General features: G+C 37.3%; 47 protein-coding genes, 4 pseudogenes, 1 riboswitch and 1 other annotated feature (1 of these 53 running past the window's edge). Of the genes and pseudogenes, 38 read left to right on the top strand and 13 right to left on the bottom strand.

Going from position 1 to position 57671, the window contains the following annotated elements:
* The 4 genes from JCM15457_RS09225 to JCM15457_RS09240 form a co-directional block, all read left to right on the top strand.
* Positions 1 to 264 (top strand): hypothetical protein (locus JCM15457_RS09225; RefSeq protein WP_034989547.1); only part of this gene is annotated, 264 nt, incomplete at its 5' end.
* A gap of 105 nt (positions 265 to 369) precedes the next feature.
* The gene (locus JCM15457_RS09230; RefSeq protein ID WP_034989548.1) at positions 370 to 1287 is read left to right on the top strand and encodes a hypothetical protein; all 918 of its coding nucleotides are present in this window, start codon (positions 370 to 372) and stop codon (positions 1285 to 1287) included.
* Positions 1288 to 1294: 7 nt separating this feature from the next.
* Complete coding sequence (locus JCM15457_RS09235; protein ID WP_034989549.1) at positions 1295 to 3265, top strand: glycosyltransferase; 1971 nt, start codon at positions 1295 to 1297, stop codon at positions 3263 to 3265.
* A 179-nt stretch (positions 3266 to 3444) separates the two neighbouring features.
* The gene (locus JCM15457_RS09240; protein ID WP_034989550.1) at positions 3445 to 3885 is read left to right on the top strand and encodes a GNAT family N-acetyltransferase; all 441 of its coding nucleotides are present in this window, start codon (positions 3445 to 3447) and stop codon (positions 3883 to 3885) included.
* Positions 3886 to 3961: 76 nt separating this feature from the next.
* On the opposite strand, the gene JCM15457_RS09245 is transcribed toward JCM15457_RS09240, so the two are convergent.
* The 3 genes from JCM15457_RS09245 to brnQ all read right to left on the bottom strand — a co-directional run bounded on the left by JCM15457_RS09245 (position 3962) and on the right by brnQ (position 6691).
* Positions 3962 to 4489, bottom strand: coding sequence for a flavodoxin domain-containing protein (locus tag JCM15457_RS09245; protein WP_034989551.1), 528 nt, complete (start codon positions 4487 to 4489; stop codon positions 3962 to 3964).
* A complete protein-coding gene (locus JCM15457_RS09250) occupies positions 4482 to 4961 on the bottom strand; it encodes a MarR family winged helix-turn-helix transcriptional regulator (protein ID WP_034989552.1) in 480 nt (159 codons plus the stop codon). Before JCM15457_RS09250 ends, JCM15457_RS09245 begins: the two co-directional genes overlap by 8 nt.
* 353 nt (positions 4962 to 5314) lie before the next feature.
* Positions 5315 to 6691, bottom strand: coding sequence for a branched-chain amino acid transport system II carrier protein (gene brnQ, locus JCM15457_RS09255; protein ID WP_034989553.1), 1377 nt, complete (start codon positions 6689 to 6691; stop codon positions 5315 to 5317).
* Between the two features lie 134 nt (positions 6692 to 6825).
* Positions 6826 to 7069: a binding site (T-box leader), on the bottom strand.
* 523 nt (positions 7070 to 7592) lie between these two features.
* Here brnQ and JCM15457_RS09260 point away from each other — a divergent pair.
* The 3 genes and pseudogenes from JCM15457_RS09260 to JCM15457_RS09270 all read left to right on the top strand — a co-directional run bounded on the left by JCM15457_RS09260 (position 7593) and on the right by JCM15457_RS09270 (position 10651).
* Positions 7593 to 8138, top strand: a complete 546-nt coding sequence (locus JCM15457_RS09260; RefSeq protein ID WP_034989554.1) for a hypothetical protein — start codon at positions 7593 to 7595, stop codon at positions 8136 to 8138.
* Positions 8139 to 8619: 481 nt separating this feature from the next.
* Positions 8620 to 10197: an Nramp family divalent metal transporter gene (locus tag JCM15457_RS09265; RefSeq protein WP_034989557.1), complete on the top strand. Its 1578-nt coding sequence runs from the start codon at positions 8620 to 8622 to the stop codon at positions 10195 to 10197.
* 21 nt (positions 10198 to 10218) lie between these two features.
* Positions 10219 to 10651: pseudogene (locus tag JCM15457_RS09270) on the top strand (universal stress protein).
* A gap of 166 nt (positions 10652 to 10817) precedes the next feature.
* Here JCM15457_RS09270 and JCM15457_RS09275 read toward each other — a convergent pair.
* Complete coding sequence (locus tag JCM15457_RS09275) at positions 10818 to 12260, bottom strand: PH domain-containing protein (protein WP_034989559.1); 1443 nt, start codon at positions 12258 to 12260, stop codon at positions 10818 to 10820.
* Positions 12253 to 12747 (bottom strand): PH domain-containing protein, encoded by a 495-nt coding sequence (locus JCM15457_RS09280; protein WP_034989561.1) that lies wholly within the window; start codon positions 12745 to 12747, stop codon positions 12253 to 12255. Before JCM15457_RS09280 ends, JCM15457_RS09275 begins: the two co-directional genes overlap by 8 nt.
* Before the next feature lie 209 nt (positions 12748 to 12956).
* Between JCM15457_RS09280 and JCM15457_RS09285 the strand changes: the two genes are divergently transcribed.
* The 7 genes from JCM15457_RS09285 to JCM15457_RS09315 all read left to right on the top strand — a co-directional run bounded on the left by JCM15457_RS09285 (position 12957) and on the right by JCM15457_RS09315 (position 21135).
* On the top strand, positions 12957 to 13262 hold the full coding sequence (locus JCM15457_RS09285) for a bacteriocin immunity family protein (protein ID WP_034989563.1): 306 nt from the start codon (positions 12957 to 12959) through the stop codon (positions 13260 to 13262).
* Positions 13263 to 13434: 172 nt separating this feature from the next.
* Positions 13435 to 14622 carry a hypothetical protein gene (locus tag JCM15457_RS09290; RefSeq protein ID WP_034989564.1) on the top strand — a complete coding sequence of 396 codons (1188 nt, stop codon included), beginning with the start codon at positions 13435 to 13437 and terminating at the stop codon, positions 14620 to 14622.
* Positions 14623 to 15138: 516 nt separating this feature from the next.
* A complete protein-coding gene (locus tag JCM15457_RS09295; protein WP_034989565.1) occupies positions 15139 to 16221 on the top strand; it encodes a CPBP family intramembrane glutamic endopeptidase in 1083 nt (360 codons plus the stop codon).
* Positions 16222 to 17598: 1377 nt separating this feature from the next.
* Positions 17599 to 18180 carry a hypothetical protein gene (locus JCM15457_RS09300; protein WP_034989566.1) on the top strand — a complete coding sequence of 194 codons (582 nt, stop codon included), beginning with the start codon at positions 17599 to 17601 and terminating at the stop codon, positions 18178 to 18180.
* A gap of 51 nt (positions 18181 to 18231) precedes the next feature.
* Positions 18232 to 19278 carry an efflux RND transporter periplasmic adaptor subunit gene (locus tag JCM15457_RS09305; protein WP_034989568.1) on the top strand — a complete coding sequence of 349 codons (1047 nt, stop codon included), beginning with the start codon at positions 18232 to 18234 and terminating at the stop codon, positions 19276 to 19278.
* Positions 19271 to 19954, top strand: coding sequence for an ABC transporter ATP-binding protein (locus tag JCM15457_RS09310; RefSeq protein WP_034989672.1), 684 nt, complete (start codon positions 19271 to 19273; stop codon positions 19952 to 19954). Before JCM15457_RS09305 ends, JCM15457_RS09310 begins: the two co-directional genes overlap by 8 nt.
* Positions 19954 to 21135, top strand: a complete 1182-nt coding sequence (locus JCM15457_RS09315) for an ABC transporter permease (RefSeq protein ID WP_034989570.1) — start codon at positions 19954 to 19956, stop codon at positions 21133 to 21135. Before JCM15457_RS09310 ends, JCM15457_RS09315 begins: the two co-directional genes overlap by 1 nt.
* 288 nt (positions 21136 to 21423) lie before the next feature.
* Here the strand turns inward: JCM15457_RS09315 and JCM15457_RS09320 are convergent, their stop codons facing one another.
* The 3 genes from JCM15457_RS09320 to JCM15457_RS09330 all read right to left on the bottom strand — a co-directional run bounded on the left by JCM15457_RS09320 (position 21424) and on the right by JCM15457_RS09330 (position 25342).
* Complete coding sequence (locus JCM15457_RS09320; RefSeq protein WP_034989571.1) at positions 21424 to 22185, bottom strand: helix-turn-helix domain-containing protein; 762 nt, start codon at positions 22183 to 22185, stop codon at positions 21424 to 21426.
* Between the two features lie 396 nt (positions 22186 to 22581).
* Complete coding sequence (locus tag JCM15457_RS09325; RefSeq protein ID WP_034989572.1) at positions 22582 to 23913, bottom strand: APC family permease; 1332 nt, start codon at positions 23911 to 23913, stop codon at positions 22582 to 22584.
* 103 nt (positions 23914 to 24016) lie between these two features.
* Positions 24017 to 25342, bottom strand: coding sequence for an aspartate aminotransferase family protein (locus JCM15457_RS09330; protein ID WP_051993429.1), 1326 nt, complete (start codon positions 25340 to 25342; stop codon positions 24017 to 24019).
* A 293-nt stretch (positions 25343 to 25635) separates the two neighbouring features.
* Here JCM15457_RS09330 and JCM15457_RS09335 point away from each other — a divergent pair, with 293 nt between their 5' ends.
* Positions 25636 to 26508 (top strand): helix-turn-helix domain-containing protein, encoded by an 873-nt coding sequence (locus tag JCM15457_RS09335; protein WP_034989573.1) that lies wholly within the window; start codon positions 25636 to 25638, stop codon positions 26506 to 26508.
* 98 nt (positions 26509 to 26606) lie between these two features.
* On the opposite strand, the gene JCM15457_RS09340 is transcribed toward JCM15457_RS09335, so the two are convergent.
* The 4 genes from JCM15457_RS09340 to JCM15457_RS09355 form a co-directional block, all read right to left on the bottom strand.
* Complete coding sequence (locus JCM15457_RS09340) at positions 26607 to 27473, bottom strand: alpha/beta hydrolase (RefSeq protein ID WP_034989578.1); 867 nt, start codon at positions 27471 to 27473, stop codon at positions 26607 to 26609.
* Positions 27474 to 27525: 52 nt separating this feature from the next.
* On the bottom strand, positions 27526 to 29373 hold the full coding sequence (locus JCM15457_RS09345) for a beta-glucoside-specific PTS transporter subunit IIABC (protein ID WP_235725671.1): 1848 nt from the start codon (positions 29371 to 29373) through the stop codon (positions 27526 to 27528).
* Positions 29374 to 29433: 60 nt separating this feature from the next.
* Positions 29434 to 30723, bottom strand: coding sequence for a glycoside hydrolase family 140 protein (locus tag JCM15457_RS09350; protein ID WP_034989579.1), 1290 nt, complete (start codon positions 30721 to 30723; stop codon positions 29434 to 29436).
* A 217-nt stretch (positions 30724 to 30940) separates the two neighbouring features.
* The gene (locus JCM15457_RS09355; protein WP_051993433.1) at positions 30941 to 31906 is read right to left on the bottom strand and encodes a LacI family DNA-binding transcriptional regulator; all 966 of its coding nucleotides are present in this window, start codon (positions 31904 to 31906) and stop codon (positions 30941 to 30943) included.
* Between the two features lie 137 nt (positions 31907 to 32043).
* On the opposite strand from JCM15457_RS09355, the gene JCM15457_RS09360 reads away from it, so the two are divergent.
* The 12 genes from JCM15457_RS09360 (at position 32044) to JCM15457_RS09410 (ending at position 43502) form a co-directional block, all read left to right on the top strand.
* On the top strand, positions 32044 to 33498 hold the full coding sequence (locus JCM15457_RS09360; RefSeq protein ID WP_034989580.1) for an L-fucose/L-arabinose isomerase family protein: 1455 nt from the start codon (positions 32044 to 32046) through the stop codon (positions 33496 to 33498).
* Positions 33491 to 34312 carry a transketolase gene (locus JCM15457_RS09365; RefSeq protein WP_034989581.1) on the top strand — a complete coding sequence of 274 codons (822 nt, stop codon included), beginning with the start codon at positions 33491 to 33493 and terminating at the stop codon, positions 34310 to 34312. The genes JCM15457_RS09360 and JCM15457_RS09365 overlap by 8 nt, the downstream gene beginning before the upstream one ends.
* A 1-nt stretch (position 34313) precedes the next feature.
* Positions 34314 to 35258, top strand: a complete 945-nt coding sequence (locus tag JCM15457_RS09370) for a transketolase family protein (protein ID WP_034989583.1) — start codon at positions 34314 to 34316, stop codon at positions 35256 to 35258.
* Positions 35259 to 35268: 10 nt separating this feature from the next.
* Entirely contained in the window at positions 35269 to 36738 is a 1470-nt protein-coding gene (locus JCM15457_RS09375; RefSeq protein ID WP_034989585.1) for an FGGY family carbohydrate kinase, read from the top strand.
* 490 nt (positions 36739 to 37228) lie between these two features.
* The gene (locus JCM15457_RS09380; RefSeq protein ID WP_034989586.1) at positions 37229 to 38629 is read left to right on the top strand and encodes an amino acid permease; all 1401 of its coding nucleotides are present in this window, start codon (positions 37229 to 37231) and stop codon (positions 38627 to 38629) included.
* A 14-nt stretch (positions 38630 to 38643) separates the two neighbouring features.
* Positions 38644 to 39105, top strand: a complete 462-nt coding sequence (locus JCM15457_RS09385) for a YbaK/EbsC family protein (protein ID WP_034989588.1) — start codon at positions 38644 to 38646, stop codon at positions 39103 to 39105.
* 762 nt (positions 39106 to 39867) lie between these two features.
* Positions 39868 to 40221, top strand: a complete 354-nt coding sequence (locus tag JCM15457_RS09390; protein ID WP_034989590.1) for a VOC family protein — start codon at positions 39868 to 39870, stop codon at positions 40219 to 40221.
* A 204-nt stretch (positions 40222 to 40425) separates the two neighbouring features.
* Entirely contained in the window at positions 40426 to 41079 is a 654-nt protein-coding gene (locus JCM15457_RS09395; RefSeq protein ID WP_051993434.1) for an MFS transporter, read from the top strand.
* A gap of 59 nt (positions 41080 to 41138) precedes the next feature.
* A complete protein-coding gene (locus tag JCM15457_RS11750; RefSeq protein WP_152537310.1) occupies positions 41139 to 41342 on the top strand; it encodes a hypothetical protein in 204 nt (67 codons plus the stop codon).
* A 156-nt stretch (positions 41343 to 41498) separates the two neighbouring features.
* Complete coding sequence (locus JCM15457_RS09400) at positions 41499 to 42263, top strand: DeoR/GlpR family DNA-binding transcription regulator (protein ID WP_034989593.1); 765 nt, start codon at positions 41499 to 41501, stop codon at positions 42261 to 42263.
* 2 nt (positions 42264 to 42265) lie between these two features.
* Positions 42266 to 43069, top strand: a complete 804-nt coding sequence (locus JCM15457_RS09405; RefSeq protein ID WP_034989594.1) for a Cof-type HAD-IIB family hydrolase — start codon at positions 42266 to 42268, stop codon at positions 43067 to 43069.
* A gap of 187 nt (positions 43070 to 43256) precedes the next feature.
* Positions 43257 to 43502 carry a hypothetical protein gene (locus JCM15457_RS09410; RefSeq protein WP_034989596.1) on the top strand — a complete coding sequence of 82 codons (246 nt, stop codon included), beginning with the start codon at positions 43257 to 43259 and terminating at the stop codon, positions 43500 to 43502.
* 93 nt (positions 43503 to 43595) lie between these two features.
* Here the strand turns inward: JCM15457_RS09410 and JCM15457_RS09415 are convergent, their stop codons facing one another.
* Positions 43596 to 44219 carry a Type 1 glutamine amidotransferase-like domain-containing protein gene (locus tag JCM15457_RS09415; RefSeq protein WP_034989598.1) on the bottom strand — a complete coding sequence of 208 codons (624 nt, stop codon included), beginning with the start codon at positions 44217 to 44219 and terminating at the stop codon, positions 43596 to 43598.
* 283 nt (positions 44220 to 44502) lie between these two features.
* Here JCM15457_RS09415 and JCM15457_RS09420 point away from each other — a divergent pair, with 283 nt between their 5' ends.
* The 11 genes and pseudogenes from JCM15457_RS09420 to JCM15457_RS09470 form a co-directional block, all read left to right on the top strand.
* Positions 44503 to 45858, top strand: coding sequence for a threonine/serine exporter family protein (locus JCM15457_RS09420; RefSeq protein ID WP_034989599.1), 1356 nt, complete (start codon positions 44503 to 44505; stop codon positions 45856 to 45858).
* A gap of 250 nt (positions 45859 to 46108) precedes the next feature.
* A riboswitch (FMN riboswitch) is annotated at positions 46109 to 46244 on the top strand.
* Positions 46245 to 46395: 151 nt separating this feature from the next.
* Positions 46396 to 47457, top strand: a complete 1062-nt coding sequence (gene ribD / locus JCM15457_RS09425; protein ID WP_268870131.1) for a bifunctional diaminohydroxyphosphoribosylaminopyrimidine deaminase/5-amino-6-(5-phosphoribosylamino)uracil reductase RibD — start codon at positions 46396 to 46398, stop codon at positions 47455 to 47457.
* A gap of 3 nt (positions 47458 to 47460) precedes the next feature.
* A complete protein-coding gene (locus JCM15457_RS09430) occupies positions 47461 to 48060 on the top strand; it encodes a riboflavin synthase (protein ID WP_051993437.1) in 600 nt (199 codons plus the stop codon).
* A gap of 17 nt (positions 48061 to 48077) precedes the next feature.
* Positions 48078 to 49279: pseudogene (ribA, locus tag JCM15457_RS09435) on the top strand (GTP cyclohydrolase II).
* A gap of 16 nt (positions 49280 to 49295) precedes the next feature.
* Complete coding sequence (gene ribH / locus JCM15457_RS09440; protein WP_034989602.1) at positions 49296 to 49760, top strand: 6,7-dimethyl-8-ribityllumazine synthase; 465 nt, start codon at positions 49296 to 49298, stop codon at positions 49758 to 49760.
* Between the two features lie 284 nt (positions 49761 to 50044).
* Positions 50045 to 52025, top strand: a pseudogene (locus JCM15457_RS09445) (ABC transporter ATP-binding protein/permease).
* Between the two features lie 473 nt (positions 52026 to 52498).
* Positions 52499 to 53239 carry an EAL domain-containing protein gene (locus JCM15457_RS09450; RefSeq protein ID WP_051993438.1) on the top strand — a complete coding sequence of 247 codons (741 nt, stop codon included), beginning with the start codon at positions 52499 to 52501 and terminating at the stop codon, positions 53237 to 53239.
* A gap of 15 nt (positions 53240 to 53254) precedes the next feature.
* Entirely contained in the window at positions 53255 to 53872 is a 618-nt protein-coding gene (locus JCM15457_RS09455; RefSeq protein WP_034989604.1) for a hypothetical protein, read from the top strand.
* The gene (locus JCM15457_RS09460; protein ID WP_235725672.1) at positions 53842 to 54360 is read left to right on the top strand and encodes a GGDEF domain-containing protein; all 519 of its coding nucleotides are present in this window, start codon (positions 53842 to 53844) and stop codon (positions 54358 to 54360) included. The genes JCM15457_RS09455 and JCM15457_RS09460 overlap by 31 nt, the downstream gene beginning before the upstream one ends.
* A gap of 640 nt (positions 54361 to 55000) precedes the next feature.
* Positions 55001 to 55855 (top strand): alpha/beta hydrolase, encoded by an 855-nt coding sequence (locus tag JCM15457_RS09465; RefSeq protein WP_051993440.1) that lies wholly within the window; start codon positions 55001 to 55003, stop codon positions 55853 to 55855.
* Between the two features lie 685 nt (positions 55856 to 56540).
* Positions 56541 to 57671 (top strand): annotated as a pseudogene (locus JCM15457_RS09470) (glycoside hydrolase family 13 protein) (it continues 550 nt past the right edge of the window).

Raw genomic sequence — 57671 nt, forward strand, 5'->3', positions numbered from 1 at the left:
TCGACAACAGGGAGTACGACTGGTTCAACCACGGGCAGTACAACTAGGTCTGAAAAGGGTATGACAGTGGCGCTGAAGTATAAGGGCTCTGACAATGGGGATGGCACTGGTAAAGGAAATGGGGTAAAGAGTACTAGTGAAAAATTGCCTCAAACTGGTGAAACTGCGACAGCATCAGAACGTGTGACGCTTGTAGGAGCACTGCTTGTTGCATTAGGCAGTTTGTTTGGAATATCAAAATTCAGCAAACATCGTAAGTTCTAATTAGGTTCATAGGAAGAAACAAGAAGGTGGTATTTGAGCTAATTATAACGGCTTGAATACCGCTTATTGTTTAATTACAACTAATTAATTAAGGTGGAAATAGCTATGGCGAAAGAACTGGCAAGGAATTTGACTATTTTACTTTACGATGCGAGTCATTGTAATGAGCAGCTATTCAAAGCGCTAGCATCAATCAATAATCAAATTGGATTTAGCAAACGTGATAAGTTGCAAATTATAATTGCATCTCATCGAGAAATTACTCTTTTAACTGAAACCGCACCATTATTCGATGATCTTAACATCAACTTTGTGATAGACGTTTCATTAAACAAGGCGCAACTATTGAATAAAGCGTTAGGGAAAATAACAACTGGTTGGGTGACTTTGATGGATTCTCGTGATTTGCTATTTGCGGATGGATCGTTGCTTGACTTTTTTAACGCTATTGATAATGAAGAGCAAGTTATCGATGTTCTTATTTTCAAGTATCTTTATCCAATCGACGACAAGGATGGGGTAAGAGACTTCGGAAGAGCGGATTTCTTAAACACTCCCTTTGCCAAATACTTTCAAATGAGTCTTTTAGTACAAGGAGAACTTGTCTTTAATGAAAATTTGGAGAAATATTTATTGGAGGACTTCACCAGCCGAGTTGTTGAGTTTTGCAAGCATCCGTTGTGGATCGATTTAAACAATTATTATTTAAGCAGCCGATCTGAGCAAAAGGATTCATTTAGGGAGTTTGTTGCTTATCGTCGTAGTTTTTTGAAATATATTAGAGATCACAACATAAGAACTGAAATTTTTCTACGAGATTTAACATGGTCGATAGTTAGAGCCTGGGGGATTTTAGTTGTACAAGGGCAGACCGAAAATGATGAATGTTTGCAGGAAATTGGTGAGTTGCTAAAGTTGATGTACTCTTTCAAAAATTACAAAGAATTATTGGATACGGAGCTTAGAAATCAGAATATCGGCGCAAACTTGCCTTATGAAAAAATCGCAAACGGATCGAGGTGAACTAATAATGAGACTTCAAAAGTTGCTGACGATTATAATTCCCCAGCATAGTGAAAACGAACTTGGAATTTTTAAGTTGCTTTCATCTATCAACAATCAAGTAGGTATCGATTTTTCAACTGTAAATATTATGATTATTGGAGACGGAGGCTACCAGCTCAAAACTAGTTTTTTTAAACATTTTAATAACTTGGACATCGAATATATATATTATAAAAATGCTCATGGGCCAGGATACGCTAGGCAGTATGGTTTAGAGAGAACCCATTCCAAGTACTTGGCCTATATGGATGCGGACGATGTTTTGAATACCGTCAATGCATTATGGAAGTTTGTAAATCTTATAAAGAACACGGGCGATCATCAAGTAATCTTTTCAAGATACATTGAAGAACATCAGTCAGATGAAAAAGGGGAAAATAGCTATACGGTACGTGAATTTAATCCGTCGGCTGCTTATGGCAAATGGATAAATGTGCAGTATATACGGGAACACAAATTTTGTTGGCATCCAGAATTAAAAAGAGCTTATGAAGATACGTTTTTTCTAGATTTAATAATAACCTTTGCCGATGATATTTATTATTTGGATTCACCTACTTATACATGGCTATATCATTCAGGATCGATCGTACGATCTATGACGGATTATAACAAAGCTTGTTTAGATCAGTATGTCCGTGAGAATCGGTTTTGGGCCCAGGAAATAAGCAGGAGGGCTCCGCAGAGACTTTTTTTTGATATTAATAATGGTTTAACAAATATTTACAATTTTTATGTCTTACACCCACCCTTAAAAGAGATTAAAAATAAATTTTTAAGAGAAGTAAAGCTCTATTTAACTGAAAATATAGCTGATATCAACTTGAGTTACGCCGTACAATTGCTCAAAAAGAATTATCCGCAGGAAAACGAACAGGGATTTACAGAATTTTGGACAAAACAGCTAAGAGGGCTATCAGATAATATTTGGTCAACTAAAGTGCCTAAGATAGAAAAAGACTTGACAATAGTTGTTCCCTTTGGTGGAACTCGCTTAAATGAGTTATACAACTTAATGTCTTCAATCGACTTTCAGATAAATTTCGATCTTCAAAGACTAGAAGTAATGATAGTTAATGATGGCGGACCTATAACTGAAGCTGCTGAATTACAGAAATATTTTCCTAAACTTGATATTCATTGGATTAATCAATCGGAAAGATCTGGACCTGGGCCAGCACGATCAAGCGGTTTGAAGGCGGCTCAAGGAAAATATGTGATGTTTTGCGATGCTGATGATCAATTGCATACTGTGGATAGTCTTTATTTGATGCAATTAGAGGTTCAAAGAGAACCTGCTGCACAAATAATCATGGCTAAGTATGTTAATGAACAGCTTGATAATGATGGAAAAAGAGTTTTGGCTGAGTGGAACTACAATTTTGGTGCAGTTTACCCGAGCTGGTTTCGGATAGATTTCCTGCGAAGTTACGCAATTGATTTTCATCCAAAGATCCATAGTTATTACGAAGATACTTTTTTCTGCGGGTTGGCTTTCAGAGTTGCGCGTAGAACAGTTTTTTCAGAGCGTAAAATATACACGCATTGTTTGAATCCTAATTCGTTGATCCATAAAAAAATCGAGCTTAAGCAACGAGAATTCCTAATCGAGTATTGCAAGGAAAACTATTATTGGTTTAAAGAGGCAAAGCAGCGGTTTCCTGAACAAGTGAGTGCAGACTTAAATAACTTTGCAATTGATTTGTATTATATGTACACAAGTTATGCTATTAGTACAGCAACTCTGGAGGCTGAACTGAAAGAAATAACACATAAAATAGTAAAAGAGAATACAATTTATTGGCATGGTTGGAATAGTGATCTGCAAAAAGCAGCAGATAATAAAGGGGAGGGCGATGCTAAAAGGATTAGTAGCAGTGGATTGAATGAATTTATAAAAACTTTTATGCAACCGGAAGAAGTATCTGAGTTTTAAGCTGTTGGGTGCAGATTTTCAAAAAGGTTATGAAGGTAGATGTTAGGTATACATTTTAATGATTCTTGTACCAATGAATAGTAGTCGCTTTATTGATAAAAAGCTATTTTAATATCATAATATGCTTAATTTAAAGATTTGCTTATTAGTCATAGTAAGTATATGTGCAGGAGGATAAGATGGATAAATTAAGACTTGAAGTTGGTAGCGCCGATTACTTGAGGGCCGCTAGCTGCTATATTCGGATGAATGTTTTTGTTTTGGAAAGAAAATTGGATATAAGAGATGAATTTGATCAAAATGATAAGGAAGAAACCATCTATAGTGTCTTATTTGATGGAACAGTGCCAGTAGCAACGGCACGGTTCCTGCCATTAACCAAAAACGCTGCACGTATTACACGTGTGGCAACGCTGAAGAATTATAGGGGAAAACAGTTGGGGAGTAAAGTTATCAAAGGGTTAGAGAGAGTAGCAGTGGTGAGTGGCTTTAAAAAAATTTTAATCCACTCCGAGCTGACAGCAGCAGGTTTTTATGAAAAACTTGGTTATGTGCGAACTGGAACTGTCTATAAGGAAGATGGTGTTAGCTGCACTACGTTAAGTAAGAACCTGAGTTGATCTTTGGAGTTATTTTGCTGAACAGTGGTTTTACAGTAAGAATCTAGTGTTTTTCTATCATTATGCTTGCATTTTACTATATTCTTGCCAAAATTTCGCTGAATTCAGTATCATCAGCTTGTTTTGAGTGCTCATAAGCTTTAATAATGTCCCTTTCATCTTTACTTAAGGCTTGTGGTTTTTGTTTTTTGGCATTCTTATAAAGTGCTTTGATGAGTAGCTTATGAGTGATTGATAGTTTATTTAATTTCAATTGTCCACGCAAATGATAAAGTGACTGCAGCTTAAATGGTTCTTTTTTTGATATTTTGTTTATCTTTTTTTGGATTTTTGAATGATTTGCTCCACGTTTTGGGTTATAGATTCCTACTGTAAGTAGCGTGAGTTCTACCTGGTCGTCATGATCCAATCTACGAATTAGTTTATCTAACCCCCAAACCTTGCCCATGTAAACAGGTGCTATGAATATAAGTTCATTATATTGTTTTTTATGGTCCACGAACTCGTCTAGCGAACAGATAGGATATTTCTTTTGTTCAGCTATTTTAAAAGCATAATGTTTACTTGTGCCGTAGCGCGAAGCATAAACAATAATTTTATTCAAATCGGTTCTCCTGCCTTTCTACCCCAGTGTACAGTTTTGTTATCATTTTGTAGAAGAGATGGATTTCCTCTTGCGTGTAATCACTGAAAATCTCGTTCAGTTTAGCAGTATGCAACTCAGCGACAGCAGTACTATATTTTTTGGCCTTTTCAGTTAACGCTAAAGCTGTGTTTCTTTTGTTGCCAACCTCTTGTTTAATAGTGATAAAGCCCTTTTTTTCAAGTGAAATAGCAAGTTTCTTTATATTTTGCCGAGATGAACCGAGTAGCTTCCCTAGGTGAGTAAGAGTAGTGTTCTTATCTGTATGTTTAATCATCGTTAACAACATGAATTGTTTAAGTGTCAGCATTTCACTGTTGTTATCGAAAATTATTTGCAGTCGATTTTGCAGAATGAATATGCTGGCAAAGATTCCTCGAATTTCATCAGTGTTTGAGCCTTTAAATTTTGAGATCATCTGTTTGATGTGCATAATATACCTCCATTGACGATTAGCATTATATTACATTATAGTAACTAGTTACTATAATGTAAATAGGTGCTTTGTTACTGAATGAAAACTGTAGGTAGTAAAAAAATTGCCATTATTGTTTGAATAGAAATGATCGCCGGGAAAATACGCGATTGAATATTTATTAGTTTCTATTGTAATAAGCAAAGGAATTGCTGTTCTTGTTGCTAATTCTGTTAGGTGCTAGTAGATCAATATATTAAAAGAATAAAAACACTCGCAATTTTGTAGCAGCCCCAATTAGAGCAAAAGATAACTTGGGGATGCAACAGGAGCATTGCGAGTGTTTTATTTTAGTCTATGTTCAATAAGTTTTAGTTTTGATATGCCCGACTGAAAACCGGATGCAGAAAATGATAACCCAATCCAAGAACAGCACCAACCAAAGCAGGTACTACCCAATCCATACCAATTCCTGAAAAGGGGAGAACACTTTGCTGAAATGCTGTTAAAGCTTTTCCAAGACCGCTCTGACTGACCACTGGTGGAAAAGCCGTAACCATGTCCAATAAAGCCGGAATTGTGGTAAAACCAACGACTAAACCATATACTACTGGGTCACGGTCGAATAGTGGTGAGCAAACTGAAAGAAGAATTAGGACCATAGCAAAAGGATAAAGGAACATCAACATTGGTGTTGACCACTCAATGATAGTATCTAATCCAAAGTTTGCGGTAACGAATGAAGCAAAACACATCAAAGATAACCAAACATGGTAGCTGATTTTGGGAAAATGTTTATGAAAATCCTGTGCAAAAGCTGCTACCAGTCCAACCGCAGTGGTTAAACAAGTTAAAGTCATTAATGTGGCTAACAGTGCGTGACCGATGCCACCCATATAAAAAGTGACGATTTGATTGAATGCAACTCCACCATCTGCTGATAGTTTAAAGTGGGCTAGAGTCGTTGCGCCCAACCAGATGAGACCAACATACAAGATACCAATGGCTGCGGTGGCAAAAAGACCAGCTTTAGCAGTGACTTTAGCATTACTGCTAGGGGTGGTTTTACCTAATTGCCGTACAGCTGTGACAACTGTTACTCCGAACGCTAGACCAGCTAGGGCATCCATTGTGTTGTATCCTTGCAAAAACCCATTGAAAAAGGCTGCATGATGATATTCAGTTATAGCAGGTTGTGCTGCTGCTTTTCCCATTGGACTGGTGAAGGCCAGCAAGAAGATACTAAAGAGCAGCAATAGAAAAAGCGGGTTTAAGATTTTGCCTAGACTGTTTAAAATATTAGATTCCTGGTAGGCAATCAAAAAAGCAAAAACAAAAAATAATGCCGAGAACAGCAATAGTCCAGGACGAGCCCAAGACTCAGGTAACAGTGGTTGGACCCCAACGGTGAAAGGAACAGTGGCTGTCCGGGGCGTACCGAATAAAGGACCAATCGTTGCATGAATCAAAACCATGAAGGTCAGAGCAAACACGGGTCCTAACGGCTTGCCAATGTCATACACGCCTTCAGATTTGGTAACGCTAATGGCTAAAACTGAAAGTAGCGGTAAGGCAACCGCAGTTACTAGAAATCCCAACATGGCTAAAAACCAATGAGCTCCAGCCATTTGACCCAAATGCAGTGGGAAAATTAAGTTTCCTGCTCCAAAAAACAATGCAAATAACATTGAACTGACGACAAAATAATCTTTTTTACTTAAAGGTTTTTGGTTCAAATCTTGATTCATTCTCTATCTACTCCTCTGTTTTTAGTGTCGTAAAAGTTTTTAATCTGACTAATGTCACTTTCGTTTTTCAAATTAACCATCTCCTTAAAATAAAATGCCATGAAAAAAGCACCCTTAGTCTGTTGTTATAACAGTCTAAGGGTGCTTTGATAGCACGGTACCACCTTAATTGTAACCATAGGAATACGGTTACCTCTCACGTACGGCCCCAAAAAAGCGGCGATACGCCAGCACGATAAAGGGTGCTACCAGTGTACATTACTAAGATTTCAGTACATCGCTCAAAAGGGATTTTCTCATTCATCTCCATGCTTTCTCTCACCAAACAAAGCTCGCTTTATGGATACAGAAGGTACTTAACTTTCTCATAGCGTTTTCGAATATTTTTAATTTCCAAATTAATATACTATCAAAGTGATTGTTTGTCAATTACTGAATTAGTAGGCGAGAAGGCCTTTTTATATACAAATAAATGAATTATTATTCTTTTGGCAAATTTGATAACTAAGAACACAAGTTTTCTTAATATCTGCCTACCTAATGGTTTTATCTAACAAGTAACGAGGTAGGTGATATACTGAGCTATCAGATCATGGTTTTGGACGGTGGCGCTAGTTTTCTAGGCAGCTTAATTTGATTACTAGTTTGGGGACAGTTTATTCGCAATGATGTCTGGAAAAGAAGGAAAATATTTTGCTTGAGGAAGTGATGTGGTGTTAATGGTAGCGTTAAGTTTGTAAATTAAGAAGGTAAATTGAGAGTATTTAATTGCTAATTAAGCTAAAGACGTAAAAACATTTAAGAGTAAAAAAAACTGGAAAAAATTTCGTTACTAAGCTAATACTAGATAAGATGGGTAAGTGAAAAATATATTTGATTTTGATTATTAAGGAGTAATGTTATGATTTATACTTATGTTTTTGAAAAGAAGAAATTCTTACAAAAAATAGTAATAGTTCCGGTCTTAGACAGAGGTACAGAATTTTTGTGTGATATTTTTGTAGGGAGTACGGGAAATAAAGTAGTCCCCACTTGTGAAAGTGATTCTTGGTCAAGAAGCATCGCTAAAGATGATCTTTGTTTCAGAAAAAGAAGAATAATTTGGGTAACAGAAAAATTAAAGGAAAGATACGGAGAAGTAAAAATTATAAATGCAGAAATAGAGGTGTCGCTGCAAATTGAAGTAGGTCAAAATGAAAAGTTGTTTGGCCAAAAATACAATATTCTTAATGTGTATTGTGAATTAGGAACTGATTTTCAACATGAGAACTACCTAACCGAAGTAAGGATCTTCCCTTCTACCGAAAAAGGAGAACAGCAAAAAGTGTGTCTGAAGAGGAGTTTTACTCTAGAAAACGTCGAAAGTCAGGATGCGATAATGCGATGGCTTAAAAAAGTGCTGAAAAGAGATATACCGATGTTCGAGGTTCATCAAGAGTTAGAGTGACAGTTCCTACATTGATAATTAGCGCATATTTATGAGAGAGATGTGTTCCAATTATCAGTGTAGGAATGGGTGACTTTTTTTACGTTTTCATACACTCTGCTTGAAATCTGAGGTAAAAGTGATATGTTGCACCAATTTTCTCCTGCAATTTGGCAAGTAACTAAGTGACGTGCTCCAATAGGCGTCTTCTTCATTGCTACCAACTATGGTCACACTGCTATCATGTGTACTTTAAGTGCGCAAGCAGATTAGCTCTTTTTGCTTTTTGCTGCTTCTAATCTTAAAGTTAACGTATTTATACATTTATCGTTATCATATTTTTTTATTTATAAAGGCAAGAAGAGAATATTTAAGCAGCTTTGTTGAAATATTCTTTCATAATTACACTTATTTAATTTGGCAGCCCTAATTTTTATTTTATATTGTGTGAATCTATTGTATAATATGTACGGTTCAAAATTTATGAAGGGTGGTTGTATTAATGGGTAAAAAAGCGGGCAGTCCTCGCAAGCATCATTTAATTGAATATGCCAATGGTCCCTCACTTGAGGAAATCAATGGTACGGTGGAGGTTCCTAAAGGAAAAGGATTTATGAAAACATTATTTATGTATTCTGGTCCAGGAGCTTTAGTAGCGGTTGGTTACATGGATCCAGGAAACTGGTCAACTTCAATTACTGGTGGTCAAAATTTCCAATATATGTTAATTTCCGTAATTTTAATGTCGAGTTTAATTGCTATGCTGTTACAATACATGGCTGCTAAACTGGGGATTGTAAGTCAAATGGATTTAGCACAAGCTACCAGAGCAAGAACAGGCAAAGCGTTAGGAATTATTTTATGGATTTTAACTGAGCTTGCGATTATGGCAACCGATATTGCAGAAGTAATAGGAGCTGCGATTGCGTTATATCTCTTATTCCATATTCCATTAGTAATTGCAGTTTTTCTAACAGTTTTTGATGTCTTGTTATTGCTTTTGTTAACTAAAATAGGTTTTCGTAAAATTGAAGCAATTGTCGTTTGTTTGATTTTAGTTATTTTAGTCGTATTTCTTTATCAAGTTGCTCTTTCTAGTCCAGATTGGGGTGGCGTACTTAAAGGATTCATACCTACAGGTGAAACATTTGCTAGTTCACCAAGTGTTGGTGGAATGACTCCAATTTCCGGTGCATTAGGAATTATTGGTGCCACAGTTATGCCTCATAATTTATACTTGCATTCAGCTGTTTCACAAACCAGAAAAATTGATCATGATGATGAAGAAGATGTAGCAAGAACAGTTAGATTTTCAACATGGGATTCAAACATTCAGTTGTCAATAGCTTTTGTTGTTAATTCACTGTTGTTGATTATGGGGGTTGCAGTCTTCAAGTCCGGTGCTGTTAAAGATCCATCATTCTTTGGACTGTTCCAAGCTTTATCTGATTCTTCAGCTTTAAGCAATGGAGTATTAATAGCTGTTGCTAAATCAGGAATTTTGTCTATCTTGTTTGCGGTTGCTTTGTTAGCCTCAGGTCAAAATTCAACTATTACTGGTACGTTGACAGGGCAAGTTATTATGGAAGGTTTTGTCCATATGAAAATGCCTCTTTGGGCACGTCGTTTAGTAACCAGATTAATTTCTGTAATTCCAGTTTTAATTTGTGTTTCTATGACAAGTAACGAAAGTCCAATTAAACAACATGAGGCCATTAATACCTTAATGAATAACTCACAAGTTTTCCTTGCCTTTGCCTTGCCTTTCTCAATGCTGCCATTGTTAATGTTGACTAATAGTGACGTGGAAATGCATGGGCGTTTCAAGAATGCCCTTTGGGTCAAGGTCTTGGGTTGGATCTCTGTTATTGCATTGACATATTTGAACATGAAGGGACTTCCTGGATCAATTGAAGCATTCTTCGGAGACAATGCTACAAAGGCACAGCTTGCTTTAGCCGATAATATCGCATATGTTTTAATTGTCTGCATCATAGCTTTACTAGTTTGGACTATGGTTGATTTATATCGTGGTGACAAACGTCTTAAAGAACTGCATAATGCACGTGCTAATGATTAATTGTGTTAAGGGGGGACAACGATGAGCGAAAAAAAGATTGATAAAATACTGGTTGGTGTTGATGATTCAGCTGATGCTTTACTAGCCTTTGATTATGCTATTAAAAGGGCTAAGGAAGAGGAGGCAGAACTAATAATTGCTTCTGTTTTAGAAAGTGATGAATTAAGTGTTTATCAAGCGATGGATAAAGATTACATTCACGCAAACGCGGTGACCTTGAGAAGCATATTCTTGACTACCGTGAAAAGGCCATTGATGCTGGTGTTGCCAGTGTACGGACCATTATTGGAGAAGGCGATGCTGGTGAAACTATAGTGAAGGATATTATTCCTAAAGTGAATCCAGATTTATTGATTATTGGTTCTGAATCAAAAAGAGGATTACGGAGACATTTTGGTAGCCAGGCTGCTATATGGCGAAGTATTCACCAACCTCGGTTCTAGTTATTCGTTAAATAACAAGTACTTTGATGTGAATAGAAGGGTCTGTGCAAAAGTTAACTTTTGGCACAGACCCTCTTTTTATTCCGTATAAACGTGCTTTATAAGCCAAAATTATTCGTTTAACCATGAAATTATGGTATTAAATACTATAATAATGGGATGTCGGAGCAGCAGATATTAATTCTCTTTCATAATAGAATGTTTCTCTAATACCTCTTTCTTTAAACTAAAACAGTTTGATAAAGCAAGATATCTTAAGTTGATATGACGGCTTGCTCGTCCAGCTTTGACTAGGCATACAAAGTGTCCTAACTGGTGTTGCTCTAAGTAGTAGCTGGTCTTTATTTTTAGTGCTTGGATTTTGTTAAGCGGACATAATGTTTCCACTCTAGAGATACCAGCGACTGTAACGGTATGTAGCAGGGCGTTATCAAGTGCAACTGTTTGAATATGTGCGCTCCAAAGAGAAATAGATATGAAGAATAGCATGATACATGCTAATGCGAGACTCCACCAAAAATTAAAAAAGTAAATCAAAGTGGGACAAAAGACCATTAGAGCGAGTAGTCGAAAACGAGTAAATAAGAACCAATGTGATTTTTCTGTACCAGCGGCGGCCGCTGCAACTTTCCACTCGGGTAGTAACGTTTGCAGTACCTGCCAGACCTCTTTATCACGAATAATTGGCAGCAGGTAGAAGGTGTCGTCTTTAACGTCTTCTTTTTGGTTGGAATTCTGCCCAGCGGCTAGAATCACCTCAACGGCCTGCAGGCCTAAAAGACTGCGCAGTAGCGACTGGCGTAGTTGTAGTGCCTGTATTCTGTAAACGGGAATACTAACTCGCCGTCTGGTGAAAAGGCCCCTTTCTATTACCAAATGTTCATGTGTGCGCCACACAAAGAAATGGAAATAACGGAGAAGGTTTCCAACTAACACAATGAGGAAAGATGCTATCAAAACAAACAATACTAGGATTGCAATCATCAACACTCCACCAGCAATAATCTCACTAACCTGTGTTTCTAACCACTTTTTAGCTGCAAGGTTGCCAACTTCGCTATAAATGCCGCATGCGGCTAACAACATCGAAATAAAGTTAACGTTTGTAAAAGTGAAAACCAGCAGATCATTTAATGAGACCTGATAAAGAGGGAGTGGCGGAGCTTCTTTTTCTGCAGCCATCTGGGCTCCGTAAGTGCGTCCTTTTTCAAGCTCTCTATAAATCGCTTCAGGAACAGCTTCCAGTACAACGTCATTTTTGCCGGAACTACTCCCAGCTGTTTCAATAGTTAACTTCGCGACATTAAAAGGTTTGAACAGAAACCAGACTTCTCGATGGACTGCTTGAATTCGTTCATAAGGGATGTCTAGCTGATGTTTGAAAATAAAACCATAATGAACCAGCAAGCCTTTCTCGTCTAGCGAGAAACGATAGGATAACCATCGATAAAAAGCCTCACTAATAGCTAATAAAGTAAAAATAGATACACTCAGCACGAGCAGTTTAATATTTGAAATATTTTTGAAAATGACTAGTATTAGAAGGAAGATCCAAGAACGTAGATTATGAACTGTTCGTTGCAGCAGCATTAACCAACTGAAATGTTGCATTTTAGACATCTTCGCGCACCACCTTGACCAGATGCAGAATCTGATTGCGCAGCTTTGTAGCCTCGGCAACGCTCAGCCCAGCAATTCGATGCTCAGTCGCTGCGGTATAAACTACTAGTGACATGAGATGTTGCTGCCGAAGAAGAGGGCCTTGTTGGGTTTCAACATGTTGTATACGAATAATAGGCACAAAAACAGTCTGCCGGAAGAAGAAACCCTTTTGAAATGCTAACTCTTCACTGTTTATCTCATAGCGATGAAAAGCATAGCGATATGGAATCAGCAAAATGGCACCTATGAACTCCAGTGCGATTAAAAATAAAATAATATAGCCAACAAGCGGCAGCCAGTGGGGATTCCAAAACTTAAAACATGCGAACCAAACTATTCCTGCAATAAATAGTGAAAGACCAAAAGTAATAATTGTACGTAAAAACCAGACCATTTTTAGATTTGATGGCAGCAGATTACGCAATAGCGGGTATGTATTATTCATGGATTAATATATCAACTTTCTATCAACTTTTTTTTTAGGATATCAAACAAAGTTGTTTCTGACAAGTTCACGCTGTTTTTGAGATTAGGAATGGAGGATCTAGCCAGATGATGCATGGGAGCAGTTTTTTATGCAGCCATCTCCTCTTTTGGGAATAAGGTCTGCGTTTGATATGCTAATAATAAGAAATTGCAGAAGGAGCGAGAATAATGTTTAAGAAAAAAATAGAAGACGAAGAGATATTAAGTAAAATGTATGATTTTATACTTGACACGGCTATTTCGGAGCGTGAGAGAAAAATAGGAATGATGGCAAAGAAGGATCTGGAAAGGGGAAAGTACACTGTTGCAGTTGTTAACAAATTCAGCATTAGTCTCCAACGGGAAGCGATGAAGAATGGTTTGACTCCTACAGCATCGGATTTTTATCATGTATTGGAATCTATTTTGAATGAAATTGCACCGTTTGGTACTAATCGGGGCTCTAGTTTATCTCAAAATAGTTATTTGAATTAGAGTGTTTTGCTTTAGTTAGAGGCAAAAATTATGCCTATTGCGGTGGGCTATAGTTTTCGCTGACCCCTTTTGACGTTTTTGAATTAAGTATATAGGGTCAGCCTTAGAACTGAGAACTCTTATTTTTTGACAGTGAAATAAGTGAATCAAACAAAGAATGGAGCAGTTTCGTATGCATAAGGTGAATATTTTTAGCATATTTTTAGCAATAGTTATCTTGACTGGGTGTAGTGCCCAAAAACAGAAAACAGATAATACTATTAAAACTACAACGCACAATGTTTTGAAATCAAACTCAAAAACATGGACTTTCGCCAAAAAGGTTACATCTAAGCAGACCCCCAATAATGGGGTTTCTAATGAGCTATCAACATCTGTGGTTTCAAAAATTGGTGATATTTCAAATTGGACAACATCGAAAAACCAGTTTATAACATACCCTATCAACTATAAGCAGGTCCCATTAAAAAAATGGCAGCATGACACTCAAAAAAGTGTGGTTAGAAGTGAACAGAACAACGTCCACTGGATGACGATTGCACAGATTAATATGGTGCTTAAAAAGCTGGGAGCGGATATTAAAATCGATAAACTGTCAGATTTAGTTTTTTTGGAAACAAAAAGTAACAACATGCCTTTGAATCAGGCTTTTGTCGCAAAGGGGTACCATCTATACGCAATCAATCCCCAATATACAGATAATGAGCAAACTATTACTGTTGACCGCGGTCAATCATTTACCGATACGCGAACTAAAAAAGCAACTGGGCAAATTGTACCGGCTAAACTAAATGGGACATGGATTGCACCTGAAACTACTACTAGTGCTAATGATACTGGAAAAATTATGGTAAAAGATGGTTATCTATACCAGCACCGCTATGATAGTTATGAACGTTCAGCAATTCAGGGCTTGAGCTCCTATTCACTAATGTCATTAAACCAAAACACGACTTACGCTTCGCAAAAAACTAATGCGGCTAGAGCCGGCTATCAGCTAACACAGAAGTCTGTTGCTAGTGGTGATAGTCTTGGTTATCTTTATATGTTTGTTAATGAAAACAAATTGATTCGGATCGGTCAAGGACAAACCACTACTTATCAAAAAACGAGTTCATTGGTGGCAGCGAATGATTTGCCGAAAGATGATATTACTATTTTTGAACAGCTGGATCAGAAAAAAACAGGTGAAGCAGCTTCGACAATCACAGTTAAAGCCGGTCCACCGATCGTCGGTATGAGCAGTAGCATTAAATATCTGACTAATCCAGATGCTGGACAAATTACCAGCAATATCCCTGTCGTCGGTCTTGAAGATGGCAGAGTTACCATAAGTGATGAGGAAAGTGGAAGCAACTAAGTTTACGGAAGGCTAGATTAACTGCAAGTTTTTTTATGAAGGTACGGTCAAAAATGAAAGTAGGTTATCATACTTATGAGATCAAAAGTATGATAACCTACTTTTGACTTAATTTTGACGGTTGCCTTAAAGAACAATTGACAGTATCATTTTAGCAGAATTTTAATATTAGATAATTATATAGTTTATCATAGCTATTTACTAAAAATTAAATGATAATAATTATTACTCAGTTTTTAAGACTGCTTGAAGCATGGACTTTTTGTGCATTTAAGTAGCTAGTTGGTATGCTTTTTTTAGTAATTTTTTTAAACATCATCTATGTTCCCATAGATTTTTCGGTTGAAAAAAGCACTGGTAAGAATCATTAGGAGATATGTTGTTGAAAATCAGGTAATGCACAAGAAAGATACAGTATGGATGTGGTGATAGTTACTTTTTAGTCTATTTGGTTTTAAAAATTGACAACATGTGATCGTAGAAACAAAACTATTTGAGAAATAGGAGTTAATAAGAATGAATTTTGCTTTTTTTCGTCACGTAAGAATGAAGTTTCAATTATCATATTTAGTAATTATTACTGCACTATTGCTGCTAAACTGGTCTTTTCGAGATTTTCATAATTTTGGATTCAACACAATTATATATACCATTATTATAGTTTTATTTGGTTTTAAGTTTAATTTTCTTGACGCCAAGTTTTTACCCCTATTAACAAGAAAGTTCAAGCATAATTGGTTGAATATTGTTAATTATCCTCTTCAAATTGTGGTTTTCTTTAACTTATTTCCAATTCCTACAGAAAACTATTTTAATGTTTTTAAAAATGTGGGAAATTTTTTCCATTTCACAACTGCAACGGGTCACCTCAGTTCGTGGGGACTTATAGGTTCCTTTACAGTTTCATTGCTAATTCTACTACCTTTTTTATTTACTGTTGTTATTCCAGAGGTGAAAAATATGGGACAACTACTGGTGATAACCATTGAAATAACCGTTGTTTATGTTATATATCTCATGCACTCTGTCAGCTCTACGATGAGTCTGTTCGGCGACTTGACTGATTCAGGGGAACTTTTGTCTTTGCTGTCTACTTTATTTATTGTGGCCCCATTTGTCTACATCAGCTTGTCTAATCAAGCATTACCTCTACCACAATTACTTAGTAGAAAAAAGACAGTTACGATTAAAACTGCCGTAGTTTTACTTATTCTGTTTACCAGTGCCTTTTGTATTGATTCAGCTATTTGGCAACATCCTTTTCCTACATGGCAGGCACCATCCACCGAGGAGCTTGTTTTTGCACTCAGGTCTGGAATCGGGGAGGAATTAATTTTCCGGGGACTAATATTGAGTATTGGGATCAATTCTTTAAAGAATTTTAAGTATAACATAATAAGTTCTATAATTATTTCATCAGTTGTTTTTGGACTTATACATTTAGTCAATATATTGGCTGGTGTAGAGGTAACAAGTGTTGTATCTTCAACTATCGATGCTGTAGGTCTTGGATTTATGTTTGCTGTTTTGTATATTCTGACACGTAAGTTGATATTTGTTATTGGCATTCATTGCTATGGGATCTTTTACAAGAAATAATTACGGGCGAAGGCAATATGAGTGTTGCTGGGTTAAGTGGATTAGCTATTTCTTTTATTGTGGCTGCACTTTTTGTTGCAAGTAGTTTTTGGATAATGAGAAAGCATGAAAATATTTTTTTTAATAATATCTAGGGATGGTGAGTAAAAAGGTTTAGTAGACAGTACTTGTAGGCTTTATTGATAGTTTATTACCTAAACCATAAAACCAGCTAGAGATTAGACTTACCTAATCTCTAGCTGGTTTTATGGTTGTAAATTTAAAAATACTATTTACAGATTTAAAAGCTGACTAGTTGAAAACATAGCTAAAACTATTGGCTGATTTTAGTTTATTTTTGATAGCAAAGAATAATTTCACTATACAGCTGAAGTTTATAAGAGAATACATCAAAATGAGTTCAACAAAGACATTAAATACAAGAGAGGCTCTTTTGGTATTACAGGAAAGTTAAGCATGGTTTTTCATAGAACAACAACCATTCCTGGCGTAGATAAGGTTATTTTAAGAATTAAAAATAGGGTTGCTGCTATCAACTAATAATTAAAGTATTACAAACTAGTCTATAACTTGAATCTCATGAAATACTAAGGAAGGTTTTCTATGGTCAACTCGGAATATTCTTACATGTAATAATAAATTTTTGGTCAACTATTTTTTTAGTTAACCTAATTACGACCGGCTTACTGATATTTAAATGCGGAGCTAGTTGAGTACTGATGTTATTTGGTTGCCAATCAAGTATAGAAGTTCAAGTTGTTTCAAAGAAATTTTTGATTCTAAATCATTAAAAATTATATTGCCAGTAACTGAATTATTTTCTTTATTTCGGATACTTTCTTTAAGCTGAAAAAGACTGTGTAAAAGTTGGATAGGGTTTTGGCGGTTTCTTTTTCGCGCTTTTTTGAATTATTCATTGATACTACCCATATTTGCTAAATCTTTATTATCAACAAGTTGAGTTATTTTCTCACAACGAATTATTTTATTACTCTTTAAATCCGTCTATAGATAGATTTTTGGTGACTTTTTGTAAAACTTTTATAGTGCTGATAAGTTCTTTGTAATTGGTAGTCTTCAGATAAGTTGTTTATTGATAATCTTTGCTGAAGTAAAAACTATTTTTTCTTCAATCAGATTAATCAAACTAATTGTGAGTATAAAGATAGTTCTTGTGTATAAATAAATTTTATTTAAATTATATATTGATAAAAACGTAACTGGACATTTATCTATCCTATATGTTACGTTACGATTATGTAAGTACGATAAACAGAACAGTAATCGTTTTTGAATTGTATATAAATATTAAAATGTATTTTTGAATGTTAATTATACAACCTTGATTGCTGTCGTAATTTTTTAGGGGGAAAATCTTTGATAATTATAGATGTTATTTTTGGTAAGGTTGATGAATTATTTGCTTTTTTGCGTTCTGATAAGAAACAGTGGCCAGCTTTTTTTGAATTAGCTGTTTTGTTTGCAATTTCAGGGTTTGTGATGGGATTAAAAACCAGTCTACATGATGTTCCAGTAAATCATGTTGTTATGGGGGCATTTGTTGCAATGGGTGCTGTTATTGGCTTCTTACTTTCAGTATTAGCTCTGTTTGTCTTATTTTTTATTTTTAAGCTTATTTTTAATTTAGAGATCAGTAACGGGGAACTTTATAAAATGGGCCTAATTGGAAGTGTCCCCAGTGTGTTAGGCACTATCTTTACAGCAATCTGCACACTGCTTTTTGGTTTTAGTGAGAAGGGTTATACTAGTGTTCAAGCTTTTGCAGGAGCGGAAGTAAAACCGTTAGCAGCGCTTTACAACCTGCTTGATCCCTTTACGCTTGCTGAAATTATTTTTGTAAGTTACTTAGTAGCACGTTTTACAAACAAAAAAAGATTGTTCCCCATATTCGTGGGTATCTGGTTGGTAATCGAATATGGACTAGGTTTTGTCGGATAGCCAAACCATGCTGAACTAGTTTTAGATGAAAAAGGGGAGATTGTAACTGCTATGAAAAAGAAAAATGTAATTATTGGTTCAAGTGTACTTCTCTGCTTGGTAATATTGTTGGGTGCAGTGTACATATTAAAAAAACAGCAAAGCAGTGCTGCCAGAACAAAAACAGAAAAATATTCGCTTTATCGTGTAACAAAAGCTGCTGACTTAGCACTGAGTGGTAGTGTTCAGGCACAGAAATCACAATTATTAACGAATCCACAAGGGAAAGTACAAGTTGTATCTGTTAAAAATGGCGATTCCGTTACTGAAGGGCAGCAATTATTGACAACGCATGACTCTGACGAACAAGAAACGGTAACTTCGCTGCAAGAACAGGCCAATAAAGCGAAGAGAGCAGTGACGCAGGCTCAGCAAGAGGCCAATTTAATTAAAAGCCAATTGCAAAAATTGACAGCTGAAGACGAAGGATATTCAGATCTGCAAAAACAACAAACAGAGGCACTGAACTCTTTAGCTGATGCGCAAGCAGACCAGACGGAAACACAAAATAAATTGCAACGGGCTAATACAAAGGTTGACAACGTTCTAACAGCCCCCTACGCGGGAATAGTACAGTTGGATTACAGCAAAACGGGCGAAGCTGAAATCACTTTAGTCAGCCATGACTTAAATGTTAGTGGGGAAGTATCTGAATATGACTACGACAAAATAAAAGTCGGGCAGAATATCAATGTTACAGCAACAGCAACTGGTCAAAAGGCTAATGTAACGATCTCATATCTTGCTAAAGTTCCAGCTGCAGACAGCAAGGCTAACAATGCGAAGTACCAGTTTGAGGCGCCCTTAAATGCTAAGTTTTTAGATGGGCAAACTGTCAAGATAACGGTGCCAACTTCACAAGTACGTGTTCCAAAGGAAAGTGTCATAAGTGGACAAATTTACTTAGTGCATAATAAGCGCGTGACCAAACAAAAAGTCGACGGACACATTCAAAATGGTTATTATATCGTGAATTCAGGAGTTAAGACGGGACAAAGGATTGTTGTCAATCCAGATAGTACGCTGAAACAAGGAGAAAGGATCGATGTCAATGATTGATATCAAGAATGTCAATAAGTTTTATGGGCAAGGCGAGTCCTCTTTCCATGTACTTCATGATATTAATCTGTCCATTGCAGAAGGAGAATTTGTTTCGATCATGGGCCAATCTGGCTCTGGAAAATCAACTTTAATCAATATTATTGGTTTTTTGGATGATGAATTTGAGGGCAAGTATTTTTATTATAAACATCCTATCCATGAGTATACGCGTGCACAATTTTCTAAATTGCGCAATCAGAACGTTGGGTTTGTTTTCCAAAATTTTAAGCTGATCAACACTCTCTCTGTAGGTGATAATGTTGGTTTACCACTTTTGTATGCTGGTGAGAAAAGGCAGGCTATAAAAAGTCGAGTGAGAGAAGTTCTTGCAGCAGTTGGGTTATCGAACGCCGGTGAAAAAAAGCCAAAGAATCTATCCGGCGGGCAGCAGCAACGAGTTTCAATCGCGCGGGCAATAGTGACAAATCCGAAATTTTTGATTGCTGATGAACCAACAGGAGCACTTGATAGTCAAACATCACGTGAAATAATGACATTATTCAAAGAATTGAATCAAAAAAATAAAACGACGATTATCATGGTAACACATGATGAAAAGGTTGCTCTTCAAAGTGAGAGAATTGTTCACATCCTAGATGGCCGGATTTTGTCAGATGAGAAGGTGGGTGTCTAATGCTTTTTATAGAACTGCTAAAAACCTCATGGCAATCATTGAGAGTAAATCCTAAACGCAGTTTCTTAACGATGATTGGGATTGTGATCGGAATTGCTGCTGTGATAACTATTATTGCTCTAGGGAATGGAGTTAAGGCAAAGATTCTGAAAGAGTTGCAGGCGACCAACTCAGGAAAGCAAACGACTGAAATTAATTACTATCCCAATGACAGCAATGCTGCAAGTCAAGGCTTCACTGAAGACGATCTGACACAGATTAAAAATAATTTTAGCGCAACACTTTCAAGTGTCAAATTCAAACGTGATACTAAAAATATCAATAACACAGTTTTCCTGGGAAATGAAACCCGTACAGCCACACTTTCACTGGTCAAGGGTGGAAATCAGCACTATGATATTGACGTCGGACGCAATATAGCTAAAAGTGATAACGTAATCAATAATCAAGTTGCATTGTTGAACAAGCAACTGGCAATCAAAGAGTATGGGACAGAGGAAAATGCATTGGATTCAGCATTGACAGTTGGAGATGATACATATAAGGTTGTGGGGATATTTACTAAACCGACTGATGATTACAATGTGGATTTTTTGCTACCGCAAAGGACATATCTATACTCAACATCTGCGCAGAACGGAAGCATAATTAAGCTGACTTTCAATAAAGGTGTTAAAGTATCGGCTGCCTCGAAGAAAATTGTTTCTTTTCTTAAGAAAAATGGTTCTAGTCGAAAAACAGGTAGTTATGAATATACTGATATGGGCTCATTGCTTAGCGGAATCTCAAAGGTAATTAGCTCTTTGACATATTTTATCAGTGCCATTGCGGGTATTTCACTCTTTATCGCGGGGATAGGAGTCATGAATATGATGTACATTTCAGTTTCTGAAAGGACACAAGAAATCGGGATCCGTTTAGCAGTTGGTGCATCTGCACGTTCAATTATGCTGCAGTTTTTACTTGAAGCGATCATGCTGACAGTTTTTGGCGGGTTGCTTGGTTTTTTGATTGGTTGGGGAACAGCTGCATTGATTTCACTTGCCTTACCATTCAAGGCAATCGTGACGGTTAGTTCTTTTTTGTTGGCTTTTGGTGTTTCGTCCTTAGTTGGAATAGTTTTTGGACTGTTACCAGCCAAGCAAGCGGCTAATAAGAATTTGATAGATATTTTGCGTTGATTATTTATTAATTGAGAGATTAGAGAAAAGCATGTCAATAGTCGTTAGGTTCTGAACATTAACCGCAGATTACGAACGTAGCGAGTTTTACTATGCGTAATTCGGATTAGACAGAGAACTTTGATTTAGGGAACACGTTTATATGTAATAAATAGATGGGGCAGGGTCAAAAAAATTTGACCCTGCCCTTTTTTACAGTATTTCACAGGATACCTTGTTTTTCTAGGTGTTCCTGAGCTTTAGAAAGAACTAGTTTATCTTCTAGAAAATCTGCGAAAGACCAAGCCTTCAAAAGATAGGAGAGTGCCCCTTTGTTCCAAGCCCCGTGTTGTTCTCGAAGAGTAGTGCATAGAGAAAATAAAATGAATCTATGAAAAGAGGTGTATTGTGTTTTTGAGCAAATGCAATTGCTTTATTCAACACGGCTAAACATTCTCGATATTTTTTGATGTTCGAGTAGTATTTGCTAAGATTGTCTAAAAGCATAAGATACCAAAAAATATTTTTGTCTGTATCGATTTTTTTGAGCAAAGTTGGTAATTGTTCGAAGTAAAAGGCACTTTTATCAGGTTCGCCTTTCACATCATAAGTAACTCCTAATTCGCAAATTGCAAGAATGGAATGAATGTTGCTGTTGTCTGTGCTTTTCTGCAAAATTTTATTGTATCCAAAAATTGCATCGTCGTAATTTTCTTTGACCCACATGGTAGCAGTTGTCTTTAAGAAGGTAAAATGCATTTGCTGATCTAGATCAGCAATTTTTTTTATTTTTTTAAGAGTTGCAAGTGCATCCTCAAAGTGATAACTCATAAATTGTCTATCGGCAGTGTTTAAAATGTTTTGGTTACTTGTTTTAACATTTGCAACCAAAACATCATCTAGTGAAAGGGAAAGCCGCTCAAGGATCTTAGCTAGAATCTCGCTGCTGGGAGTAGTGGAATTTCTCTCAAGTGCACTGATCGTACCCTGTGTAGTAATGTTTTTTGCAAGTTCTTTTTGCGAAATATGGAGTTTTTTGCGTTGGTTTTTTATTGCTTTACCATTTATCATTATAATTCCACCTTAATTTTTTAAAATTGTATACAAATATTATTTAAAAAACAATACGAGTATTGTTATTATGGAAATCTGTGGACTTTTAACTGGTTTACTGATAATTTTACCATAATAAGGAGTATGCTAGTTATCATTTTTGGAAGAATAGCTGACAAGACTGCAAAAATATCTACGCGTTGATATTTTATGGATTATTTATTAAATAAAATTTTTCCCATTATAATCAAGCAATTATTATCATTTATTAATAATGGCGTTTTGTTTTTTCAAAGCATCGTCGTGAATTAAAAAAACCGAGGCATACCCATTCAAAGCTTTATGGGCATGTCTCAGTTTGTCTTGAAACAATAACATGATATCAGTGGAGATTATTGAAACTTTTGATTTTGTTTATTTCAGTTCAAATTCCGGAATGGCATTTTTGAACCCTTTTGTTAGAAAAAAGACGTAGATCAACCCTATCGCCAACCAACTGAGGCCAACAATATGAGCCGTTGATTTTAAATTAATTAGAATCCAGAAGTTTATACAAATTCCAATTAGAGGGAATAAAAAGTTTTGGATAATATTGCTTGCTGATCGCTGCTCTGTAGAAGTTATGAAGGAGTTCCAGATAACGGTGGCATTCAGAAGCAGAAAACTAACTAACGCGCCAAAACTAACCATTAAGGAAATATATTCTAATGAACATACTATTGCTAGAGGTGTAACCACCAAAGCTACAATGATCAAACTAATAACTGGCGTTTTTAACTTCGGATCCAGATAAGCTAGTTTTTTGGGCAAAACTTCATCGCGGCCCATTGCGTACAAAATACGTGCTACAGCTGCTTGCGAGGCCTGGCAAGTTGCTACTGCAAATGACAGCACAATAGTGATTACCGTGATGACAGTTAGTTTATAGCCGCCGATAAATTCAATGATTTTTAAAAAAGCATCATCTGAATTCAATTGCTTGTAGTTTGGATAAGCCAATCCTGCAAAAAAAGTTGTGACAACAAAAAGGAACCCAATAATAAGAATTGACAATATAATCGCTTTACCCACGGATTTTCGGGGCTCGATCGCTTCTTCTGCTAGAGTACCGATAGCGTCAAAACCGAGATAGCTGAGTATAACGATGCCGGTTGCTTGAAAGATTCCCGACCAATGGAAGTCTTGTGGATTATAAAATGCCACCACATTCCAATTAATAGTATTGGTTAATAACAAACGGATCGTGCATAAGATAAAAATAAACAGAACGGTGATTTGAAGACCAAAAAGGATCCAACTTAATTTGGACATGATATTCACGCCTACAATATTGATAATTGTACTAAATAAAATAAAAAGAATTATCCAAGCGTATTTTGGAATTGCTGGCAACAGAAAATGTGCAAATGAACTGCCGATAATCAGAACGGTAGCAGGGAGCAGAAAATAGTCGAGCAGGATAGCCCATCCGGCTACAAATCCCCAAAAAGGATTGGCACCTTTTTGAATATAAACGTAAGCAGATCCTGCATACGGAAATTTTTCAGCCATTTTACGGTAACTTAAACCTGTAAATGACATGGCCGCCATTCCAATCAAATAACAGAGTGCGACCATACCGGATGATGGTTTTAATAGTGTTCCATAAATTGCCAATGGAGCGATGGGAATCATAAAAACCAGGCCGTAAATAACGAGGTCTTTTGTTTTAAGTGACCTTTCCATCAATGTTTTATTTTTGTCCATAATCTCAATCCCTCTTTAGAAGATATATTTTAGCTTGCAGTTGAGACTGCATTGTATACAAAAAACCGAAAAAGACATTCAAATCTTTTTCGGGTCGTAATTATTAATCCCAAGGATGCAGTTCTTTGACGACTTTGATTCCCTTATCGAGTGCATTTAAGGCTTTGTCTAAATCTTTTTTGGTATGACGGTAGGCAATATAACTTTGATGATACGGATGCATAAAGATACCTGACCGGATGAGATAGGAGAACAAAGTGAAAGTACTTGCAGCCCATAGCTCTTCCCCTAAGATTTTTTTATCGAAAAGGAAGCTCGGCATTGAAGGAATACCAGCATTAATCATGGGGGCATGATGCTTTTCAATAATCTCATCAATCTTTTGTGAGAAATATTCTCCTTTGCGATTGATTTCATCATTGACATTGTTTTCGATATAAAAAGCAATTGTTTTGTTTGCTGCTACCATTTCTAAGCTGTTCAAAAAGAATGTAGAGCTTATATATGTCCCATTAGTGCCACCACCCTTAGCCACCATCTGCAACAGTTTTGTTTTACCAGAAACTGCTCCTAAGATGTAGCCGTTAGCGATAGCTTTGCTTAAACAGGTAATATCTGGAGTTACCCCAATGTATTCTGCTGCTCCGCCCAAAGAGGTTCTGAAGCCTGAACGCACTTCATCAAAAATAAGAGGAATGTCATATTTAGTGGACAATTCTCGCAGATCTTCCAAAAATTTCTTGTCATAGTAGATTTTTTCCATTAGTTCATGGTAAATAGGAGTTACCATAATTGCGGCGACATTTCCTTTTTTTATGTTTTCTTCATACAAATCAGCTCGTCCATAAGGCACGCGAACAGTCAGTTTCCTAATTTTCTCAGGAATCCCCGCGTCTGGTTCATACTGTGAGAATTCTCCCCACCCATGGTAACCATCTGTTAAAATAATTTCTTTTTTGGTGTAAGCTCTCGCGATTCGAATAGCGATACTTGTAGTGTCTGTCCCTGTTCGTGCGAAAACGACTTTCTCAGCGCCGGGAATGATCTTACATAGTTTTTCAGCCAAAGTTGTTTGTTCTATCTGGGGAAGAGAAAATGAGAATCCCTTATCTATTCGTTCTTTTACTGCATCATTAATGGAGTCCTCAACAAATCCTAATGTGGTTGGGCCGTATGAGGCAATGAAATCAATATATTCATTACCATCAATATCCCACATGTGACAGTTTTTACCATGATCAATATATATTGGATATTCTCCGGGGACGAAGAATGCCGGGCCACGCATGCCATATACACCGTCAGGGATAACTTTTTTTGCTCGTTCCAACTCTTTGAAAGAATTTGTCAAAGTTAACCGTTTCTTATCTCCTAAAATATCAGGCTGTTTAGCGTACTTGGAAACTAATTCAGGTGGTAATCCTGCCATAATAATCACTCCTAATTCTGTTATTTGGCCTTAGTAGTAAGGGTTGAATTGAGTTTAAGCTAAACTGCGACAAAATAATTGTAAAAAACGGAAGTAGAAGTGATTTTCTTATTTTTATTTTGTTATATGTTATAAGACTTGACATTCACTATTTATGGATTATATTTTAATAAAGTCTATTAGGAAAAACGTATTGTAATATTTGTTTTGTATTCTGGCTATCTTAAGTTTGGACGTTTATTCTTAATATTTAGCAGTTTCTCAAGTTTTTAAAAAGAGAGGAGCTCCAATTAATGCATACCAACAACAAGAGAGTTATCCTTCCTATTCAGCCTTATTTTGTAATTACAAGCCAGTTGTACCGTAAGTGCCCCCAATATAGTTCAAATATCATTCATTTTTATCAATTTGATTTGCACGAAAGCTTTAGCCAAGCTGTTCCAGATGGGACTTTTGACATAATTTTTCAACTTGATGAAACTGCACCAGAGGCTTTTATTGCTGGACCGTCAACCCAAATAAGGCGTACTGTGCTAAAGAAAAACGTGGAGTACTTTGGGGTACGTTTAGCTTACGGTGTGGTTCCTTTTTCGGTTTATCCGTTCATTTCAGCGAAAGAAATGGTTGATGCGGAAACGGATTTAGCCGCCATCTATCCAAACAACAATGACTTTTTAGATGCTTTTTTTGAAGAGGCATTTGCAGATACAAAATTCAAAGCTCGCATTGCGGCTTTTGAAAAACATATAGCACCTAAAATTTTTTTCAGAGAAGAACAACACGAGTCAACTGTCGAGCAGCACATGATGAAAGTGATTTCTAACTGCTATGGTATTATCTCAATTTCCCAGCTAGCTAAAAAATTAGGCTATAGCGAAAGGTATCTTCGACAGCTTTTCTCACAAATGTATGGAATATCTCCTAAAAAATTTGCTGATATTATAAAATTTCAGCACACTGTCCATCTATTGAAGCAAAATGATGATTTTACAAAAATTACGTATGCTTCTGGATATTATGATCAACCACATTTCATGCATGTTTTCCGCCAGTATACGCAATGTACACCGAAGCAATTTGCGGCAATGCTTACAGATAAGAATTACAGGCGAAAAAATGGTTATTGTCTAGTTATAGTGAAAGCTGTGATATGTGGTAATCTGTGAGTTGCTATTGTGGAGGCGATTAAAAAAAATAGGACACAGCTAAAATCAAATTTGATTTTAGCTGTGTCCTACTTCAACGTCTTAAAAATAAACAATTCTTATAAATTCTTCAACCAGCCATCAGCCAGGTTAATCCAGCTAGCTGCTTGAGAGTTGCTTTGACTGTGGTCCTTTTTACTATCAGTTCTCCAATCAGCTAAAGCCAGCCCATGCTTGCCCTTTTCATATATGTGTAATTCAAAGGGAATGTTTTTTCGCCTTAGAGCAGTTGCATAAGCCAATGAATTTTCAACAGGTACTATGGGATCTTGCATTGTGCACCATATAAAACTTGGCGGAGTATCCTTAGATACGTGGTTTAGAGGGGAAACCTGATTTAGTTCTTCAAAAGTAGCTCTTTTACTGCCGGTTATTGCTAGAGCAACCCGATCATCATTATTTGTAGTAGCGTACGGAGTAAAATCTAATACAGCATATGCCAAAATTACAGCATTTGGTCGGTATAAACTACTTTTCTTCTTAGTCAGTTTTTTCAACCAATCTTCATTCCAGTAAACACTGAGTAACCCTGCAAGATTTCCTCCTGCTGAAAAGCCAAGCAAATAAATAGAATCAGGATCAATAGACCACGCTGAGCTATTCTCACGCAAAATAGAAATCGAAAGAGCAAGCTCCACTAAAGGAGTGGGAAACGCAGATACAGGTTCTTGCGGTAGATTGTCATTTTTTTGATAAGCAGCAAGTCCCTCTGTAGAGTAATAAACTATACAGCAATCATATCCCTTTGCAAAAAATTCCATTGCGATCGGTTCTGCTTCTCTATCAGAGGTCCACATATAGCCGCCACCTGGGCAAATAACAATTGTGGAGTACTTCCTGTTAGGCTTAATCTCGGGACTAGGTTCATGTAAATAAAAAACTGCTTTAGCTGTTTTATTACCAATCTTTTTCTCAAAATACTGCATAATATTCCTTCTTTCTGTGAATTAATAGAGAAGCTATTCGATAGACAATTTTTTAAATAACTTGGGTGATTGGATTTTTATTTTTTTTTGCTTGAACATGACTTTCGATAATATCTTCTCCTGAGCTAACAACTCCACTAGTTCTTCGAATGTGTATTTCTGAGAATAGATCAGAATTTGTAATGATAACAGGTATAATCAAGTCAAAGCCCTCCTCCTCAATGGCTTTTTTATTGAACTCTTCAAGTAGATCTCCCTGTCTAATTCGCTGAGAATTCTTAACTTTTGCCTCAAAGTATTTTCCGTTCAAATTTACGGTATCTAATCCTATGTGAATTAAAAGTTCAACTCCACTGTCAGATCTCAGTCCGATAGCATGCTGTGTTGGGAAAACAGAAACGACTTCTCCGTCAAAGGGGGCATATATTTTTCCTTTGTGAGGATAAATAGCCACTCCTTTACCTAGTGCACCGCTTGAAAATAGATCATCATTGATTTTTTCTAGAGGTCTGATTTCTCCATCAACAGGTGAAACCACATTCCCATCTTTCAGATTACTTACTAGTTGGGGGACTTTTTCGGCAGAATATTCTGAATTTTTGCTTTCAACACCTTTAACAAATAACAATCCCAAAATTAGTGCAATGCCGAAGGCAACGATTGATGAGATTACAATTCCAACAAAACCAGCATCTGCACCTGATTTGGGATTTAAAAATCCTGGGAATCCGAATATTCCACCTATTCCACCAGGTATAAAAACTTTTGACCCAGCAAGCCCAGTAATTGCCCCACCTATCGCCGATCCTACCGAACCCACAATAAAAGCTTTTTTATGTGGAATAGTAACACCATAGAGAATAGGCTCTGTGATTCCAAAAAATCCTGAAAGGGTTGCTGCAAATGACAACTCTCTAAATTTATGGTCTTTTGACTTTAATGCGAGTGCAAGAGAGGCCCCTACTTGTCCGAAGACAGTACAAAATGTTAAAGGTAAAATAGGATCAAATCCTTTTGAAGCAATATTGTTAATCGCAATAGTAATAAATGCCCAGTGTAAACCGACGACTACAACTAACTGCCAAATACCTCCAAGTATAAAGCCTGAAATAACAGGTGCTATTCCATAAAGCCACAATATGCTATTTGCTAACTGATTACTTAATAGAGTCACCAAAGGACCTATGACTATAAAAGTGACTGGGATAACGATAACTAAACTGAATAAGGGGACAAAGATGAACTGAAGAGATTTGGGTATAATTCTTTTTAATACTTTAATAATGAGAGAGAGTAACCATATAGCTGCGATAATAGGTACAAGAGTTTGAGAATAATTCATTAAAATGACTGGTATATTTAAAAAATTAATACTTTTACCAGCGGCAAAAGCAGCGATTAGTGTTGGATATTCGATAGCACCACCTATCGTGGCCCCCAAGTATGGGTTCACTTTGAAAGTGTTTGCGGCGGAAAAACCCAGAATAATTGGCATAAAATAAAACATCGAGTTTGCAGCTGCAAATAGTATCATATATGTCCCAGATGTTTCGCTCATTAGTTTAGTCGAGGTTAAGAGTATAAGCGTACCTCTTAAAACCCCAGAAGCTGCTAGAACACCTAGCACAGGCATGAATAACGATGAGATAAAGTTTACGATGGAATTCCAAATACTTTTATCTTTAGATGAATTTTCGGTTGCCTTTTCTAAATCAGAAGTTCTACGCTCTAAAAGAGGTATTATCAAATTGTAAATATCATCGACTTTATCACCTATTACAACCTGATATTGACCGGCGCTTTTCATTACTGTCATGACACCATCTAGATTTTTTATTTTTTCGGTGTTTGCTACGCTTTCGTCCTTTAATTTAAAACGTAAACGAGTAACGCAGTGGATGAGGCTGTTGACATTTTCTTTTCCACCAACATTTTCCAGAATTTTTTTGCTAAAGTTTTGTCATCCATGGTTAAATCCTCCTAGTTTATTGACTATTATTAGGGCATCGCTAAGGCAGCTGAGCAATTGTAATTGTGAAGTAGCGGCCCAGTTCACGGATAATGGGATCCTTTTTTCGAGATCAAATGCAAAAATCTTAGAATTATTGCGGTTAACGTTTAGCGAACTCAGGTCTAAGGCGGTATTTGTAGGAAGATAAATTAGACAATTATTCTTATAAAAGGCAGCTCTGATTTTTGTTGTTTTTGGTGTACTAAGGTCTAAAGGTGTACTAGCCATAGGAAAATATTTTTCAATGACCTTTTTAACAATCTGAAGATCACTTGCACCAGGAAAATGAAGTGCATCGTGCCAATCAAAGGGGGTATCAAAACCTTCTCCAATGGATAGTCCAAAATCAGCTCCGGCATGATGCCAACTCCAAATTCCATGCGCACCATATGTCACACCAGCATCAGCGCCTGATAGAACGGAGCTGAAAACAGCCTGACGAACATCTTTTTGTGAATAACGCCCATATTGATTGCGGCTATAGCTAATCTGTTCATAGCAAGGTTCGGTATTGACGATCGGTTTAGTCAAACCTGCTCTTCGTTTAGAAAACGGAATAGTATAGGCCGTACTTTGTCCAGCACTATTATGTCCTGACTGGTAGCTGAAAAAGTCTGAAGCTTCTGAAAATTCTTCTGGAATTTCTTCAAGCCGTCCTTTTATATGGAATGAACGAAGTGCCTGCGAATCGTTTTTTTTCAATACATCTAGTACTGTACGGTAATAAGCAATAGTGTTTGAAGTTGGGAAATCGGTATCGCCGCTGACAAAATAGATAGGTTCGTATTTTTTAAAGCGTTTGACAGCATAAGTTACATAATTTTCTAAAAACTCAGCTGGAAAAAGATTATTTTTTGCGATCTTAGCTGCCCAAGTATCAGGAACATAGTTTGACCATAATAAAGCAAGGACGGGAATCATATTTCTTTTTTGCATTTCGTGTAGCATTGGACAAGCATGATCAAAATAGCTTTCGTTTATTTTGGAATAGTCAAAGATATAACTTCCATCATCTTTAAACGTAACATCAAATGGATAAAGCTGTTGCGAACAGCTACTGGCGTCCCACTGCTGCAGAATATTGATTTGAATGGCATTAAATCCCTGTATTTTTCTGAAATCTAGGTAATAATTCCAGTCGGAGGCAGTAATGTTTGTAAAAGCACTCCAACACGTATCAGCTAAATAGAAAAAGGGCTTACCATCTTTTAAAAATCTTCCATTTTTGACTTGTAGCACTAAACTCACCTCATTGTTCATAATATTAACAACATAAATCGTTAGTCGACTAAGCCTTAAAGCAATTAATGAATGCGCTTTCTTTAATCAACTAGAATTTAGCACAATAAAAATCTGCTTTCAACATTAATTTACTAAAATAGAACTAGAATAAAAAACAAAATTATAATGATTCTCTCTCAATAAACTTAGTGGCTATTAAAATTTTTTGTGGTTCCTAATTGTTTTGAAATACTTGGTTTTGTAGCTGCAGAATAGCTTGATCGACTATTTGGTCGATTTGAACGTGAACTGTTGTGAGTTCAGGAGTGACCAATGTGCCAGCGTAGATATCATCAAATCCTACAATTGAGAGATCCTCTGGAATGCTGAGCTTTTCTTTAAGAAGTCCCTTAATTAAACGAATTGCAATATAATCATCTTCACAAAACAATACTTCTGGAAGTTTGGCACGCAGGATCTGTGTTAACTCATCCTTTTCTGGCAGAATTTTAGTTGGCGAAATAGTATAAAAATTGGCGGGATCAACATTTATTTTTGCTTCTTTTAAGGCATCGTAAAAACCCCGTTGCCTTTCCTGAAAGTTGGAGATCCATTGATTAGAGGCAGCGTAGCCGATTCTTGTAAAACCTCGCTTGGTAAGTTCCTTGCCAACCATATAACCACCTTGATAATTATCCATAGTTACAAAATTGGCTGCAATTTGTGGAAAGTATGTGTCCACAAAAACAACATTCTTGATACTTTTATTTAAGAAAATGACATCTTCGCTATTGAGATCTGTTCCCAAAACCAAGGTTGGACCAAGCTGCTTTTTTTTGTCCAGACTAATAACATCTTCCTTAAGTTCATCAAGCTGCAAAGAATTGATCTTTAGCGTGCCGCCAAAGCTACTGACCCTCTTTGATAATGCAGATATCAAATTGTCAAAAAAGGGAAGTGAACGGTAGTTTTCATTGATTAGTCCACTTGTTTTATTGACCACTAGTAAGTTTATTTCAGCTAAGTGGCGGTTGAGACCTTTTTTACTTTTTCTTAGAGGCTGATAACCGTACTTATTGATAACTTCGAAAATCTTTTCGCGTTTTTCTTGACTTATCCCAGGTTTGTTATTAAGTGCGATTGAAACAGATGAACGAGAAACATGCGCTAAACGAGCGATGTCTTCCATTTTTAAAGTCATTTAACATTCCTCCATTTAAATATTTTCTAGAATAAAACTAGAATAATATATTGATTTATCAAAACTATTGTCTGCGCTTACATTGAATGATAGCATATTTTTTGAAAAAGCGTTTACAAAAAATGGGAGATGTTGTTATGACAGATAAAATTAAGCTTGGTTTTGCTCCAACACGCCGCAACATTTTTAGCGCAGATTCTGCTATCGATTTTGCAAATCGGACGCGTCAAAAGTTGAATGAACTTGAAATTGACTATGTTGATATCACGAATATTAATGATGACGGATTACTGTACGATGAAGCAGGCCGAAAACAGATCAGCGCTAAGTTCAAGGCCGAAAATATAGATGGTTTATTTTTACCGCATTGTAATTTTGGAACAGAGTATGAATGTGCCCGGTTGGCTAAGGATTTGAATGTGCCAGTTTTACTATGGGGACCGGATAAGGAGGGACCAAATGAGGAAGGAATACGCTTACGGGATGCACAATGCGGGTTATTCGCGACGGGAAAAGTTTTGCGGCGATTTAATGTTCCATTCACTTATATCAAAAACAGTGATGTCAACAGTGCAGATTTTAAACGAGGAGTGCAAGACTTTGTTCGAGTATGCAATGTTGTTAAGGTTTTTCGGCATACGAGAATTTTACAGATTGGGCCACGGCCGTTTGATTTCTGGACGACAATGGTCAACGAGGGCGAATTGCTAGAGAAATTCAACATCCAACTTTCGCCAATTCCGCTGACTGAACTGGTTCAAGAATTTAAGAGGGTATCAAAGAAACAAACGGAAAAAGTTGAAGCAGTTGTTCAGAAAATTGAAAAGGCAGCTCAAATCGAAGTTGACAAGCAGGATTTGGAAAAAATTGCCGTTCTTAAGATCGCATTACGAAATCTTTGTGAGCAGTACTCATGTAACGCTGGTGCAATTCAGTGTTGGACAGCATTGCAAGATGAAATTGGTATTTTGCCTTATGCAGCAGAAGCGTTTTTACAGGATGAAGGTTTGCCGATCACGTGCGAAACTGATATTCACGGAGCAATTTCGATTTTAATTAATGAGGCTGCAACGTTAGGTGAACAGCGTGCATTATTCGCTGACTGGACAGTCCGTCATCCACAAAATAAGAATGCAGAATTGTTACAGCATTTAGGTGTTTTTCCGCTTTCAATTGCGGGTACTAAACCGATATTGCCCCGAGAACATTTTGTTTTTAAATATCCGGGGTCAGTTTCTTTTGAAGCTCAAATGGGTGATCTGACAATGTGCCGTTTTGATGGAGATCATGGTGAATATTCATTGCTTTTAGGAAATGCTAAATGTGTTCCAGGACCATATAATCAAGGTTCGTACGTCTGGGTTGAAGTTCAAAATCTGAATAGATTGGAACAAAAGCTGGTCTATGGACCCTATATTCACCATGTCGCGGGAGTTTACGCTGACGTCGTTCCAATTATTGCAGAGGCTTGCAAATATATAGGAATTAAGGCTGATTTCTATGATCGTGAAATGACTGAGAGAGTAGAGGATTATTGGGCAGGTAATCTGGAATCTGTATTTCCAGAAATAGGAGGTTCTCAAAATGAATGAAAAAGAACTGACAAAGAAAGCTTATGAATTGCGCAAGGATATTTGGAAGTTGATTTATGAGTCAAAGACGGGGCATACTGGATCGTCATTTTCTTGTATTGATATCTTAACTGCGCTTTATTATGATGTTTTGAAGCAAACCCCTGAGACTTTTGGACAAACCGAAGCGGATAGCTATATTCAAAGCAAAGGACACGCTGTTGAGGCACTGTTTGCAGTTTTAAGTGATCGCGGCTATTTTCCTAAAGAAGATTTAGCTAATTACTCAGGTTTTAAGACTCAGTATATTGGTCACCCCACTAACAAGGTCAATGGCATAGAAATGAATACGGGTTCCTTAGGCCATGGATTAGGTATTGGTGTCGGAATCGCTTTAGCAGCAAAACAAGATCATTTGGCGAAACAAGTGTATGTGTTAATGGGTGATGGTGAACAGGCTGAAGGTTCTGTTTGGGAAGCAGCAATGGCAGCTGGAAATTACAGATTAAATAATCTAACAGCAATTATTGATCATAATGGCTTGCAAATTAGTGGTGCAACCAAGGATGTAATGAACTCAGAGCCGCTTGCAGCCAAGTATGAAGCATTTGGTTTTGACGTTAAAACAGTTTCAGGTAATGATCCTGCAGCTATCAGTCGGATTTTACGCACAAAAAGTGCTGAATCTAAGCCGCAATTAGTTATTGCACAGACGGTAAAGGGCAAGGGAATCAGTTTCATGGAAAATCAGGCCAATTGGCACCACAAGGTACCTAGTAAAGAACAGTATGAACAAGGGCTTGCTGAATTGAATTCTAGATTGGAGGAACTCTAAAATGGAAACAAAAACTGCAATTACGGCAAACGAAGTTATCTGTAATACCTTGCAAGAGATAGCACAGAACAATCCGCAATTGCTGGTTCTAACCAGTGATTCTCGCGGATCAGCATCACTTACTCAATTCATTACCCGATATCCAGAAAGATCAGTTGAACTGGGAATTGCCGAGCAGAATCTGGTTTCGGTAGCAGCAGGTTTGGCACGTGCGGGCAAAAGGCCATTTGTTTTTTCACCAGCTGCTTTTTTGACAATGAGAAGTATTGAACAGGTCAAAGTTGATGTTGCTTATTCAAATACAAACGTAAAATTGATTGGGATAAGTGGAGGAAACAGTTATAGCAATCTAGGAAGTTCACATCACTCATTGCAGGATCTCGCTATTACGACTGCAATTCCTAATTTGGAGGTTTATACTCCAGCGGATCGTTTTGAGACTATGGCATTATTTGAATATTTGGCCACTTCTTCCAGCCCAGCCTATGTACGTGTGGGAAAACGAAAGCTGCCTGATTGCTATCATGAACCATGGGAGAACTTTCAACCTGGGCGAGCTAAGGTCATAAGGCAAGGTCATGATGTGTGTTTGATCAGTGCGGGGGAAACGTTATATTCTACAATTGAAGCAGCAAAACTGCTTGAAGATCAAGGAATCAGCACATGTGTAGTTGATTTGGTTTCTATCAAGCCGCTGGACACACAATTGCTGCATAAACTAAGCGAGATTTTTAAGCGAATCGTAACTATTGAAGAGCATTCAATAATCGGTGGACTCGGAGCGAGAGTAGCGACAATTACGGCACAACATACTGGAACTTGTCAACGGATATTTGGATTTCCAGATGAATCAGCAATTTCAGGACCACAAGCTGAGGTCTTTGACTATTATGGTTTGAGTTCAACTAAAATTGCACAAAATGTGCGTTCATTTCTAAAAGATTGAAGGTGGCACAATGTCACAGTATGTTTTGGTTATTGATCAAAGTACACAGGCTACGAAGTTGTTATTGCTAACACGCCAAGGACAGATCAAATATCGCGCTAGTCTAGGACATCGTCAAATTATTGATGAAAACGGTTGGATTAGCCACTCGTTAACAGAAATAAAGAGCAACATTAATCTGTTAGTAAAGAAAATGCTTCAAAAAATTTCAGCGAAAACAATCACTGCAGTTGCGATAACTAATCAACGTGAGACTGCTGCTGCATGGAGCAAAAGTACTGGAGAACAGCTTGAAAATGCAGTTGTATGGCAGTGCTCTAGGGCAAAAGAGATTGTTGAACAACTGGCAGTGAAAAGAGGTTTTAAAGAAGAAGTCAAGAAAAAAACTGGACTGCCTCTGTCTGCTTACTTTACGGCTGCTAAATTTTCGTGGTTATTAAAAAAATCTGCAAATGTGAAAACGCATTTAGTCAATGACGATCTTTGTATTGGAACCATTGATTCGTGGCTTTTATATCAATTGACCGCCGGCAGATCTTTTAAAACAGAATCATCAAATGCATCACGCACCCAGTTGCTTAATCTACGGACACAGCAATGGGATCCTGAGCTATGCCGGAAATTTGAAGTGCCTTTAGGAGCACTGCCTGAAATCGTAGACTCTGATTCGCTATTTGGCATGACGGATTTTGGAGGCCTTTTACCGCAACCGATCCCAATTCGAAGTATGTTAGGTGACTCACAAGCTGCATTACTTGCGCATGATTGTCAAAAAACAGGTGCCTTGAAAGCGACATTTGGAACTGGATCCTCGGTAATGCTAAGTTTAGGTGAAACATTACATTTTTCTGCGGCTTCTCCTTTGAATGCTTCAGTGGGTTGGCGCAGGAAGGGGAAAACGACGTATGTTTTAGAAGGAAACATTAATTATACTGGAGCAATTGTTAGTTGGATGCAGCATGATTTGAGATTGATAACAGATCCTAAAGAAACAGCTAGCGCTGCTTATGCAGCTAATAAGAACGATCGAACAATTTTGCTGCCAGCTTTCAGTGGAATGGGTACGCTTTATGCGAATCTAAAATGCAAAGCAGCTTTTTTCAATATGAAACGTATAACAGGCAGATCTGAGCTGATTCGAGCAGCATTGAACACTGTTGCATATCAAATAAACGATGTTATCCTGCAGTTTCAAAAGGAGGGGATCGAACTGCAGAATGTACTTCATGTTGATGGTGGGATGATTGATAATTATTATTTGATGCAATTCTTAAGCAATCTTACGCAAAAAGAAGTTGTGCTAGCTCCTCTCAAGGAACTCAGTGCTTGGGGAACAGCTTTAAACAGCGGCTTTTTCACTGCGGATACTTTTCGCAGGCAAACAATGTCTCACAGCTATATACCACAAATATCAGGGGTGGAAAGTCAGCAACTTGTTCGGGGTTGGAACGAGGTGATCCAACTCGCAAGTGATTATTAAGGTCAGCTCTTCGTGTTTTTCAGTTTTGCGTTATGAATATTGTCCCACTAGGCGGCCTTTTTTACGTACAAGTTAACCTCCGCTAGAGTAATTTAATCCGTGATTAATACGCAAACGTTGTCTTTTGACACATTCTCTCTTGAAATATTAAAAGTACATGGTATTATAATGTGTAAAGCTTTAATATGACGGCTACGATGAGAAGAGTAGCAACAGGTCGTTCTTGGAAAGAGAGCTGTTGATTGGTGAAAGGCAGTAAGAACGATGGTTGTGAAGATGAGCTCAGAGCATTAGGTACGTGAAAGCGATCCCTACGTTAAGACGCGTTACTGTCTCAAACTTGAGTTACCATTAATTGGTTAAAGAGTTGTTGAGGTAATTGCTGAAAAGTGATTGCGAATTCGGGTGGTACCGCGCGTTATACGTCCCTGCAGATTTTCTGCAGGGACTTTTTGTTTTTCAAATTCTTAGATTGGAGTTGAATAGATTAATGGCTAAAGATGATGTTGAGATCAATAAAGACGGTACTATTCGTGGACTTTCCAACTTAGCAGTGCAAATGATTGCCTTTGGAGGTTCAATTGGAACCGGCTTGTTTTTAGGTGCTGGCAGCACTATTCATCGAACAGGTCCATCGATTTTATTTGTTTATTTGATTATAGGCATTTTTTTCTTTCTGATGATGCGGGCAATTGGAGAAATGATGTACAAGGATCCAGAACAGCACACTTTTGTTTCTTTCATCGGTAAGTATGTCAGCCCTCGCTTTGGGTATTTTGCTGCTTGGAGTTATTGGTTAGAACTTATTTTGGCGGGGATGGCTGAATTAACTGCCATTTCAACCTATGTAAAATTCTGGTTTCCAAGTATACCGGCTTGGGTAATCCAAGTGATCTTTTTGCTGGTTTTGACTTCTCTTAACCTCGCGGTAGTCAGTTCTTTTGGAAAATCAGAAATATTTTTATCTGGCATTAAAATATTGACAATTATTGCTTTAGTTGCTATTGGCATTTATTTAGTTACAACAAATCATAGAAATCCGGCGGGAACTCAAGCGTCTTGGGGGAATATTTTCAGTGATTTTGCGATGTTTCCTAATGGTGTGCATCAATTCATCAATGCTTTTCCCATGGTATTCTTTGCTTTTCAGGGGATGGAGTTTGTTGGTATTACAACAGCAGAGACAAAACAGCCACGAAAGGTATTGCCCCGCGCAGTCAATCAGATTATTGGCAGGATCTTGCTTTTCTATATCGGATCATTGCTGATTATTATGGCAATTACACCATGGAATACGCTGAATCCAGACGAGAGTCCATTCGTACAGATCTTCAAGTTAGCCGGACTGCCAGCAGCTTCTCAGGTCATTAATTTGGTCGTCATCACGGCGGCATGTTCAACCCTAAATAGTGCGATTTTCTCAACTGGACGTCATTTATACCAACTAGCTGAGGAATCACCATCAAAAAAGATGTCGTTTTTTACCAAAGTCTCTAAAACAGGTATTCCAATTACCAGTGTGCTTTTTTCAGCATTAATGATGATCTTGGCGCCAATCATTAGCTCATTTAATTCTCTTGGAGTTGCTTTTTCATTTATTGCGTCAGTTTCAAGCGATATCTACATTCTTGTATGTATTCTGACAATGATTGCCCATTATAAGTATCGTCGTTCAAATGATTTTAAACTGGATGGATTTAAAATGCCGCAATATCATTGGACAAATCCATTGACAATTGTTTTCTTTCTTGCCATTTTTGCGAGCCTGTTTTTTAACCAATCCTCACTTTTACCTGCAATAGGTGCATTGATTTGGGCAATTGGATTTAATGTGCTGCTTGCATACCATCAGAAAAAAATAGGTGCTCTAAATTCGCGTGATCCTTTATAGAAGGAGGTTTTAGAATGAGTTTAATAGATTTGAAAAATGAACTGAGTTACCACAGACTAAAAGATCGTTACCTTGATTTGCCAGCGACTGGCGCGACTGTTAATGAGGCCGCAGAAGTGCTGCATGTTGATCCAGATGCTATCGCCAAATCACTAGTACTAAATGTCAATCAGCAGCCAATTGTAATTGTACTTAGCGACAATGCTCGTTTAGATAATCATCGCTTTAAAGATGAGTTTCAAATACGTCCCAGATTACTTTCGCCTAACGCAGTGCAAAGGGAAACCGGATATCCAGTTGGAGGCGTAAATCCGATCGGATTAGAGAATGACTTACCAGTTTACTTTGATACTTCTTTGAAGGGACTTGAATGGTTGTACCCAGCTGCTGGTGATGAATATCATGCGTTGAAGCTAACCTTGGATGAGTTATCTGAATTGAGCCACCCAGTTCGTTGGGTGGCAGTCAGCAAATAGGGAACCACATCGTGACAGTGAGAAAATAGAGCTAATTTTCAACTAGCTGTTAAAGCGCAACCAGTTCAGAAATTGATGTAAAAACTATAATAACAAAAGTAGTTTCTATGTTCTTGAGGACATCAAGTATATAAAGAAACTGCTTTTTTAATGTTTTCAGAGTTTATACTAAAAAATTTGTAATACAACCTAGCTGCAATACAAATAGATCAACCGATTGGTTGTTTAATTAAGGCTAGGTTTTGAGTATTTCTTGTGTTAAAAAATTTTTAGTTGTTTTAATTTTATATTTGTGAATATCATGGAAATATGGTTATGTATAATGAAATAAAAGATGTCAAAATTACGCTGAATAGGCAGTTAATAGTGTTTCAAATCAATGTGGCGCAGGCTATGCCACCTGGTTGAATATATTTTTAAGTAGGACAAGAGACGAAAAATCATACAGGGTAACCTTAAGCTTAAATCGAGGATAACATGGAAAGAGAAAGACATTCTATATATTACTTACTAGTTTACGGAGGATTTTCAGAGTTGTTTTTTTAATCACTTGCCGCAAATATCTGTCCCATTAGGCATAGGATATACGGGAATTTTGGTTCAACATATTGGCCCTGATTATGCTTATATAATCAATAACCTTCTAGTTATTCTCATTGTATATCTAGTTTATGGACTTCCCAAACCAAAGAAAAGGTAATGAATAATCTTGAGTTAAGTGAAAGTGGCATAATAAGTATGGATAGGGAGATGTAGATAAAAGTGGATTTTAAATTATGTTCATTATATTTATGTGTTTATGATATGGAACGCGCAGTTAATTTTTATGAAAAGCTGTTGGAAATGAAAGTTTACAAGTTTGATACTATTTACAGTATTTTTGTAATAGATAATTTTCGAATGGGGTTGTTTGCTTTTGAAAAGGTTAATGAAACCCATATTTTAGGGACAAATTGTGTACCGAGTCTTTCTGTACCAGACCTGAAGAGCCTTAAGAATAAACTATCTTATCAGAAAATATGTTTTCCTCTAAAACAAATAAATAAGAACTGGGTTGCTGAAATCGAAGACTCAGAAGGAAATCGAATTGAACTGACTGCGCCTGTTAAGAATTAAAAAGTTTGTCTGACAGCGAGAGTTACTCAAACTATAAAATTGATGATCCGCCGTAAGATCTAAGTGATAGGAGGGAGAATAATGGCTGTTTCGCTGGCGATGATAGTAAGGTGCCGTACCTAATGTGAATAATTGGTACGGTACAATTTCAGATATTAATTGTTCGCATTTTCATAGGTCAATCAAATAGTTAGGAGACTTATTATGCGAAATAGTACATTTTTGACTAAGGTTTGGTTCACACAAACCCTTTCTTTTTGTGGAAGTGTTACCTTAACATTCGGAACTGGTATTTGGATATATGAACAAATACATCAGGCTTTAGGGGTAGCACTGGGGACAACACTTTTATACTTGCCAGCAGTACTACTTTCAAAGACAGTTAGTCGCTACGAAAAGATTTATCCACCTGAAGAAATTCTATTAGTAACTAACGTCGGAAGTTTAGTCCTCTGGGTTACATTATGTATGGCAATACAGGTATTGAAGGATGAACTTCCGCTTATCTATGCGGCGTTGTTTATTGGTGGAGGGTTCAGAGCTTTTCAAGTTCCAGCAATGTCCTTGTTAATAAGAAAGTATAGCCCGTTAAAACTTTTACAGCACAATATTGGTCTATTTTCTCTCGGAAATGCAGGTGTAAATATTGTTGGTCCGGGTATGGGTATTTTATTGTTACAAGTTAATGGCGTTAGAGCACTGCTACTGTTTAACATTGTGAGTTACCCTTTGATAATTATTATCCTATGTAATTTTTTCAGAAACAATTGCCCCAAAATTAACGGCATTACACAATTAACGTGGAAAAAGCCGCAGAGCACTATTCAAAAAAATATCCGCAAATTTTTATATTGCTAATTGCTACGGGAATCATGAGTTTATTTTCAAATCTTACTTATGAAAGCATCCTTTCACCAATGATTCTATCTCGTAGTGGAAATGATCAATTTATTTTGCTTTTAGTCAATACACTTTTAGGAATCGGAAGTATCGTGGGTGGCATTATCATGATGAGCAGATGGTTTTCCTTTAAAAAAACAGAAGCAGCCTTTTATTTTTTTGCTGGTGTTTCTTTTCTTTTAGGTGATGGCTTGATGACCTTCATGGTTTTACTAAAATAACTTCTGTTCTCACAAAGGTTTAAAAAATGTGTTTGTCTGTTTTTAAAACGTCAAACACGCACAAAAACGCAGATAAATCAGTCAAATTGGCAAGAAAATGCATCCTTCTCTAGTAGAATGATAGAATACTGGTAACAATATGAGAGAGGGGATAGAATGATTCAGCAAAAAAGGCTTCTTCTTATAAAAGAAATGCTGCAGGAAAAAGATGAGCTGACTACTAAATATTTGGCAAAGTATTTTAATGTTTCTGCAGATACAGTCAGAAGAGATATTCTAAAACTTGTTTCATCAGGGCAAGGAATTAGATTTCACGGTGGAATAATGACAATGGATTTAAACGGGGTCCCCGGATACAAGACTAGGTCACACATAAAGTCCTCGATAAAATCAGACATGGCTCAACTCGCAGCTCGTCTTGTATCCACAAGAGGACTCTACTTTATTGGAACATCTACAACACTTGTTCAACTATGCGGCCTTTTGGAAGAAAAAAATATAACAGTTATCACAAATTCAATTGATAATGCTTTGGAACTATCTAAGAATATGTTACCAAGAGTAGAATTGCTGGGTGGTCGTTTGGATAAGGGCAATCGGTATACTTATTCATTGGAAATGCTGACCCAATTGGCATCATTCACATTTGATACAGTTTTTATAGGAACCTCAGGGGTGTTTAAAGATGGTATTTTTGTCGTCGATAAGGATGATGCTTCTATTTTGAAAAAAGCCGTACAACGTGCAAGAAGAGTTATCATGATTGCGGAACAATACAAATTCGACTCAAATAAGTCGTCACCCTATAAGGTTGCTGACTGTTCGGAGATAGATGTGATCATCACTGACAATAAGCTGGATAATGAGCATAGAAAATGGTTTAAACCGAACATTAAAATAAAAGATATTTTGGAGGGTTGATGATGATAAGACATATTTTTCTTGATATGGATAATACTTTGTTGGATTCTCATGGTGAAATAAAAGAAAAAACAGCTGTTTTTCTTAGAAAAATTCAGATTCCAGTTACGTTAGTTTCTGCTAGAGCTCCGCTGGAGATGGACTTTGCAATAAGGAAGTTGAAGTTAACGGGTTCACAGGTTTCATTTAATGGCGGGTTGATATTCGATCCTAATTCGGAAGGAAAGGATAGTGTTTTTGCGATGCCGCTTGAATACACAGATGTTTACGCGGTTTTAAATAAGATCGGAGTGAATCAACCTGGAATCTCAATCAGTTGGTATACTAGAACAGGATGGTATGCAACAAAAAATGATAAAGGCACACAATTTGAATCGAATTTAACTGGTTTTCAACCAACTATTTTGAAAACGCTACCTACAAATAGTTCAAAAGGTGATCCGATTTATAAAATAATGATTATCTGTTTCGCTGAGGATAAGATGCAAGAGACAGAACAGAAAGTTAATGAATTAGGACTTAATGGCGTCTGTGCAAGATTTTCTGGGAAAACATACTTGGAAATAACTAATGCCAACTCAATTAAAAGTAATGCTATTGCGTATATTCAGTCTAGCCGAGGATTAAGAAGGGACGAACTTGCGGCTTTTGGGGATGGACAAAATGATATTGAAATGTTCAAAGCTGTCGGTACTCCAATAGCAATGAGGAATGCATCGGCTGCGGTCAAAAAACATGCCAAGTTTGTCACTTCATCTAACGATCAAGATGGTGTGATGTATGGAATCAAAAACTATCTTCTCTAATGTGAATTATAGATAGTGTTGTAGAATCGAAAAGTATAGCTTGCTAGCAGTATTCGGAAGCATGCAGGAATGGTTTCTTTAGTTTTCGGTTCTTTGTTTTAAAACTGGAAGCTCATGGGAGTTTAAATATTGATATTCATGTTATAATGAAAGCGTATATAGTTTGAATAGAAAGGAGATTTTTATTATGTATACAATAAAATTAAAAGTATCTTCTTTTGACACGACTTTTTGGGACGATAAGGGCAAGTACTACTTGACTGGGACAACGAGCAGTTCAGAAAAATATAAGGGCGGTATTAGGTTTAATATTCGCAAGACAAACATCAGTGACTTGGTAAGAACATCAAGCATAGATTTTACGAATGACCCCAATGATAACGCGGTATTTGACGGTAATGACAGTGACAAGGTGAAGCTTCTTTTTGCATGATTTAGCTAGATAAACAGTATTAACTGATAAAAAGCGTAGAGCTATATTTTCTAGCTCTGCGCTTCTTGTAGCTGATGTCAGAAATTGCTAACATCATGGTCTTCTTACTATGCTGTAGTTGGAATCTGAGACAACAATTGCTTCACTGTTGCTGATAGGAATCAACTTTAGTTTGTTTCTGTATGTCTTAAAAGTTGTTTGAACAGTTTCTGTGAAAGGCTCTTCTATATAATGCGGTAGAGTGTAGAAGTCGACAACATCTAAAGCAGTATAGTTCGTGAGTTTAGGTGCTGCAGTGGGAGTGTCCATAATCTTATTGTACTCAATATCTGGTGCTAAGATAATTGCCCCTGCAGATTCACCAATATAGGGCAGACCACTATTGATCTTTTCACGAATGGGCAGCAGTAAATGTTTATCCTTAAGTTCTTGGAGCAGGTAAAATGTATTGCCGCCAGCTATAAATAAGATTTCTGCACTTGCTATTTTGGAAAGAGCTGCAGTTTTACTGCCTTGAGCAATATCAAATTCTTCAATAGTAAATCCTAACTTTTCTAAAGTTTCCTTGCCCTCATCAATATAGCCAGTATATTCTTCCACGTTACTTGCAGTGGGGATGTAAAGGACTTTTTTGGAAGTTATGGAATTAGCAGCAGCAAATTGTGTGAAAATTTCTGTGGTCCCTGCGAAATATGATGTTAAAAAGATTTTTTTCATGAGGCACCTAACCTTCTTTTTTACATAGCATAACGGCAAAAAAACTATTTAGCAACATAATATTATCTCTAACTTATTGATTAAAAAATATTGAAAATAATGTTGCTGGAGAGAAATTCAGGTTGGTAAATTAAAACAGAATTTTGGCAAGCAGCAACTTGCTTTTACTGGTAGAATTAAAGTGGTTTATGCAAATATTTCAACAGCCTTTTTGGAAAAAGTTAACTGGCATGCGAATAAAAGCAGTGATTTGTTTTAAAACTAAAATAATGGTGGGGGAACTATGGATAATATGGATGAGAATGGGACAGTGAAAAAATATAGAATATCACGACGGCATCATATGACAATACACTGGAAAGATTTTATTGTTAACGATAATATTCTTGTTAAAGATGCTAGTTTGAAAGAGCGTACTTCGATTGTGGGACGTGTGGGTATCTTGATGCTTTCCTGTGGAACTGGTGCTTGGCGGGTCCGTGAAGCTATGAATAAGGTTTCGCGCGCACTTAAGTTAACTTGTTCGGCAGATATCGGATTGATTTCTTTGGAATTTACATGTTTTGATGATGAGCGAAGCTGTACACAAGTACTGTCACTTCCTAATACTGGTGTTAACACCGATAAGTTGAATGACATGGAACATTTTGTAAATAATTTTGAAACAGTATCCATTTCCTTAACAGTCAAGCAAGTGCACCTGGCACTGGATAATATTCAAAGGAAAACTGGCAATTACTCACCGTTAATTGCTGGGTTGGCCGCGGCTTTGGCATGCAGTTCCTTTATTTTTCTGCTTGGTGGCGGGATTTCTGAGATGATTTGTTCATTTGTGGGTGCAGGTATCGGTAATTGGACACGCAGCAAAATGAATGCGAGACATGTCACAACACTTATCAGCATTGCTGTAAGTGTGGCGATTGCTTGTCTGGCATATTTATGCATATTTACTTTTTTTAAAACTTTTTTTCAAATACTCGTGCAGCATGAAGCTGGCTATATTGGAGCAATGTTATTTGTAATCCCAGGGTTTCCATTTATTACCAGTATACTTGATATTTCAAAGCTGGACATGCGTTCAGGATTAGAACGGCTGGCGTATGCAATCATGGTTACCTTGGTAGCAGCATTGATTGGCTGGCTTGTAGCCTTGATGGTTCACCTCAGGCCAGGGAATTTTTTAACGCTCGGTTTATCACCTTTGATGATTCTACTGCTTAGAATTCCGGCTAGTTTTTGTGGGGTCTTTGGTTTTTCAATTATGTTTAACAGTTCACCCAAAATGGCGACTGCCGCGGGATGTATTGGCGCAGTAGCTAATACATTGAGGCTGGAGTTAGTGGATCTGACGGCAATCCCTCCAAGTGCCGCAGCCTTTGTAGGTGCGCTGGTAGCAGGTTTGATTGCTTCAGTCATCAATCATTATAATGGTTATCCGCGGATATCACTGACAGTTCCTTCAATCGTCATAATGGTACCGGGACTGTATATATACCGTGCAGTCTACAACATCGGTTCTAATGCGATCGGTGTTGGGGCTCTTTGGCTGACCAAGGCAATTATGATTATTATTTTCCTCCCGCTAGGCCTTTTTGTGGCGCGCGTACTGCTGGACAAAGACTGGCGGCATTTTAACTGAGCAACAAGGGGATTTACTGTCAATAATTGATAGACAGGATTTTATTGCATTCAAAGATACTTACGTTTGAAAGCAAGGAAGCTAATTAAGAGAGTACTTTTTATAGGGCCTGCCGACATTTAAGTAGACGGCTCAACTAGGTAACTGGTAGCAGTGAGTAACATGGGTATCGGAAAATAAGTAACTAAAAAAGCAAAAGTAATTGACAATTTATTGAAAACAAGACATAATGGCAATTGTAAAATTGAATATGAATCTTCGGGGCAGGGTGTGATTCCCGACCGACGGTAACAAGCTTAGAGCTTGAAGTCCGTGACCCGCTTATAGCGGTGGATCTAGTGAGAGTCTAGAACCGACAGTTAAAGTCTGGATGGGAGAAGAAAAAAGCAATGATAGTTTATTTAAGTTGCTTTGATGAATACTGTTTTATATCGAGAAAGTACCAAGGAAACAGTATATCTTAGACTATGGATAAGATAATTCCTAATGCCCCGCATTTGCGGGGCATTTTTTTTATTTAAAGGAGGGTGAGCAGTTATCAAATCGGCTGAATTTTTTATGAAAATGGCTCTAACGGAAGCCAAGAAGGGCAGGTATCTGACTTATACGAATCCTATGGTTGGTGCAGTCATTGTAAAAGAAGATCGGATTATCGGATCGGGGCATCACTTGGGATTTGGCTATGAGCATGCGGAAATAAATGCTTTTAATAATGTTTCCGCGCAAGAAAGCATTAGCGGGGCGACGATGTTTGTTACTTTGGAACCATGTTCTCATTTTGGCAAGACCCCTCCATGCTGTCGTGAAATCGTTAGAAGAGGCGTGAAAGAAATCTATATCGCCCAAGAAGATCCTAACCCGTTAGTCGCCGGTCATGGAATCAAATATTTAAAAGAGCATGGTGTGGAGGTTCATGTAGGGGCAGTAGAGAAGACGGCGCGCGAGTTGAATGAGTTTTACAACTTTTTCTACCAAAATAAACGGCCCTTCATCACATTGAAAGTTGCCCAGACTTTGGACGGACGAATCAGCTTAGCACGATCCCACAGGACCTATCTGACTGATGAGACAGTTTTTGAGAATGTGCAAAGGCTGCGGGCGGATTATCAAGCAATCGTAGTCGGAAGTGGCACAGTTCTTGCAGATGATCCGTTGTTGACAGTTAGAAGCATGAAATTAAAGTATCCACCAGTCCGTGTTGTTTTGGATAGAAGCGGAAGAACTACGAGTAAGTATAAGATTATGAATGATGATGCAGCAACATGGATATTCACAGAAAATGAAAAGATGATAGCGCGCTTTGCGACCAGCTCAGTCAAGGTATTTTTCAAGTCTAAATGGACGCTTAAAAAAATTGTGCAGCAGCTAGCTCAGCAAGGAATACAATCCTTGCTAGTTGAGGGTGGGGCAAGAATTCAGGATGCTTTTTTAGATGTTCCATTAATGCAGCAACTTATTGTCTATCAAATTAATCAATTAGCTGGTGGAAATAGCTTGTCAGCATTTCAGTCTGAACGTGCTGCCCACAGCTTGTTAGAGTTAAAGTTGACAGAAAGAAAACAGGTCGGAAATGCATTAAGGATTTCATTAAGGAGGTAAAAAATGTTTACCGGAATCATTGAAGATATCGGCACCGTGCAGAACATTGAGCAGAAACGAGAAACGATTCGTTTGAGTATTGCCGCTAAAAAAATGAATTTATGTGCTAGTCAAATAGGTGCCAGTATTGCTGTGAATGGGGTTTGCCTGACAATTACTGCCAAAGAAGCAGCTGGGTTTACAGCTGATGTTATGCCGGAAACTTTTCGGGTTACTAGTCTGGGTCAGCTGGTGACGGGTGATCTTGTGAATCTGGAGAGGGCTGTTCCTGTTAATGGGCGTTTTGATGGCCACTTTGTTTTGGGACATGTTGATCAGACAACGAGTGTTTTGCGACGGTACCAGGAGCAGACCGCGTTAATAATGGTGTTCAAAATGCCTCCTGCATTGCAGAAACAGATAGTTACTAAGGGTTCGATTGCGATTGATGGAATCAGTTTAACGATCATCCATGCAGATAAACGTGAATTTAAGGTGGGATTGATTCCCCATTCTCAGCAGGAAGCGACATTGGCGGGTAAAAGAATCGGTGCCGTTGTAAACTTGGAGACTGATGTCTTGGCAAAATATATTGAAAGACAAATGCAAACAAGCAAATTTTAAGTGGGGTGTTAATAATTATGAATAATAGGCTAGTAAAAAAAGCGATCAATGACTTAAAAAAGGGGAAACTTATTTTAGTAGTTGATGACCAGGAACGAGAAGCAGAAGGTGATTTTGTCGGGTTAGCGGAATTCGCAACCGGAGCAACACTTAACATGATGGTTACTCATGGACGCGGACTCGTATGTGCTCCTATGGCACGGAATGTTGCAGAACATTTAGAGCTGGACCTGATGACTGCGCATAACACAGAGAGTTTTAAAACGGCGTTTACGATTAGTGTGGATCACAAGACCACTAGCACTGGCATCTCGCATTTGACAGAGCCAAGACTATCCAAGCTTTATGCGATCCCAAGGCTAAAGCAACAGATTTTGAGCACCCGGGGCATATTTTCCCGTTGATCGCTGAAAAAGGCGGTGTGCTGAAACGGCAAGGTCATACAGAAGCAGCAGTTGATTTGGCATTAATGGCCGATAGCAAGCCTGTTGCTTACATTTGTGAAACCTTGAATCTTGATGGGACGATGGCAAGATTGCCGCAGTTAAAACAATTAGCTCAACAACTAGATTTGACATTGATCACTATCCAAGAAATAATCGCTTATCGTTACAGTCTTAACGAAAATGCAGTTACTGCAATCGATCCAGTGAAGATGCCAACAAAAGAAGGAAATTTTTCTTTAACGGGCTACGTTTCGACTACTGATGATCAGACACAACTATTGCTGAGCAAGGGTGAACTTTCGTCTGAGCAGCCATTACTTTTGCGGGTACATTCCGAGTGCTTTACTGGTGATATTTTGGGCTCGAAGCGCTGTGATTGCGGTGAACAGCTGCACAAGGCAATGAAAAAGATTCAAAAAGAAGGCAGAGGAGCTGTTTTGTATTTGCGCCAGGAAGGTCGTGGTATTGGACTTCTGAATAAACTCAAGGCTTATAAACTGCAAGAGATTGGGTATGACACATATGATGCTAATGTTAAGCTGGGATTTGAGCCCGATGAACGGGATTATGGTATCGCAGCAGCCATTCTTCACGATCAGAAAATCAAAAGAGTTCGCCTAATGACCAATAATCCGGCAAAGGTTAAGGCTTTGGCGGATTATGGTATTGAAGTTGTAGAACAGGTACCGCTCGAAACTGAACCACAAGCTGAAAATATAAAGTATTTGAGAACCAAGAAAGATAAGTTTCATCATGAACTGCATTTAATTTAGAAAAGGAGTTAAGATTATGACAACATATGTTGGAAATTTAACAGTTAAGAAGGCAAAGGTCGCAATCGTTGTAGCACGTTTTAATGAATTAGTAACAAACAAGCTATTAGGGGGAGCCTTAGATGCCTTGACCCGGCACGGAGTTTCTAAAGATGATATTGATATAGTTTGGGTTCCAGGAGCTTTTGAAATACCCGCTATTGTCAAATTGCTTGATGAATCAAGTAAATATGAGGGAATTATAACTTTAGGAGCAGTTGTTCGTGGTGAAACCAGTCACTATGATTATGTCTGCAATGAAGTCTCAAAGGGTATTGGAACACTGGCATTGACGGGTAGAACACCGCTTGTTTTTGGTGTTTTGACGACTGAAACAATTGAACAGGCTTTGCAGCGAGCAGGTGGAAAAGCCGGAAATAAGGGTAGCGAGGTTGCTAATGATATCCTTGAATTGATAAATCTCAGAAAACAATTGCGCTAACTTTAAAGTTTGTCACTGGTCTAAATATTTGTGAGAATAAGTTTTCTTAAAATCTTTGCAAAAAAATTGTGAATGGCAATAATTAGATATACTATTGTGGATGTTTCTGTTTTAGAAAACCAACATTATAACCTGGCTAATCAGCTGCTGGTAAGACGGTTGGGGTGTTTACGATGACAGAATAAAGTTTATGTGCTTTTGAGCAGTGCAACGGTGTACAAGATGACAACGGCATCGGAGGTATGTTATTTTTAAAGAACACTCAATAGGGGAGAAGGTTAATAATGGCATTTTTGGAATTAAAAGACATTCACAAGTCTTATTATCTAGGCAAAGAAGAATTTCCAGTTTTAAAAGGTATTGATCTTGGATTTGACAAAGGCGAGTTCGTTTCCATTTTAGGAGAATCTGGTGGTGGAAAGTCAACGCTGATGAACATTATTGGCGGTCTGGATCGTGACTTTGCTGGATCGGTTGCAGTTAATGGCGAAGTTCTTGATCATAAACAAGAAAAAAGGCTTGACCTTTATCGACGCAAGACAATCGGCTATATTTTTCAGAGTTTTAACCTGATTAATTATCAAACTAATTTGGAAAATGTCATGACAAGTTTGAATATGACAGCTATCGGGTGCAGAGCGCAAAAAACGTGCAGTTGAACTGTTGGATCAAGTTGGATTAAAGGAACATATAAATAAATATCCAAATCAGTTATCCGGCGGGCAAAAGCAGCGTGTCGCAATTGCGCGTGCACTGGCATCATCACCAGACATCATTATTGCAGATGAACCTACTGGTGCACTTGATGCTGTTAATACAAAAGACGTTTTAGAAATTTTAGAAAGTATAGCCAAAGATGGAAAACTTGTAATTGTTGTAACGCATTCACAAGAGGTGGCCGATTATGGGACACGTATCCTCCATATGTCAGATGGAAAGATCGATGAAGAGAAAACATTGAAGGATAAGTTTCCAAACAAAGAACAGTCAGAGGAAGTTGTTTCCAAACCATTAGCTGCGCGCACAATTTGGAATATGGCTTTTGATCACGTGCGCTTTAACAAGTTGCGCAATTTCTTGATTACATTGGGTTCCGCGATTGGGATTTTCTCTGTTATCTTATTTTTAGGTTTGGGTAACGGCATAAAGGGCTATATCAACGACCAAGTAAATCAACTGGCCAATCCGAAGTACCCGACAGTAATGAAAAATGTAACGACTGACAATAAAGCTTCGAATAATGAACGGTTACAGGAAACAATGCAAAAAATGGCAACCGATTATAAGGCAACAACGCTGTCGGCTAAGTCTTTGGAAAAAATTGATAAGATTGCCCACGTGAATGATGTTGTCAAGGGCTACCAGTTCAATAATGCTTCATTTACTCATAATAAGACCAGTGTACAGGGCTCGCAATTGCAGACTTGGACACCTGCAATCTCCAGTAAAACGATTAAAGCAGGTCATAAACCTGGTAAAAATGAAATAGTTATTGATAAAACATTTGCCCAAAAGATTGATAGCAATTGGAAATCAGTTGTTGGTAAAAAAGTAACGCTCAAATATATGGCCTTCAATGGCGAAAATATGCCGGTCCAAGTTACCGATACGTTAAAGGTAGCGGGAGTTGCTGAAGGCGGTCAGGCAGGAGCAATATTCAGCACCGACTATCAGACTACGAAAGCTGCGCTTGATAAAGCAGGAGCTATTACGGAAGCTAACATGGCATCAATTGCAGTCGATAAAGCAGAAAATGTTAAATCAGTTGTGAAAAAGGTAAATGCAATAAAAATTGATGGTAAACGTGCTTTTGTAGGAATATCCATAGGAGATGTCTTGGATACAATTAACACGATTACAAGTTTAGCATCGTATGTACTAGCAGCGATTGCAGGTATTTCACTGATTGTATCAGCAATTATGATTATCGTGACGACTTACATGTCTGTTTCAGAACGAACCAAAGAGATCGGTGTGCTACGAGCATTAGGTGCACGAGCTAAAGACATTCGTAAGTTATTCACGAGTGAGAGCTTGATGATCGGAATGATTTCAGCGGTAGTAGGACTGGTAGCAGCATATGTCGGACAGTTTTTGATGAATATGGCACTTCATGGATTAATCAAATATGACATAGTGCAAATCTCAGTTGGAAATGTCATTTTCGCGATTATTATCAGTCTAGTTATTGCACTAGTGGCAAGCTTTGTGCCATCTAGAAAGGCAGCCAAACTAAATACGATTGATGCATTGGCAGCAGACTAGAAAATAACGCTGTTTTCCCGCGAGTGAAGTTTATCCTTCATTTGCGGGTTTTTTGTGCGCTTATTATTATATTAAGTGTTAACAACACAAGCCTATAAACCGATTGAGAATATAGGCAAGGTAGTTCAACTAATAATAAAACTAAAAATTTAAGATGCAAGTTTTTAAACAGTACACAATGTTAAGTGGTTAGTAATAAATATTAACTTTATCACGAATAATATACACATTAAAAATTGAAAAATAAGAGCCGCTTTTTTAGCATGGATCTTAGATAGGGTTATAATAGATTCAAAAGAGTGAGCGCTTTATTTTTGATTATTATGATGAGTTCAATTAAGCAGGCGTACGCTTGACATAGAGAAATGATGAAGTAGTTCTTTCTGAACAGTAGTTTTAGAAGAAGCTCTTTTAACCATAGCTTACCCAAGAGATTAAACCGAAAAAATGAGGGATGAGGAGAGGACAAAAATATGATTGAAGATATAACCAGAAATAAGTGTGAGTTGGTCGAAGATTTTTATTTAGTTTTTCAGCCAATATTTAAAATATGTCCAGCAGGATCCCCTAAAATCGTCGACTATGAAATTCTATTAAGAGCTGCTGATCATCGTTTCCCCAAAGATAGGTTTCAAAATATAATAAAAAATGAAAAGCAAAACGGTATTTTTTTAACGTGGTTTGCTGAAGAGGTGGTCGAACTGGCACTTCGATTTCCACAAAAAAGATTTGATATAAATATAGAACCGCAACAGTTATTCTATCAGAGCACATGGGACTTTTTTTCAAAATTAAGCCTGTACAGCGATCAATTTATAATTGAAATTACAGAGAGAGCACCTTTGTATTTTGAATACTCTTCTAAAAATGCTATAATTTTGGAGAGCTCTTTGAGTAAAATAAAGAGTCTAGGCTATAAAGTCGCACTTGATGATGTCGGCAGCGGTCAGAATAGCTTGGGAGAGGTCGTTAAAAATTACCAAAACATAGATCGACTTAAATTCTCGATGGTTTGCTTTAATAATATGGATGATCAATTAGAACTTAATTTTTTGAAGTCTTGGATCAAACTGTCGAAGGAATACGAGCTGGAAATTGTCGTTGAAGGTATCGAAACTAAGGAAATGTCAGGTAAACTATTGGAAGACAGCTGTTATTGCCTGCAGCAAGGCTTCTACTGGCAAGTTCCTGAGGGAGTAGATAGTCTGGGTTAGAGAAGTTGTGGTGTAGTGGATAAGTTTATATTTTTAGTTTTATTAATGCCAATAATGATAGTTAGTCTTCTGTTTGCCAAATACGTTTTTTATGCTAAGATTTTTCAAAAGCTAAAGCGACCTATTTTCTTTATAATGGTCGTTTTGTTGTTTATTACGCATCAGTATTTTATTGTTTCCTTTGCAATGAATAATGTCGGTTTTGTTTGTTACCAGTACGTTCTAGCAATCGCAGCCTATTTTATCAATAAAAAATATGGAATAGTGATGCTGTTTCTATCTGCTTTTACAGTTAATATCTACCTATCCATTAATGACAGCACGAATTTTGGACGGCTGTTACTAGCATTGACTATTTCTGCAGGAGTATTGCTGTTCGTTAGTATTATTGAAAAAATATCTAAAAAACATACATTGGTTGGTTATGCTTTCATTAACGTTTTTGTTAACACATCTATACCTTGGATTTTTGCAACAATGTATCCAGAGAGAGCTTATTCTTTCAGCGATATGTTTTTTGTAGCACTTGGAAGTTGTTTGATTAACATTTTTATAGGTTTGTACATGCGCAGCATGAGGCGGAGAAGAGAAAACTGGCTCAAATTGAAAGAAGAGAATCACACGATAAGTTAACAGGTTTATATAATTACAATGCTTACAGCAGGTTTATTGAAAAATTAAAATTTGAACCGCAAGGGGACTGGCTCACTGTAATGATTGATCTTGATCATTTTAAGCTAGTAAATGATACTTATGGTCATTTGGACGGTAACGAAGCTTTAAAGTTTTTTGCGCGCAGCTTGTATAATTTTGTTAAAAAAAATTTTGCAGCTGAAACATGGTTATTCCGTTTTGGGGGAGAAGAATTTTGTCTACTTATCAAAAATTATTCTGCTGAGCGCTGTTTTGAAAAAATGGATGAGTTTCAGGAAGCTTTGCATCAAAGGCCTTTTCTCACCAAAAGCGGTCAAACATTGATCCTCTCGTTTTCTGCTGGCTTAGCTTCAACTAAGGATAGTGAGCAAGATATTCTTTTGATGATTAGAAACGCTGATGCAGCACTTTATATAGCCAAAAAAAGTGGCAAGGGAAGAATAGTATGTCCTGATTGTCACTTTTGAAACTCTTAATTCTGACTATATTAAGAGTCAGCTGGGTACTTTGTGTGGCAACAATCTTGTCAGGTTGTGGGCATTAACTGCCTGATTTTGACTATGGGCAATCGCATGGTTAAACAGGAAAGGTCGATTATTGAAACACGTTAATTTGTATATTCCAACTTAAAACAGAGAGGGCTAGGTCAAAATCTATTTTTGACCTAGCCCTCCTGTTGTATTAGGGTGACCTACTTTAATGGTCAGATTTTGAATATTAGTGGGAGGGTTTCGCTGCCAGATATTAGGAATGATAAGATTATCCGCTAATTATTAGTTAATTGCTACAATACTACAATTGGCTTTTGATTAATTGTCAACATTTATCTAGTTGTGTTATTTAGTCCCGAAATATGAAAAGTGAGATAATTTTGCCAAGTTTCACGTGAAACTTCATAAAGACTGATTCATTCCGTTATCTTACATACGAGGGTTGATTGTTAAGCATTTTTTATATTAAAATTAAAGTGTCTTTTTAACGCATAGGTCTATAATGTCCTACATAGAATCGGTAATTCCTTGATAAGGGCTGCTTTACAACAACGGCAGAAATTATTAGAAACAATATAGAAGTTCAGATAGTAAAATTAAAAAACGAGGTGGTGCTTTGAAAATCAAATTCACGAAAAGATTAGGATTAGTTATTACTGCAGTCGCGATTGTTTTGTGTATGATAGGATATATAGGATTCAAATATATTAGTGTTCAAACTGGAAACCGTTCTAAGAGTACGCCGACACTTTATCTGCATGGATGGGGAGCCTCTGGACGCTCAACGAATAGTATGATTGCCTATGCCGAAAAACATAACCACGCAAAGAAGGTTTTGACGGCGATTGTTTCGAGAAGAGGTAATGTCAGGCTTTTCGGCAGATGGATGCAGCATGACAAGCACCCAGTAGTTCAGGTAGTTTTTAGAGACAATAAAGAAAATAACTACCAACTGACTAGTAAATGGCTTAAAAATGTGCTCTTGCTTTTGAAGGAACGCTATCGCATAAGAAATTTTAACGCCGTAGCGCATTCAATGGGAAATTTGACACTCATGTATTACGAACTGAACTATGGTGAAACAAAAAGTTTACCCAAGTTGCGAAAAGAAGTGAATATTGCGGGACACTTTGACGGAATAATTGGTATGGATGATACACCCAATAAAAATAGTCTTCTGAAGAATGGGCGACCCGAACGATTGAATGAATACTATCGGTATCAACTGGGACAACGAAGACATTTTCCAAAAGGTCAAGTAGAGGTGCTTAATATTTTTGGAAATTTAGAGGATGGCAGCAATTCTGATGGTGATGTTTCACGTGTATCAGCAAGATCGTTAAAATACTTACTGCGCGGCCGTTATAGGAGTTATCAGGAAATTGAGATCAAGGGACCTAACGCACAACACAGCAAACTGCATGAAAATAATCAGGTCAATAAAATTGTTGGAGACTTTCTTTGGAATTGACCGAATTGAACATTTAACTAAATAATTTAGAATGCATAAGAGGATGTTCAAATAGTCGTTAGATTTTGAGCATTAACTGCAGAATACAACTATAGTCGAATTTCGACTATGAATAATTTTACGGTTAGGCGGAAAGAACTGACTATCGAAACACATTAGTATGTGTATTTTAATCTGAAACAGGCGGGGCTGGGTTAAAAGCTAAATTTTGACCAGCTCCTTTATTTATTTCGTATAAATGTGTTCTATAAGCCTAAATCCTTCGTCTACCTTGAATTACTGAGTTATTTATAATAAATCACTTGCTGTGTTCGCAATCTCACGATAGTACTCAGATTTTATTGACTTTGTCACACTCCTTTTCTCACATTTAGCCAAGGATAATTGCACCTTACCAGTTGACTCTGATATGGTTTGAACCACGAAAAAACATGGTTCCAGTCCGGTCTATGGATAAGGCTAAAAGGAAACTACGATTAATCCCAATGCCACTCTACTAAGGCCTCTTCGGACTTGCACGGCTAGTGGGTGTAAAACAGTATCTGTCGATGATGGCGCAGTAATCTATAAAGTCATACGGTAATTTCAACAAATTTAAGAAAACGCTTGCGTTGAATTGAAAAAGAATTTATACTCTTTTTATTGAAACTTGGAACGTTCCAACTATTGAAAAGGAGAATTTTAGATGACGAAAAGCAAATGGTGGCAAAAAGCAGTGGTGTATCAAGTTTATCCTAAAAGTTTTCAGGACAGTGATAATGATGGTATCGGTGATTTAAAAGGCATAACAAAAAGATTGGGTTATATAAGAAAATTAGGTGTAGATGTGATCTGGCTTAATCCAATTTATAAAACTTCAAATATCGATGGCGGATATGACATTTCGGATTACCAAGCAATCAACAGTTTTGGGAAGCATGGCGGATTTTGAGGAACTTTTGAAGAAGGCACATGAGCTTGGTTTAAAAGTTATGATGGATCTTGTAGTCAACCACAGCTCTTTTGAACACGAATGGTTTCAGAAAAGTTTAGCGAAGAAAAAGGATAATCCATACCGTGATTATTATATTTGGCGTGACTCAGTCAATGGGCATGAACCGAATAATTGGGGATCATCTTTTTCGGGACCAGCTTGGACGTACGATGAAGATTCAGGTCAATACTACCTTCACTTATTTGCTAAGGAGCAGCCTGATTTGAATTGGAATAATCCAAATACACGTCATTCTATTTTTGAAATGATGAATTGGTGGGCAAATAAAGGAATTGATGGTTTTCGCATGGATGTCATTTCATTTATTTCTAAGCCAGAGGGACTTCCAGATGCCCCCAAAAGAGGAAATGCTCCCTATGGTAATGCTGGTGCACTTGTTGCCAATGGTGCACACGTTCATGAATATCTGCGTGAGATGAACCAACAGGTTTTGAGTAAATATGATTGGATTACTGTAGGTGAGACAGCAGGTGTAACTGTTGAGGAAGCGTTGAAATATGCTGGCCTGGACGGCTCTGAATTGAACATGGTGTTTCAATTCGAACATATGGGGCTGGATAAAAATCAAAATCCGGCAATTGGCAAGTGGGATGATCGCCGGGTCTCTCTAAGTGAATTGCGCGATAACTTAGTTAAGTGGCAAAAAGGTTTGGCTAAAAAAGCTTGGAATAGTTTATATTGGAATAATCATGATCAACCACGGATTGTCTCTCGTTTCGGCAATGCTGACCCTGAATATCGTGTACTTTCAGCCAAGATGCTGGCAGCACTGTTGCATTTTATGCAAGGAACTCCTTATATTTATCAGGGTGAAGAACTGGG

This window comes from Liquorilactobacillus sucicola DSM 21376 = JCM 15457 (assembly GCF_000612445.1).
In the GTDB taxonomy this organism is placed as follows: Bacteria; Bacillota; Bacilli; order Lactobacillales; family Lactobacillaceae; genus Liquorilactobacillus; species Liquorilactobacillus sucicola.

Coding starts and splice junctions, on each gene's coding strand:
- JCM15457_RS09230 (WP_034989548.1), top strand. CDS start 370: ATGGCGAAAGAACTGGCAAGGAATTTGACTATTTTACTTTACGATGCG.
- JCM15457_RS09235 (WP_034989549.1), top strand. CDS start 1,295: ATGAGACTTCAAAAGTTGCTGACGATTATAATTCCCCAGCATAGTGAA.
- JCM15457_RS09240 (WP_034989550.1), top strand. CDS start 3,445: ATGGATAAATTAAGACTTGAAGTTGGTAGCGCCGATTACTTGAGGGCC.
- JCM15457_RS09250 (WP_034989552.1), bottom strand. CDS start 4,961: ATGCACATCAAACAGATGATCTCAAAATTTAAAGGCTCAAACACTGAT.
- brnQ (WP_034989553.1), bottom strand. CDS start 6,691: ATGAATCAAGATTTGAACCAAAAACCTTTAAGTAAAAAAGATTATTTT.
- JCM15457_RS09260 (WP_034989554.1), top strand. CDS start 7,593: ATGATTTATACTTATGTTTTTGAAAAGAAGAAATTCTTACAAAAAATA.
- JCM15457_RS09265 (WP_034989557.1), top strand. CDS start 8,620: ATGGGTAAAAAAGCGGGCAGTCCTCGCAAGCATCATTTAATTGAATAT.
- JCM15457_RS09275 (WP_034989559.1), bottom strand. CDS start 12,260: ATGTCTAAAATGCAACATTTCAGTTGGTTAATGCTGCTGCAACGAACA.
- JCM15457_RS09280 (WP_034989561.1), bottom strand. CDS start 12,747: ATGAATAATACATACCCGCTATTGCGTAATCTGCTGCCATCAAATCTA.
- JCM15457_RS09285 (WP_034989563.1), top strand. CDS start 12,957: ATGTTTAAGAAAAAAATAGAAGACGAAGAGATATTAAGTAAAATGTAT.
- JCM15457_RS09290 (WP_034989564.1), top strand. CDS start 13,435: ATGCATAAGGTGAATATTTTTAGCATATTTTTAGCAATAGTTATCTTG.
- JCM15457_RS09295 (WP_034989565.1), top strand. CDS start 15,139: ATGAATTTTGCTTTTTTTCGTCACGTAAGAATGAAGTTTCAATTATCA.
- JCM15457_RS09305 (WP_034989568.1), top strand. CDS start 18,232: ATGAAAAAGAAAAATGTAATTATTGGTTCAAGTGTACTTCTCTGCTTG.
- JCM15457_RS09310 (WP_034989672.1), top strand. CDS start 19,271: ATGATTGATATCAAGAATGTCAATAAGTTTTATGGGCAAGGCGAGTCC.
- JCM15457_RS09315 (WP_034989570.1), top strand. CDS start 19,954: ATGCTTTTTATAGAACTGCTAAAAACCTCATGGCAATCATTGAGAGTA.
- JCM15457_RS09320 (WP_034989571.1), bottom strand. CDS start 22,185: ATGATAAATGGTAAAGCAATAAAAAACCAACGCAAAAAACTCCATATT.
- JCM15457_RS09325 (WP_034989572.1), bottom strand. CDS start 23,913: ATGGACAAAAATAAAACATTGATGGAAAGGTCACTTAAAACAAAAGAC.
- JCM15457_RS09330 (WP_051993429.1), bottom strand. CDS start 25,342: ATGGCAGGATTACCACCTGAATTAGTTTCCAAGTACGCTAAACAGCCT.
- JCM15457_RS09335 (WP_034989573.1), top strand. CDS start 25,636: ATGCATACCAACAACAAGAGAGTTATCCTTCCTATTCAGCCTTATTTT.
- JCM15457_RS09340 (WP_034989578.1), bottom strand. CDS start 27,473: ATGCAGTATTTTGAGAAAAAGATTGGTAATAAAACAGCTAAAGCAGTT.
- JCM15457_RS09355 (WP_051993433.1), bottom strand. CDS start 31,906: ATGACTTTAAAAATGGAAGACATCGCTCGTTTAGCGCATGTTTCTCGT.
- JCM15457_RS09360 (WP_034989580.1), top strand. CDS start 32,044: ATGACAGATAAAATTAAGCTTGGTTTTGCTCCAACACGCCGCAACATT.
- JCM15457_RS09365 (WP_034989581.1), top strand. CDS start 33,491: ATGAATGAAAAAGAACTGACAAAGAAAGCTTATGAATTGCGCAAGGAT.
- JCM15457_RS09370 (WP_034989583.1), top strand. CDS start 34,314: ATGGAAACAAAAACTGCAATTACGGCAAACGAAGTTATCTGTAATACC.
- JCM15457_RS09375 (WP_034989585.1), top strand. CDS start 35,269: ATGTCACAGTATGTTTTGGTTATTGATCAAAGTACACAGGCTACGAAG.
- JCM15457_RS09380 (WP_034989586.1), top strand. CDS start 37,229: ATGGCTAAAGATGATGTTGAGATCAATAAAGACGGTACTATTCGTGGA.
- JCM15457_RS09385 (WP_034989588.1), top strand. CDS start 38,644: ATGAGTTTAATAGATTTGAAAAATGAACTGAGTTACCACAGACTAAAA.
- JCM15457_RS09395 (WP_051993434.1), top strand. CDS start 40,426: ATGCGAAATAGTACATTTTTGACTAAGGTTTGGTTCACACAAACCCTT.
- JCM15457_RS11750 (WP_152537310.1), top strand. CDS start 41,139: ATGATTCTATCTCGTAGTGGAAATGATCAATTTATTTTGCTTTTAGTC.
- JCM15457_RS09400 (WP_034989593.1), top strand. CDS start 41,499: ATGATTCAGCAAAAAAGGCTTCTTCTTATAAAAGAAATGCTGCAGGAA.
- JCM15457_RS09405 (WP_034989594.1), top strand. CDS start 42,266: ATGATAAGACATATTTTTCTTGATATGGATAATACTTTGTTGGATTCT.
- JCM15457_RS09410 (WP_034989596.1), top strand. CDS start 43,257: ATGTATACAATAAAATTAAAAGTATCTTCTTTTGACACGACTTTTTGG.
- JCM15457_RS09415 (WP_034989598.1), bottom strand. CDS start 44,219: ATGAAAAAAATCTTTTTAACATCATATTTCGCAGGGACCACAGAAATT.
- JCM15457_RS09420 (WP_034989599.1), top strand. CDS start 44,503: ATGGATAATATGGATGAGAATGGGACAGTGAAAAAATATAGAATATCA.
- JCM15457_RS09430 (WP_051993437.1), top strand. CDS start 47,461: ATGTTTACCGGAATCATTGAAGATATCGGCACCGTGCAGAACATTGAG.
- ribH (WP_034989602.1), top strand. CDS start 49,296: ATGACAACATATGTTGGAAATTTAACAGTTAAGAAGGCAAAGGTCGCA.
- JCM15457_RS09450 (WP_051993438.1), top strand. CDS start 52,499: ATGATTGAAGATATAACCAGAAATAAGTGTGAGTTGGTCGAAGATTTT.